This window comes from Lutibacter sp. (assembly GCF_016342705.1).
Lineage (GTDB): Bacteria > Bacteroidota > Bacteroidia > Flavobacteriales > Flavobacteriaceae > Lutibacter.
Genome location: NZ_JAEINV010000001.1, coordinates 461,371 through 506,771, shown reverse-complemented (window position 1 = coordinate 506,771; position 45,401 = coordinate 461,371). Strand labels below are relative to the sequence as shown.

Sequence of the window (45,401 nt, the reverse complement as noted above, 5' to 3'; positions counted from 1 at the left end):
GGTACGCTTCTTAAGCGGTTTCTCTGAATAATACATAATAAGTTGATTTTGTGTCAACTTATTTTAGGACGGGACAAATTTATAAAAAGAAAAGCCTCCCAAAATGGGAGGCTCTATAATTTACTTTAAAAAATTTAATCTTATAATTGTGGTCCTGCAGGAACTAATGCAAGTCCTTCTGGTGTATCACAATATTTTTCAAAGTTTTTGATATATAATGCCGCTAATTTTTTAGCTTTTACTTCCCATTCAGCAACATCTTTATAAGTGTTTCTTGGGTCTAAAATATCACTTACTTTTGGTAATACCTTAGGCGCTGTTAAGTTTAAATAAGGAACATCAACAGTTTCAGCATTATCAATAGATCCATCTAAAATTGAATCAATAATTGCACGTGTATCTTTTAAAGATATTCTTTTTCCTGTTCCATTCCATCCTGTGTTTACTAAATATGCTTTTGCTCCGTGCTCTTTCATTTTAGCAACTAAGGTAGAAGAATACATAGTTGGTCTTAATGTTAAGAATGCTTCACCAAATGCTGGAGAGAATGATGGAGTTGGTTCAGTAATTCCTCTTTCAGTACCTGCTAATTTAGATGTAAATCCACATAAGAAATGGTATTGTGCTTGTGCGTCATCTAAAATTGAAACTGGAGGCAATACACCAAATGCATCAGCCGATAAGTAAATAATTTTACTTGCGTGACCAGCTTTAGAAGGCAATACAATTTTGTTTATATTGTAAATTGGGTATGAAACTCTTGAGTTTTCAGTAATTGAATGATCGTAGTAATCTACTTCTCCATATTCATTTACAACAACATTTTCTAACAATGAATCTCTTTTAATTGCTCTCCAAATGTCTGGTTCATTTTCTTCACTTAAGTCAATAACCTTTGCATAACAACCACCTTCAAAGTTAAATACACCATTGTCATCCCATCCGTGCTCATCATCACCAATTAAGTAACGTTTTGGATCTGCTGAAAGTGTAGTTTTACCAGTCCCTGATAAACCAAAGAATACAGCAACATCACCATCTTCACCAACGTTAGCTGAACAGTGCATAGCAGCAATTCCTTTTAATGGCAGGTAGTAGTTCATCATTGCAAACATACCTTTTTTCATTTCACCACCGTACCAAGTACCTCCAATAATTTGAATTTTTTCAGTTAAGTTGAATACCACAAAGTTTTCAGAATTTAAACCTTGCTCTTTCCAGTTTTTATTTACAGTTTTAGAACCATTCATTACAATAAAATCTGGCTCTCCAAAGTTTTCTAACTCGTGAATAGATGGTCTAATAAACATGTTTGTTACAAAGTGAGCTTGCCAAGCCACCTCCATTACAAAACGTACTTTTAATCTTGTATCTTCATTACTTCCACAAAATGCATCAACTACATATATTTTTTTTGATGTAGAAAGTTGTTTCAAAACCAATCCTTTTAAATCTTGGTAAACTTCATTAGTGGTTGCCATATTAACACTATTCCAGTCAATAGTATCCTTAGTAATATCATCTTTTACAATGTATCTATCCTTTGGAGAACGCCCTGTAAAAACTCCAGTTTTAACAGCTACTGCTCCTGTATCTGTATCTGCACCTTTTTCAAAACCTTTTCTGTGGATAGAAGTTTCTGCTTGGTATAATTCTTCATATGAAGGGTTATATACTACTTCGTGATATCCTGTAATTCCTAAATTGTGTAACTCCTGAATAATTTTAATATTTTTCATATTAACTGTTTTAATTATATATTAGTAATCATTAATTTAATTTTCCTTAACAAATTTACCATTAATAGTTTCGTACGTTTATGACATTTATCAGTAAATTTCGACTATTTACTAAAACGTTTTCACGCACTAATCAGTTGTATATCAATTTTTTATACTTCAAAACTAAAAATGATTTATTTGCGAAATCGTTTTCTCTTTTTTCTATAAAATATTTTATTTGGTGCTTTTTATCACAAAACATTTACCCATAAGCAACCACCCAAAAATTAGGATAATTCCACCTAATGGAGTAATAAACCATATGGTATTAGGAGGAACTCCAAAAGTAATTGCATAAATTGATCCTGAAAAAAGTACCATACCAATTATAAATAAATTACTGATACTTTTTTTGTTCTTTTCAGAAAAACCTGTGTATACATTTACAAATAATAATACTATTACATGGTACATTTGATAGCGAACAGCAGTTTCAAAACTTGTTAATTGCATTGGTGATAAAATATCTTTTAAAGCATGAGCACCAAAAGCACCTAAAACAATTGTTAAAGCTCCTAAAAATGAGGAAATTGCTAAATATTTATTCATAGTAGTAAATTATATATTTATTAAGAAAAAATAATTATCTATTTTGTATATTTAATAAAAAATCAAAAATATGGAAAATAATTCAGATAGTTTAGTTACGCTGTTAACAGCTAGTTTAATTCATGAGGTTCATATTGCAAAAACAGTATTAGCTAATTATGATATTGAATCCTACATTATAGATGAAAATATTGCCACAACAATAGGAACAGCTTTTGTTGAAGGCTATAAACTAAAAGTAAATTCATCCGATTTAAAAAAAGCGAAAAAAATTTTAGATGATTTACATGAGAAAAATAATTAATAATTATTTAACAAATACATTTAATTAATTGTTTCTAAATTAAAAATAATCCCTAAAAAAAAAAAGAAAATGAGAAACATTTTGGTTATTGGCGCAGGTAGATCTTCATCCTCTTTAATAACATATTTACTAAATAAATCTAGCCTAGAAAATTTGCATATTACTGTAGCCGATGTTTCTTTGGATCTTGCAAAAGAAAAAATAAAAAACCATCAAAATGGTTCAGCAATTGTTTTGGATATCTTTAATGAAATTGAGAGAAAGTCAGCAATTAAAAATGCCAACATTGTTGTTTCAATGCTTCCCGCTCATTTACATTTAAATGTTGCTAAAGACTGTTTAGAATTTGGTAAAAATATGGTGACCGCTTCCTATATTTCAAATGAAATGAAAGCTTTAAATGAAGCTGTGATTGAAAAAAATCTAATTTTTATGAATGAAATTGGATTAGACCCTGGTATTGATCATATGAGCGCCATGAAAGTTTTAGATACTATTAGAGATAAAGGTGGAAAAATAATTCTTTTTGAATCTTTTACAGGTGGTTTAGTAGCTCCAGAAAGCGATGATAATTTATGGAATTATAAGTTTACTTGGAACCCCAGAAATGTAGTTTTAGCAGGACAAGGTGGTGCCGCTAAATTTTTGCAAGAAGGTTCTTATAAATATATTCCTTACCACAAACTTTTTAGAAGAACTGAGATTTTGAAAATTGACGGATATGGTAAATTTGAAGGTTATGCTAACAGAGATTCCTTAAAATATAAAAGCATTTACGGTTTAGATACTATTTTAACTCTATACAGAGGAACTATTAGACGTGTTGGATTTTCAAGGGCATGGAATGTGTTTGTTCAATTAGGAATGACAGATGACAGTTATACAATTGAAAATTCTGAAACTATGAGTTACCGAGAATTTACCAATTCTTTTTTAGCCTATAACCCAAATGATTCTGTAGAATTAAAATTAAGACACTACCTTAAAATTGATCAAGACGATATAGTTTGGGAAAAACTTTTAGAGCTAGATATTTTTAATAAAAACAAAAAAGTAGGATTAAAGAACGCCACGCCCGCACAAATATTAGAAAAAATATTAAGTGATAGTTGGACCTTAAAAAAAGATGATAAAGATATGATTGTTATGCAACATCTTTTTGGTTATGAACTAAACGGTGAAAAGCATCAAATTGAAAGTAGCATGGTTTGCAAAGGTGACAATCAAATTTATACGGCTATGGCAAAAACTGTAGGGTTACCAGTTGCCATTGCAACTTTAAAAATATTAAATGGTGAAATTTCATCTCCGGGAGTTCAAATTCCAATTAAAAAAGAAGTTTACAATCCTATTTTAAATGAATTGGAAGAAAATGGAATAACCTTTAAAGAAAAAAAAGTTCCGTATTTAGGCTATAATCCAGAAAATGTCAATGGATAGTGAAACTATTTTTACATTTTCAAATAATAATCTTGTACTAAAATTTTATATGCATCGGTATACAAATGACGCTCAATTTCTATCACTAATTCATTTTGCTCAATTGCCTTTTCTTCAAAAGAAAATTGTAACAAGCTACGTTTAATAGGAGCATCAAAAGTTCCTTTAACTCTTGTAATTCTATTAATAAATAAATTATTTGATTTGGCTATTTCAATAAAATTTTCTTCATCAGAAAAAGGAATTATAAAAGCACACGTCCCAATTTCTGATAATAATTTAGCTGTTCCACTTAACAAATCAGAATACGGCAAACTTTCTGAGTGCCTTGCCATTGCTCTTTCTTTAGACAATTCTTTATAAGTTGAAGTATAAAAAGGCGGATTGGAAATTATTAAATCATATGTATCTTCTATTTCTTCAACAAATTCTTGTAGTGATGCATGATAACAAAATAACCGATCTCCCCAATCACTCACTTCAAAATTATCAACTGTTTGCTCATAAGCATCATCATTTAATTCAATGGCATCTATAACTTCTGCATCACTTCTTTGAGCCATTATTAAAGCAATTAAACCAGTTCCTGCACCAATATCTAAAATATTAAAAACATCAGCATTAATTTCTGCCCAAGCACCTAATAAAACACCATCAGTTCCAACTTTCATTGCTGTTTTATTTTGTTGAACTGTAAATTGTTTAAATTGAAAAGGAGAGTTTGACATTATTTAAATTTTGAACACACATTAAAATTAACTTCTGTTTCCTGCTTTTTTTGCAATAATACTAATTATTAAAATTTGAATGGCGTGAAATAACATAATTGGCAATAAAATAAAGCCCGTTATTGCTGAAGTACCAAACAATACTTTTGAAAAAACCGTACCGTGAACCAATGATTTTTTTGTTCCGCAAAATTGTGCTGTTATTTTATCTTCAATAGAAAAATTCAATTTTTTAGCTACAAAACCTATAAAAAAATAAACACCAAAAAATAAAGAAATTACCACTGTAAATAGCAGTATAAAATCTAAATTACTCACAGTGCTAAATATTTTTTCGTTAAACGATTTTGCAAAACTTTTATATATAATTAAAAGAATTACAGATTTATCAAACAAGCTTAATTGTTTGTTATATTTAATAGCATACTTACCAAAAAACCGATGTAATATGTTACCAATTATAACTGGTAAAATAATTTCTATACATAATTTTGAATAAATACTCGTGTAGTCAAAATTCACATTAGCATTATTTGTAAAAAGACCAACCCAAAGTGGTGTTACTACAATACCAATGAGCCCAGAAATAGTAGCATTAAAAATTGCCGATGGTATATTGCCCTTTGCTATAGAAACCATAACTACTGATGAAGAAACTGTAGAAGGTAAAGCTGCCATAAAAAATATGGCTAACCATAATAAATGAGCTTCTTCATTTTGAACAAATGGATAAAAAATAAGTACTATTAAAGGAAATAACAAAAATGTACTTAATTGAATAAGAAAATGTAGTTTCCAATTTTTTAAACCTTCTTTTAATTTTTCTCCACTAAGCTTTAAGCCATAAAAAAAGAAAATTAATGAAACTCCAACACTACTTATAATTCCCAACGGAATTTTACTATTATCTAACCCAAATTGCGGAACAAAATAAGACGTTATTATTGTGATAATAATTGCTAATACAAATTTATCTAATTTCATTAATCAAATTTAATTTAATACTCCTCTTTGCTATATAAAAATGGTTTAATTTCATTGCAAATTAATTAAAATTAAATTTGAAAGTAACAAATAATTAAAAAAACTTGCACTATAATACAAGGTTTTTTTTACAGCTAATGGTTTAAATTTAGCCTTAAAAATTAATTATTCTTAGAGGAAATTTCATCAATAGAAAGATAATGTTCTACTTATTCAAATAACTAGTTTATTTTATATGGAACTATATTTATATTCTATTTAAATAGAAATGGTTTACAACTCATATTATTAAACTATTCCACTGAATTTAAATTTAATTCACCCGATTTTAAACCTTTTCCAGTAACTGACAATGCTATTTCCCCAACTTTTTGTGTGGCTTGTACCAACACAACTAATTTACCACTAAACAATTTCATAGTTGGCAAATGAAATAATTCTAATGAAGTTGCATCTCCATTACAAGACGCTTTATAAGTTCCAGATCCTTTTACTTTAAATTTTAATTGATTGGTAGCTGTTGGACAAGGATTTCCATTTTTATCAACCACAGAAACCTCAACATATGATAAATCTTTTCCATCTGCTTTTAAAGTTTTTTTATCTGGATTTAAAACAATTTTATAAGGCTTTCCTGCTGTTTTTATTTCCTTTTCAGCTACAGGATTTCCAGCATCGTCAAAAGCAACAACTTTAATTGTACCTGGTTCATATGTTACATCCATCCACATTAAACGGTAACGATTTTGAGGTGTTGTATTATTCTTTTTTTGAATTCCCATACTTTTCCCATTCACAAAAAGTTCTGCACTGTTATAATTTGTGTACACAAAAACAGGAGTTACTTCTCCTTCTCTACCTTTCCAATTCCAATGAGGTAAAATATGTAACGTTTCTTCTTTGGTATTCCAACGGCTTCTATATAAATAGAAACGATCTTTTGGCAAACCAGCTAAATCTGAAATTCCAAAATATGAACTTCGAGATGGCCACATTTCATCATACGGTGTCGGCTCACCTAAATAATCAAATCCAGTCCATACAAATTCTCCAATTACCCAAGGTTTATCATCTTGTAACACAAAATCTTCATCTGGCACATTAGACCAACTGCACGCTTCTAAATCGTATGATGAACTTTGAAAATCATCATATTGTTTCATTTTTTCTTGAACTACAGGAAATTTATATATCCCTCTTGAACTCACTGTAGAAGCTGTTTCTGAACCTAAAATAAATCCTTGTGGGAATTTTTCAAAAGCTTCTTCATATAAATGCACTCTGTAATTAAGTCCAGGAACATCTAACAAAGCTCCAAAACCAGATTCCATCACTGCTTTTACTTGGTCCATTCCAACAGTTACCGGCCGAGTTGGGTCTTCTCTATGAAAAATATCTTGTAACCATTTGGCTCTTTTTACACCTTCTGCTCCCCATTGGTCAGGAACTTCATTTCCTGAACTCCACATGACAATTGATGGATGATTTCTGGTGGCATGTACTAAATTCACAATATCCTTTTCTGCATATTCATCAAAAAAACGATGATATCCGTTTTCAACTTTTGGCTTTTTCCATTCATCAAAACTTTCTGCTAAAAACAAAAAGCCCATTTCATCACATAATTCTAGTTGTTCCAATGATGGCATATTATGTGAACTTCTAATAGCATTGCAACCCATATCTTTTAAAATGGTTAACTGTCGTTTTAAAGCTGCCTTATTAACCGCTGCACCTAACGGACCAAGATCGTGATGTAAACAAACGCCTTTAAACTTGGTAACTTTTCCGTTTAAGCTAAAACCGGTTGTCGCTTCATACTTTATTTCTCTTATTCCAAATTTAGTTGAAACTTCATCCTTCAACTCACTTCCAACAAATATTTGAGAAATTGCTGTATATAAATATGGGAACTCTGGACTCCATAATTTTGGGTTTTCAACTTTTATATTTTGTTCAAATTCCCCACCAAATTGTTCAGTAGTTTTATTCGAAATCAATAAATTTCCATCGGCATCATAAATAGAAGAAACTATATGAATATTATTACCTGAAGTTTTTGTTTTAATAGTAACTTTGGCTTCATTTTCAGCAATAAATGGCGTTGTAATAAAAGTTCCCCATTGGTTAATACTTTCTTTATTTTTTACAATTAAACTTACTTTTCTATACAATCCAGCTCCGGGATACCAGCGAGAAGCAAACTCTTTATTTGTTAGTTTAACCGCTAATATATTTTCTCCATTATTTATAAAATCTGTAACATCAAAATAAAAATAGCTGTAACCATATGCCCATTCACCTACTTTTTTTCCGTTTAAAAAAACTTGTGGTTCACTCATTGCACCTTCAAACAATAAGATTACTTTTTTACCTTTTTCATGTTGAGGTAAAGTAAATGTATTTCTATACCACGCAGTTCCAACGTGTGGTAAAGACCCTGTTCTACCCGTTTTTTCAGATGCTATTTCTTCTCCATTTTGGGTAATTGCCACATTTTGTTTGTCAATTTCTTTATCAAAAGGCCCATAAATTGCCCAATCGTGAGGTACACTCACTGTTTCCCATTTTGAATCATCAAAATTTATTTGAAACGCATTTTCATTTTGAGTTTTTTGAAATTTCCAGTTGGAGTCTAATTCTTTCACAAAACGTTCCTGTGCATAGGAAATTTTCACTAACAAAAGTAGTACAAAAAATGATTGTATAAATAATTTCATGGTCATCTTATTTAATTAAAACTTATTCAAAGATAGTTATATAATTAAAAACCCATAAACAAATTGTTTATGGGTTTTTTACTTTTTGATTGATTGCTCGCAGAGAGGAAGGGATTCGAACCCTCGATACCCTTTTGGAGTATACACACTTTCCAGGCGTGCGCCTTCGACCACTCGGCCACCTCTCTAAATTAATTATTTAAATATAAGTTTATTAAACCAGCAGGAGATTCAACAATAATTTTTTTATGTTCTCTATCCACTTTTTTAATAAAATCGTCAATCATTGGGATAAAAACATCCGTTCCATTTGAATTAATTTCAAACAATGGTTGCGCTGAAGTATCATTTACTCCAGTTACAACACCAACATAACCGTAATTAACATCTTCAATATCAAAACCTAAAATCTCATGGAAATAAAATTTATTCCCTGTTAATTTAGGTAAGAATTCAATTGGTAAGTATAATCCTGCGCCCATAATAGCATCAGCATCTTCTTCACTCTCAATATCTTCAAATTTAATACGAAGTTGATTTCCTTTTTGAAGCAAACTTTCTTCTAAAAAAAATGGAACCAGATCATTGCCTAAAGCAACAAACACTGATTCCAAATTTTGATAAAGTTCAGGTTCATCTGTATCTAACTTAGCTACAACTTCACCTCTAAAGCTATGTTTTCTTACGATTTTGCCTAAATAAAAACAATCTTTTTTATGCATTATCGCAACTAACTTATTTACTCTGTTTTTCCTTCTTCTTGAGCCGCAGCTTGTGCGTCATCAATAGTTTCTGGAGCTGTTTCTTCAACAACTTCCTCAGCAGCTTGTGCAGCAGCTTTAGCATCTGCTTCAGCTTTAATTGCAGCATTTACAGCTTCATTAGCAGCAGCAGCTCTTTCTTCATTAACTTTAACCTCAGCAGCTAATGCTTTCGCTTTAGCATCTGATTCAGCTTTTGTTAAGCTAACTTTTTTAGCGTCAATTTTTCCTGCTTTTTCATCTAACCAAGCTTGGAATTTCTCTTCTGCTTGCTCTTCTGTTAAAGCACCTTTTCTAACACCTCCTGCTAAATGATTTTTTAGCATCACCCCTTTATAAGATAAAATTGCTTTCGCAGTATCTGTTGGTTGTGCTCCGTTTTGTAACCATTTTACAGATCCATCTACATCAATATCAATTGTTGCAGGATTTGTGTTTGGGTTGTAAACACCTAGTTTTTCTAAATACTTACCATCTCTTGTTGCGCGTGCATCTGCAGCTACTATCCAATATAATGGTTTTCCTTTTTTACCGTGTCTTTGTAATCTAATTTTTACTGGCATTTTGTTTAAAATTTTAAGGTTCTCGACCTTGGTTATTAATTAAGGGTGCAAATATAGTTAGTTATTTTGAAATAACACACTCTCTATCAGTATTTTTTATACTAACCCAGTAAATCCTAAAAAAGCTAATGATAAAAGTCCTGCAACCAATAAATTAATTGGTACACCTTTCATTTGCTTTGGAATATTCGCCAATTCTAAATGCTCACGAATACTTGCAAAAACTATTAAAGCTAAAGCAAATCCTAATGAGTTAGAAACCGCAAAAAACACTGCTTTTAATAAACTTCCACCTTCTAACCCTAAAGCTAAAATAGCAACTCCTAATACTGCACAGTTAGTTGTAATTAAAGGTAAAAACACACCTAAAGCTTGGTATAATGGAGGACTTACTTTCTTCAAAATAATTTCAACCATTTGCACCAAGGCAGCAATTACTAAAATAAAAGTAATGGTACGTAAATAATCTAATCCGGCTGGTACTAATACAAATTGATGTAATAAATAAGTTGCCATAGTTGCAATTGTCATTACAAACAAAACTGCTCCAGACATTCCAACTGATGTTGAAACTTTATTAGAAACTCCTAGAAAAGGACAAATTCCTAAAAATTGTGATAATACAATGTTGTTTACAAAAACTGCGGCAATAAGTATAATTATATAATCCATTATTTTGCTGTTTTGGAGGTTATTTTATTAAATAATACGGTTAAATATGCTAAAGCAATAAATGCTCCTGGAGGTAAAATAAATAATATAAAAGTGTTAGCGTTTTCAGCAACAAATTTAAATCCAAATAAACTTCCGTTTCCTAATATTTCACGTGTTGATCCTAAAATTGTTAAAGCCAGTGTAAAGCCTAATCCCATTCCTAAACCATCTATTAATGATGAAATCGCATTGTTTTTAGATGCGAATGCTTCGGCTCTTCCTAAAATAATACAGTTTACCACAATTAACGGAATGAAAATTCCTAATTGTTCATATAAAAAAGGTACAAAAGCTTCTAAAATCATTTCAACAATGGTTACAAATGATGCAATGATAATGATGAAAGCAGGAATACGAACTTTGCTTGGTATTTGGTTTTTTACTAATGAAACAACAATGTTACTCATTATTAATACAAACATTGTTGCGACTCCCATTCCTAAACCATTGGAGGCGGATGACGTTACTCCCAAAGTTGGACACATACCCAATAACATTACAAATATTGGGTTTTCCTTTACAACTCCTTTTAAAAAATTTTGGGTTTGATTTACAGTTTCTGCCATACTATTAATTTTTAGGAGTTTTAAGATTCTCTTTATTTTTCATAAACTCATCAAAAGCCATTTTTGTAGCTTCACCAAAAGCTCTTGAAGATATTGTTGCTCCAGTTAAAGCATCTACATCTCCACCATCTTTTTTTACTTTTAAATTAAATGTTGAAGGATTTTTATCTCTAAACTGCGCTAAAAACTTTTCATCTTTCATTTTAGTTCCCAAGCCTGGTGTTTCTTTTTGCTCTAATACTGCAATATTTTTAATTTCACCGTTTTCTTTAAAACCAATCATTAATTTTACCAACCCACTAAATCCTTTTTCTGAAGAACCTATAACCGCTGCACCAACAAATTTATTTTCAGAAAACGCTGGATATAATTCTACACTATCTTTTACGTTTTCAGATTTTACTAATTGAATTTCATCCACCGGATTGTTATCAAAACTTGGCAATACCAACTTTAAGGCATTCACTTTTTTCTCCAATTTTGCTTTTGCTTTTGGAGCTATGGTTAAATCGTTTACAAAACCCAACGAAAAACCTGCAATAATAGTAATCACAAATAATGATACTACCATATTTAAAAATGTATCTTTCTTTTTACTCATAACTATACAATTTTAGATTTGATGTTTGCACCAAATCGGCGAGGTTTAAAATATGTGTTAATTAACGGCACAAATGCATTCATAATTAAAATAGCAAATGAAACACCTTCTGGATATGCTCCAAATAATCTAATCACTACAGTTATTACACCAATTCCAACAGCAAAAATTACCATTCCTTTTTTAGTCATTGGACTAGTAACTAAATCGGTTGCCATAAAAAAGGCTCCTAATAAGGCACCACCTGAAAGTATATGAATTAACGGATTTGCATATTGTTCTGGATTTATCACCCAAAAAATACCAGTGATAACTGCCATAGTAACCAACATTGTTACTGGAATATGCCAAGAAATAACTTTTCTAACTAGCAGGTAAATTCCACCAATTAACAATGCTATTGCGGACATTTCACCAATTGAACCTCCCGTAATACCTAAAAATAAATCAATAGTTGAAGGAATCTTGGTTGCAATTTCAGTCATTGTTTCACCAAACATTAATCCTTCTTTTATCATTCCTAAAGTTGTGGCTCCGGTAACTCCATCTGCCATTGACAAATTATTTTCTACCGCTGTTGGCCACATTGTCATTTGAACTGGAAACGAAACCAATAAGAAAACCCTACCTACTAAAGCTGGGTTAAAAATATTGAAACCCAAACCACCAAACGATAATTTTGCAATTCCTATAGCCACTAAACTACCTACGATAATCATCCAAATTGGTAATCCGCTTGGTAAATTAAAGGCTAATAAAATACCTGTAATAAGTGCTGAACCATCTCCAATGGTAATTTCAGTTTTTAATAAATACTTTTGAATTAAATACTCAAATGCTAAACAAGAAATTACTGCAACTGCAGTAACAATAAACGCGTTAATACCAAAAACATATAGTGAAACTAAAAATGCCGGAATTAAAGCAATAACCACATCGTACATTATTTTTTTTGATGTTCTTTCTGAATGTACGTGCGGTGAGGCCGATATAATAATAGGTTGACTCATTTTAATTTTTAGAAGTTTGTAATTTTTTAACAATGTTTTTCCCGAAACGGATATAATCTAATAACGGACGATCTGACGGACATACATAACTGCAAGATCCACACTCAATACACGTCATAATATCTTCATTAGAAGCTCTTTCAAACAATCCTTTTTCAGATAAATTCATTAATAAATGTGGTTCTAATCCCATTGGACATACATACACACATTCTCCACAACGAATACAGTTTTTAGGTTCACCCCTACTTGCTTCATCTTCTGCAATTACCAAAATTCCTGAAGTTCCCTTTGTAACCGGAACATCGGTGTTTTTTATTGCTTTTCCCATCATTGGTCCACCATTTACAATTTTTCTAGTTCCTTCTGGCATACCGCCAACCTCAGCAATTAAATCGCTAATTGGCGTCCCTATTTTTACCCAAAAATTAGAAGCATTTTCAATTTTTTTTCCAGTTACCGTAACTACTCTTTCTATTAACGGTTTGTCATATTGTACAGCTTCATAAATTGCGAAAATAGTTCCAACATTATGTACAATCACACCAACATCTAAAGGCAAACCATTTTTAGGAACCTCTCTTTTTAACAACGCTTTTACTAACTGCTTTTCACCACCTTGCGGATATTTAACCTGCAAAGCAGCAACTTGAATTTTTGAATTATTTTTAGTGGCTTTTTTAAATAAATCAATGGCATCTTTTTTATTGTTTTCAATTCCAATAATTGCTTTATTAATATTTAAAGCTTTCATTAAAATTTCAATACCAACAATTATTTCTTCCGATTTCTCAAGCATTAATCTATGATCTGCTGTTAAATATGGCTCACATTCTACACCATTAATTAGTAAGCAATCTATTTTTACACCTTCTTTAACGTTTAATTTCACGTGAGATGGAAATGTTGCTCCACCTAAACCTACAATTCCAAATTCGTTAATTCGCTGTAAAATTTCTTTTGAAGAAAGTTCAATTTCTTGTTTCAAAGGATACTCTTTTTCTTCAAAATTAGATTCGTCCTTCACATCGGTCCTAATAACAATACATTGCTTTTTATAAGCACTAGTATCAATAATTTTATCTAATTTAGTTACAGTTCCTGCAACTGGAGAGTGAATATTAGAGGAAACAAAACCACCAGATTTTGCAATTACCTGACCAATTTTAACTTTTTCTTTTACTTCAACAATAATTTCTGCAGGTATTCCAATATGTTGTGCAATTGGCACATTCACCATTTTTGGAACTGCTAACCTTTTAATATTTTTAGATGAAGTTAATTTATTTTCTGGAGGATGAATTCCTCCTTTAGGAAACGTTTTAAGCATCCGTTTTTTCATTTACAGGTTCAACAATAGTTTCTTTTATAACTGCAACTTTTTCTTTCTTTTCAACCGCTACTTTCTCTTCAACTTTCTTTACTTTTTTAGGCGGAAAATTTGTTTCAATTATAGAATGTGTTGGACAAACATCTACACATTTTCTACATAATGTACAATAAGCAGGATCTATATAAGCCAAGTTATTTACAATAGTTACAGCTTCTTTTGGGCAAATATCTAGGCATTTAGAGCATCCTATACAAGCAACTGCACACGATTTTTTGGCAATCCCTCCTTTATCCTCGTTTAAGCAACCAACAAAAACTTTTAAATCTTTTTTGTTTCTTGGACGCATTTCAATAATATCCCTCGGACATTCTTCAACGCACGCACCGCAGGATGTACACTTGTCGGTAATAATAACAGGCAAACCTGTTGTTTCATCCATATACATGGCATCAAACTTACACACCTTTACGCAATCACCGTCACCTAAACAACCATATTGGCAATCTGTTTCTCCACTATAAATCATTGCTGAAATAGCGCAAGTTCTTGGCCCTTGAAACTCTGTTGTTTTTGGACGCACGTCACAACTTCCTTGGCAACGTAAAACGGCCACGGTTGGATCTTTTTCGGCTACTTCTTTTCCTAATTTAGCTGCTACTAATTTCATTACATCATTTCCTCCTACCGGACAAAATAAATTTGAAATATCTTCTGTATTTACCAATTTTTCGGCAAACGATCTGCAACCTGGCGAACCACAACCAGCGCAATTTGCACCTGGTAATAATTCATCTACTTCACCAATTAAAGGATTTTCATACACATAAAATTTCTTAGAAACAAAATACAGCACAACTGCTGCAATAACTCCTAATGAAACCAATAACAAAACGCTATATAAAACTGAATCTGTCATCACTTAATTATATTTTTAAAATTGAAACTTTAAATGCTTTTTTAAATAAATTATTAAAAACAAAAAGCATTAAATAATAAGGACCAAGAACAAGCAGTGAAAGAATACCTGCTAACCATTCAGTAAAAAAATTAGACGAGATAACTAATGTAACCATTATTAAAATAAAAGGAAACACATATGCCCAAAAAACAGCTTTTAAACCAAGCTCTTTTTTTAGGCTAACAGTAACTGGCTCATTTAAACAAAAAGTTTGGTCAGATTCAAAAACTTCAATTTCTTTATCATTAGATTCAGAAACGCCGCAAGCCGATTTAGCTTTACATCCTTCACAGTTAACATCTCCTTTTAAAGAAATTATATAACCATTACTATTAATTTTTGAAACAATACCTTCGTGTTTAATTGCCCTTACTCTAAAATCAATTTCATTATTTTCTTCTATATTTTCCATAATTATACGTGCATAGTAACTTGGAGCGGTAAAATTAAACCTTAAAAAAGGTTTAAAATATGACGAATATTAGCTTTTTTATGAATTAAAGCTTTTAATATATTTTTAACATATTAGTAAAATTTGTTAAATTTTTAAATTGGTTAACCAATTTTTAAGGAATTATATATTGATTGTTAATAAAAAAATCACAATACCGAAACCTAAAAATATTAAAATTCATACTTTTAAAAATTCATATTTTCAAGCAATCTTTACCACATGTTTTTAATTTTTGACACAGAAACCACCGGTTTACCAAAAAGCTGGAATGCACCAATTACAGATACAGATAATTGGCCTAGATGCGTGCAAATTGCTTGGCAAATACATAATGAATATGGAGAATTAATTGAAAATCAAGACTTTTTAATTAAACCTGAAGACTTTAACATTCCATATGATGCCGAACAAATACACGGTATTTCAACCCAATTAGCAGAAGAAAAAGGTGAAGATTTAGAAAAAGTATTATATCTTTTTAATGAAGCACTTTCTAAATGTAAATTCGTTGTTGGTCAAAATGTAAAGTTTGACCTTAACATTATGGGGTGTGAATATATTAGAGTTGGCATTGAAACTCCATTAAATAAATTACCAGTTTTAGATACCTGTACAGAAGTTACCGCATCGTTGTGCCAAATTCCTGGTGGAAGAGGTGGAAAATTTAAATTACCAACATTAACGGAGTTACATCAACATTTATTTGGCGTTCCTTTTAATGAAGCGCATAACGCTACTGCCGATGTTGAAGCAACAACACGTTGTTTTTTAGAATTAATTAGACAACGCCTTTTTACAAAAGAAGAATTAGATGTTCCTACAGATTATTTTCAAAAATTTGATGCTAAAAATCCAACAACTATAAATGTTATTGGTTTAAAACATGTAAATTTAAAAAAGGAAAGTGAAAAATTAGCTGAAAAAGCTGAAACTATAACTGAAACACCGGTAGTTCATTCCGAAGAAATTATTGATGACTTTAAAAATGCACAATTTTCACATTTACATTGTCATTCACAATTTTCAATATTACAGTCTACTACAAGTATTTCCAATCTAGTAAATACTGCCATAAAGTATGAAATGCCTGCTGTTGCGCTTACAGACACCGCAAATATGATGGGCGCATTTTACTTTACTAGAGAAGCCATTACATATAATGAATCAGTAATAAAACATAATGAAAATTTAAAGGAAGGAGAAATTCCTAAAAAACTAATAACTCCAATTTTAGGTTGCGAATTTAATGTTTGTGAAGATCATACTAATAAATCTCAAAAGGACAATGGTTATCAAATTGTTATACTGGCCAAAAACAAAAATGGCTACCATAATTTGGCCAAAATGTCCTCATTATCAAATACAGATGGATTTTACTATGTTCCAAGAATTGACAAAAAAATTATTGAAGAACATAAAGAAGATTTAATTGTTCTTTCAGGAAATTTATATGGTGAAATACCTAGTAAAATTTTAAATGTAGGTGAAAGTCAGGCTGAAGAAGCTTTAATTTGGTGGAAAGATCAGTTTGGAGATGATTTCTATCTTGAATTAATGCGTCACAATCAAGAAAATGAGAATCACGTAAATGATGTATTAATAGAGTTTTCAAAAAAACATAATGTTAAACTAATTGCCACCAACAATACATTTTATACTACACAAAATGAAGCTGAAGCTCACGATATTTTATTGTGTGTTAAAGATGGTGAAAAAGTAGCCACTCCAAAAGGAAGAGGTCGTGGCTACAGGTATGGCTTACCAAATAATGAGTACTATTTTAAATCGCCTGAACAAATGAAAAGTTTGTTCAAAGATATTCCAGAAGCCATTACCAATATTCAAGAAATAGTTGACAAAATTGAAACCTATACTTTAGCTCGTGATGTTTTATTACCAAAATTTGATATTCCAGCACAATTTATTAATCCTCAGGACGCCATTGATGGAGGTGTTCGTGGTGAAAATGCCTATTTAAAACATTTAACTTTTGAAGGCGCCAAAAAACGTTATGGTGATGTTTTAGATGAATCAACAAAGGAACGTTTAGATTTTGAGCTTTCAATTATTGAAATGACGGGGTATCCTGGTTATTTTTTAATTGTATGGGACTTTATTTTAGAAGCTAGAAAAATGGGAGTTGCCGTAGGACCTGGTCGTGGATCCGCAGCCGGTTCTGCTGTCGCCTATTGTTTATGGATTACAAATATTGACCCCATTAAATACGATTTACTTTTTGAGCGTTTCTTAAATCCGGATCGTGTATCCTTACCCGATATTGATATTGATTTTGATGATGAAGGTCGACAAAAAGTAATTGATTTCGTTATTGAAAAATATGGAGCTAGTCAGGTTGCACAAATTATTACTTATGGAACCATGGCTGCTAAATCAGCCGTTAGAGATACGGCAAGAGCGCTGGATTTACCCCTTTTTGAAGCTGACAGAATTGCCAAATTAATTCCTGGGGTAAAACTTCAAAACATATTTGGAACTGACCCAAAAAGTATTAGTAAAATAAAAGGATTACGCGCCGAAGAACTTGAAAACGTAAATGAACTTAGACGTTTAGCTGAAGGAGATACATTAGAATCTATAACAATTCGTCAAGCACAAGCTTTAGAGGGTTCGGTTAGAAATACAGGTATTCATGCTTGTGGAGTTATTATTACACCAGAAAAAATTACCAATTTAATTCCAGTTGCAACCGCCAAAGATTCGGACATGTACGTCACACAATTCGACAATAACGTTGTTGAAAGTGCAGGTTTGCTAAAAATGGATTTCTTGGGTTTAAAAACGTTGACCTTAATAAAGGACACTGTTAAAATAGTGAAAGCAATTCATGGTATTGATTTAATTCCAGATGATTTTCCGCTAGACGACGAAAAAACATATGAACTTTTCCAACGTGGTGAAACCATTGGAGTATTCCAATACGAATCTCCAGGTATGCAAAAGCATATGAAATCGCTAAAACCAACCACATTTGCCGATTTAATTGCTATGAACGCATTGTACCGTCCAGGCCCAATGGAGTATATTCCTTTATTTATTGATAGAAAACATGGTTTTCAGGAAATAATTTACGATTTACCTGATATGGAAGAATACCTTAAGGAAACTTATGGTATTACAGTATATCAAGAGCAAGTAATGCTTTTATCGCAAAAATTGGCTGGTTTTACTAAAGGTGAAGCCGATCAATTGCGTAAGGCAATGGGGAAAAAAATATTTGCGTTACTTGAAAAATTAAAACCAAAATTTATTGACGGAGGAGTTGCCCGAAACCACCCAAAAGAAGTATTAGAAAAAGTTTGGAAGGATTGGGAAGCTTTTGCTGCTTACGCATTTAATAAATCACACTCAACATGTTACGCTTATATTGCTTATCAAACAGCTTACTTAAAAGCACATTATCCTGCTGAATATATGGCTTCTGTATTATCTAATAACATGAATGACATTAAGCAAGTTACCTTTTTTATGGAAGAGTGTAAACGCGCTGGAATTCAAGTTTTAGGACCTGATGTAAACGAATCATATTACAAATTTGCAGTAAACAAGCAAGGTGCAATTCGTTTTGGAATGGGAGCCATAAAAGGAGTTGGTGAATCTGCTGTTGAAGCCATTATAAATGAACGTAAGGAAAATGGTAATTATCATTCAATTTTCGATATTGCAAAACGTGTTGATTTACGTGCTGCTAACAAAAGAGCTTTTGACGGTTTAATTATGGCTGGAGCGCTTGACTCTTTCAATACAATTCATCGCGCACAATATTTTCAATTAGATGAAAAAAATGTAACATTTATAGAGCGCGCTATTCGCTACGGTAATAAATACCAAGAAAACAAAAACTCTGCTCAAGTTTCTTTATTTGGTGAAGCGTCTACTGTACAATTCCCTGAACCTGAAATTCCAGCTGCTGAAAAATGGAGTGTTATGGAAGAACTTTCAAGAGAAAAAGAAATGGTGGGAATTTATATTTCAGGTCACCCGTTGGATGATTTTAAAAATGAAATAAAATATTTTTGCAATGCTGATTTATCTGTTTTCAAAGAAGATTTAACCAAGTTTGTTGGCTCTAATTTTACTTTTGCAGGTATTTTAACCGATGTACAACATAGGACATCTCAAAACGGAAACAAATGGGCCTCCTTTTTTGTTGTTGATTATAATGATTCTTATGAATTTAGGATTTTTAAGGATGATTATTTAAAATTTAGACCTTATTTAATTGACAATGAATTCAGACAAATTAGAGTTAGTATTGTACCTGGATGGAGAAATAAAGATGGTGTAGTTGGAGAGCCACGTATAAATTTTAATGACATTCAAATACTTCAAACTGTCATAGAAAAACAAGCAAAAAAATTAACAATTAACTTTGAATTAAACGAAATTAATCAAAAAAGCATTTCTAATTTACAACAGATAATTAACAACAATTCTGGTTCAATTCCGTTGGATATATTTGTTAAGGATAAACAAGAAGGCGTGAGTTTAAATTTACATAGCAGATCTGCCAAAGTAAATGTAACCAATGAATTTTTGAAAATATTAACCGATGAGGAAATTGACTTCAAATTAAATTAGAGACTTTTTATTTTTTATGAAAATAACCACCATAATAATTTTCCTTTTTGGCACATTTATCGTTTTCAGTCAATCAAATTCATCATACTTACAAGCTGATACTTTTTATGGAAATGTACTTAGGCAAAACCCAGACGCCCAAGTTCTAATTCAAGGACATCCAACAGGATTCTTCTTCAGTTATAATAAAAGAGCTTTTGGTGAAGAAAACTGGCAAGACCACTATAATTATCCAGATTTTGGATATTCAATTGGTTATCAGGATTATAAATCAGATATTGTTGGGAAATTATACTCGGCATATGGACATTATAATTTTTATTTTTTTAATAGACAAAGTAAAAATCAATTCATTTTTAGAACAGGAATTGGGTTAGCTTATAATACTAATCCTTATAATAAAGAAACCAACAACAAAAATACGGCTTTTGGAACCCATATAAATTCTAGCACCTATTTTAAGTTGTATTATCAAAGAGAAAATATAATTGAAAACATTGGGTTTAATGCTGGTTTATCGTTTATTCATGCGTCAAATTCAAACATAAAATCACCAAATTCCGGAATGAATGTTTGGGCTGCAACGGTAGGTTTAAATTATAATTTGGATAATAATTTAGATTCTAAAACATATATTCCTACAACAGAAACTAGCTATTTTAAGCAACCTATTAAATATAACCTTGTTTTTAGAACAGGAATTAACGAATCAGATATTATTGGCAGTGGAATAAAACCTTTCTTTGTTTTTTCTGCATACGCTGATAAACGTTTAAACAGAAAATCTGCCATTCAATTTGGTGCAGATTTGTATATTTCTCCAATTTTAAAAGATTATTATGAGCTGAATTTAACCATTCCTCATACGCATTTAAAAGAGACTAACGATTTTTCTCGCATTGGTTTATTTGTTGGACACGAGTTATTTATTAATAAAATTTCCATTGAAACACAATTTGGTTATTATGTAAAATATCCTTTTGAATATCAAGGTTTAGTTTATGAAACTTTAGGCATGAAACGCTATATAAATGATAAATGGTTTGTTTCATTGCGATTAAAAGCACACGCAGCAGATGCGGAAACTGTAGAATTTGGTGTTGGAGTAAGACTTTAATAGGTATTAAATGAAAAAACATTTCTTCTTTATATTTTTTACATTTTTAATTTCAATTCAGTTGTTTTCTCAAAACGAAACACAACTATTTCATAGTTTTCAAACAGAGTTTTTTATTGGCAAACCTATTGAACACGATAAAAAATTAGACAATGCAATTCAAGGGAATTCTTACGGTTTACTATTGAGTTGGAATAAAAAAAATGAAAATCCTACTGAGTTTAATAAACTTTATAACTATCCAGAAAACGGCTATTCATTTATATACCAAAACTTTAACTCCACTGTTTTAGGTGAGGCTTTTGGAGTTTATCGTCATTTCACATATAATTTAACGCCAAAAAAAGATAATTCTCTTTCATTAACAACTGCTTTTGGTTTTGGGTATTTAACTAAAAAATATGATGCAATAAATAACAATCAAAATTTAGCAATAGGTTCTAATTTAAATGTTTCAGCATATGTAAAATTGCAATATTTTAAGTTTCTAATTCGTAAAAAACTACGTTTAAATGCCGGTTTAAGTTTGTTGCATTTTTCAAATGTTAGTGTGAAAAATCCTAATTTAGGCATTAATACAGTTTCTTTGCATGTAGGTATAAACTATAAGATTGGCAATTTTAAAACCATTTCAAATAAAATAATTGATACAGTTAAGGTTCAATCGCAACCTATAAATTTTAATTTGGTTTTAAGAGGTGGCTATAATGAATCTTTAATAATTGATAGTGGTTTATTTTCCTTTTACACAGTTTCTATTTATGGAAGTAAAAAACTGAATAACTACACTACCGTTACATCTGGGATTGATTTTTTTGATTCAAAATTCTTAAAACATCATATTAATTATATCAATAGTACTGAAAACAAAAATTATAATGAAAATAATTATAGAAGAGCTGGAATTTTTGTTGGGCACGAACTAACTCAAAATAATTATTCATTTATTTCCCAAATAGGCTATACCTTTTATTCACATTACACATACATTAGTAGAGTTTATGAACGTTTTGGATTTAAACACAAATTAACTGAAAATTTATTTTCAGAAATTTCATTAAAAGTAAATTTGTTTAGAGCTGAAGCTTTAGAATTTGGAATTGGCTATAAATTTTAATCAAAATACAGTGATGCAAAAAATAACATTTTACATATTAATTACTTTTTTTATAGCAGGCTGCAACAGTGAAAATGCGAGTGACTGTTTTCAAACAGCTGGAAATATTATTCAACAAGAAGTTGATGTTCCTAGCTTTCAAAAAATTGTAGTGAATAAAAAAATTGCTCTTTTTATTTCTGAAGGTCCTATCCAAAAAGTTGTTATAGAATCTGGGGAAAATTTATTAAACGATATAACTGCTGAAGTTGTTGACAATGAATTAATACTTACAGATTACAATGATTGTAATTTTTTTAGAGATTATGGACTTACAAAAGTTTATGTTACTTCACCAAATATAAATACCATTAGAAATGCTTCTGAACTTGATGTTACATCTATTGGAACCTTAACCTATCCATCACTTTATTTACGTTCTTCCGGAGAGAAAAGTACGTATTTAGCTGTTGGAGATTGGCATTTAACAATTGAAAATAATGCAGTAACAATTTGGAGCAATGGAATTTCGACTTATTTTATTAACGGCTCTGCAAACAGATTAGATGTTGGTTTTTCTGATGGAGACACACGTTTTGAAGGAAAAGATTTTATTGTAAAAAATATTACTGTTAGAAATGTTAGTTCTAATGACGTTTTAATTTACCCTACTGAAAGTCTTTCTGGCTCAATTCACTCTACAGGAAACGTAATTTCATATAACAAACCTCCTATTGTTGATGTTGATGTACAAAGTGTGGGAAAATTAATTTTTAAGTAGTTAATTCTCTAAATAAACTTTCTAAATTTTTATTTTTTGCAGTTAAATTTAATGTTTTAAGTCCATTGTCATGCGCAAAATCAAAAACTGCTGGACGCATATCTTTGGTTGTTTCAAAAGTTAATTCCCAAATAGTATCGTGTACATTATTTGCCATTTTTAAATGAGGAATTTGCTCAATAAATTGTTTTTCAATTTTAAAATCGAATTCAACTTCAATAATTTGATCTTGATTTCCTTTTAAATCTGCCAACTTTTTATCAGCAACTAGAACGCCTTTATTTATTAAAATTACACGATCACAAACTGCTTCAACTTCTTGCATAATATGTGTTGAGAAAAGCACCGTTTTATCTTTACCAACTTCTTTAATTAAATTTCTAATTTCTACTAATTGATTAGGATCTAAACCAGTTGTTGGTTCATCTAAAATTAACACTTCAGGGTTATGCAATAAAACTGCAGCTAAACCAACACGCTGACGATATCCTTTACTAAGTTGCCCAATTTTTTTATGAGCCTCAGGCTTTAATCCAACTCTTTCAATACATTTTTCAACTTCCGTTTTAGTAATTTTATGAATACTTGCATGAAATTGCAAATACTCTTTTACATACATTTCTACATACAACGGATTGTGTTCTGGTAAATATCCAATATTTTTTTGCGCTTCAATTTTATGAGTCTGTAATGAAAATTCATTTACATAAACTTCGCCTTCCGTTGGAGCAATGTAACCTGTTAAAATTTTCATTAAGGTAGATTTACCTGCGCCGTTTGGCCCCAAAAAACCAACAATTTCTCCTTTTGAAATTTTAAAACTCACCGAATTTAATGCTTTTTGAGCACCATATAATTTTGAAACCGAATTTACTTCAATAGACATTTAAAACCAATTTTAACAAAAGTACATTTTAATTATAATTTAACTAATATTAATAACGTTGTATGCGTAAATTATTTTTAAGACATTTGTTAAAAATTAAAAATGGGCTGTTTTAGAGTTTTTTTATGTATAATTTTCCCACCATTGGCAGTTGTTGACAAAGGTTGCGGCTCTATACTAATTGTATTTATTTTAACCTGCTTAGGTTGGATTCCTGGTGTAATTGCAGCTTTAATAATTAATAATAACCCTAATAGATAATGCATAAAAAGATTGAACTAATAGATTTAGGAGCGAAAGATTATAAAGAAACTTGGGAATTTCAAGAAAAATTATTTCAGGGTATTGTTGATTTAAAAATTGAAAATAGAAAAAATAATACTGAATTAGAGACTCCAAATTATTTTTTATTTGTAGAACATCCGCACGTTTATACCTTAGGGAAAAGTGGTGATATCAGTAATTTATTACTAAATGAAGTACAACTTGCTCAAAAGGGAGCAACTTTTTATAAAATAAATCGTGGAGGTGATATCACGTATCACGGACCAGGACAAATTGTTGGCTACCCTATTTTAGATTTAGATAATTTTTTTACTGATATTCATAAATACTTACGTTTTTTAGAAGAAGTAATTATAAAAACCTTGGAAGAATACGGTATTAAATCTGAAAGAAGTGAAGGCGAAACTGGTGTTTGGTTAGATGTTGGGACACCTTTTGCACGTAAAATTTGTGCTTTAGGCGTTAGAACTAGCCGTTGGGTTACCATGCACGGTTTTGCACTAAATGTGAATACAAATTTAGGCTATTTTGATAATATTATTCCATGTGGAATAAAAGGCAAAGCTGTGACATCTTTAGAAGCCGAACTTGACAGAAAGTTACCTTTAGAAGAAGTAAAAGGAAAAATTTTAAAACATTTTACGGAGCTTTTTGAAGCTGAGTTTGATTAACTAAACAACCTATATTAAATAGTTGAGATGCTGAATCAAGTTCAGCATGACGGTTATAAATTAGCTATTTTTTAGTTAAAAATGAATTAAAAATTTAAATAAAATTCAACTTTCAACCTTTCAACTTTTCAACTTAAAAACTAATCTTCCTCGTTATAAAAAACTTTGTAGAATTTCATTTTACGCTCCTCGTCGTAACCTTGTTCTAAATATTCTGCAGAAGCGTCTGGCGCATCAATATCTAATTTAATTTGAATATTGGTATCTAGCTTAATTTCAGTTTTAATTTTTTGCTTTTGCTTTTTCAACACAATGTCTGAAACTGCAAATTGATTTCTAACCAATACTTCATTTTCAGTTTCAAACTGTTTTTTATAATCATCAAAACGCGTTTTCTTTTCTTCATCCTCTTCAAAAAGATAATCTTTAAAATCGTGGATATTTATTTGTTCATTTTCTTTAAAAAAGTCGACTGTTTTAGCTAAAAACTTACTTTTTTCGTGAACACCAAAATCTTCTTTAATCACTTCCTCAGAAAAATCTTTACACATTTCAATGTAATTTTGAGTATGCTGATTATTATCATCGGCATATTTTACACTTAAAAAGTTTTTAATCCAATATTGTGCATCGTAATTATTAGTATCAACACTTAACACAACTTTTCCTTCGCCATCAGTTGAATTAATAATTAAACAACCTTTATCTAATTTTTTAGTACTAATTCCTTTCTGAACTACTACATCTAAAATATCTTTTTCCATAAAAGTTTGGAAAAAATCTACTTTATTTTCAATTTTAAAAATACCCAGCGCTTGTGTTATAACTTCCTTATATTCAATATCTTCAAAAAGTGCAATAATTACATCTCCCGTTTTAATTTGAGCTGAATTAGATTGTTCAAACAAATGATTTACAATGTGTTTAGAAACATCTATAAAAGTAGTTGGATCTGCAAAAACCTGTGCAGAATAGTTATTAATTTCGTTTAATTCTATATTTGAATGATGATTAAATCGGTAGCTTTCAATAACATTTCCAAAAGGTTTTAACAAAAAAGGTTTCATTAATTCGTAGCTTTCTTCATCAAAAGTAACTACATCTTCAGAAAAAATATTGGTTGCGCTATTAAATTTATTACCTACTTTATGAATTATAAACTTTGAAATGGCTACTCTACTTCTTTTAATCATCTTTTACATTTTTAAGGAAAGCAAATGTAAATTTTTTAAAGCAGAAATTTGAGAGAATTACAAATCTAATTTTAATTGTTCGGGCAATAATCTAAAAGATTTTCTATGATATTTTGTGACACCAAAATTTCTGATGGCATCTCTGTGCTGCAAGGTAGGATAGCCTTTATTTTTTTGCCATTGATACTCAGGAAATTCTATGGCTATTTTTTCCATGTAGGCATCTCTGTAAGTTTTTGCTAAAACCGAAGCTGCTGCAATGCTCATAAACTTTGCATCGCCTTTTACAATTGTTGTATGCGGAATTTCTTTATATGGTTTAAATTTATTTCCATCAACAATAATATGTTCTGGAACAACTTTTAATTTTTCAATAGCTAAATGCATTGCTAAAATGGAAGCTTGCAAAATATTAATTTCATCAATAGTTTCTTCAAAAACATATGAAACGCCATATGAAATTGCATTTTGCTCAATAATTGGCTGTAATAAATTTCGTTGTTTTTCAGATAATTGTTTAGAATCATTTAACAATGCATGTGAGAAATCTACAGGTAAAATAACTGCTGCAGCTACTACTGGACCCGACAAACAACCTCTTCCAGCTTCATCTGTTCCAACTTCAACAATATCTTTTAAATAAAAATTTTTAAGTGCCATTTTTAAGTATTGGTTATCAAAAATAACACTATTTTTTATAGTTCTATTTTTAAATTTATGGATTACAATTTACTATTATTTTTTTCGTTCAAATATTTTACCTTTGCCATTCAATTCGTTTTATGAAAAAATTACTTATAGTTTTAATTTTAGGTTTTTGCCACTACAATATAAATGCTCAATTTAGAGGAGCTGATGGCAGCAGAGGAATGTATCAAAGCGATAGCACCTCCTTTAAAAACGAAGTTAAAATAAAACTAGATGGGGAAACCAAATACACTGATTACAAGGTATTTACCATTTCAAATGACACCACTTATATAGATACAACATTGTCTTTAAAAAAAGATGTAAAGTTTAATTATTTAAGAAAAGATGATTTTGAGCTACTTCCATTTCATAATATGGGGCAAACTTATTCTAAATTAGGTCATTCTTTTGAAAATAGTTCAATATTTCCATTAATTGGTATGAATGCCAAGCAATATAATTATTACAAAATTGAAGATGTAAAATATTATTATGTTCCAACTCCAACTTCTGAAATTATGTACAGAACTGGCTTTGAACAAGGGCAAATTTTAGATGCTTTGGTCACCATGAATACTTCTAAAAAGTTTAATATTTCATTAAGTTATAAAGGCCTACGATCTTTAGGGAAGTACCGTTATTCTTTGGCTAGCACAGGTAATTTTACAACTACTTTTAACTATCATAATACCAATAGAACTTACGAAATAAAAGGGCATTTTACATCCTTTGATTTTTTTAATAATGAAAATGGCGGTTTAACCGAAGATTCCATCAACTACTTTGAAACAAATGATCCAAATTATACAGATAGAGGTAGATTAGATGTTAATTTAACTGATGCTGATAACATGTTTGAAGGCAAACGTTATTTTACGGAGCAAACATTTTCTATTTATTCAAAACAAAATGTTATTGAAAGGAAAAAAAAGAAACAAATAGAAGCTGATAAAATTAAAGCAAAAATATCTGATTCATTAGCAGTAAAAAAACAAGTAGATTCTATATCTAAAGATTCAATAATTTCAAAAAAAATAGTAAAAAGAAACCCTGCTTTAGGAAGTGCAAAAAAAGTAAAAGACAGTATTATAAATCCTGTAATTATAAAAAACGACACTATTGCTCCCAAGAAAGATTCAACTTTAACAATTACCAAGGTTTCAAAAAAATTGTTAGACTTTAAACTTGGACATCGTTTTATGTATGAAACAAAACATTATAGGTTTAATGAAAGTTCTGACAATGAAATTTTTGGTGATGCATTTAATTCTACCATAGCAGACCACACTTCATACCAACATATGAATAATGAACTTTTTCTTCAACTGAATTCGCCAATTACTGGTGTTTTAAGAGTTAAAGGAGGTTTTTTAAACTATAATTACCATTTTAACAGCATATTATATTACGATAGTGAAACTATATTTGATAAACTAAAAGGAAATGCGTTAACAGTTGGAGCAGACTGGAAAGTAAACTATGGCAAAGTTAAATTAGATGCTGATGCACAATCTATTTTATCTGGAGATATTACTGGTCACTCCTTAAAAGCGGCTGCAAGCTTTGTATTAGATAGTATTTTTAGCTTTAAAGGGTTTGCTGAAATAAATTCAAAATCACCAGATTTTAATAAATTATTATACCAAAGTGCTTATAAAAATTACAATTGGCAAAATAATTTTAAAAATGAAGAATTAAAATCAATTGGTGCACAAATGATTGTTAATAAATGGGGAAATATAAAAGCTACATACTCAATTATAGACAATTACACCTATTTTGGAGAAGACTCCAAACCTGTTCAAGCTACTGAAACTTTAAAATACTTTAAGGTAAAAGCACAACAATATTTTACATTTAGAAATTTTACTATAGACAATACTGTACAATATCAAAAAGTTGAAAGTGGTGATTCATTTTTTAGAGTTCCTGAATTAGTCACTAGAAATACAATTTATTATTCAAATTATTTATTTAAGAAAAAACCCTTATACCTTCAAACAGGTGTTACCTTCAAATATTTCACTTCTTTTAAGGCAAATGCATATAATCCTTTACTTAGTGAATTTGTACTTCAAAATGATGCTGAATTTGGAAACTTCCCTGTATTAGACTTTTTTGCAAATGCACAAATTAGAAGAACACGTTTGTATTTAAAAGTTGAAAATTTTAGTGCAAGTTTTACAGGAAGAAATTATTATTCCGCACCTAATTACCCGTACAGAGATTTAACGGTACGATTTGGTTTGGTTTGGAACTTCTTTATTTAATACTTACTTTTTTACTAATTGCTTTATTTTAATACTAAATGCAGCAAAAGTTAAGGTCATAATTGGACTTAGCCAGTTAAAAATTGCATATATAAAATATTCGTGAACGCCAACACCTAAAACTCCAGATTGATAAGCTCCACATGTATTCCATGGTATTAATACTGACGTAACTGTCCCAGAATCTTCTAAACTTCTACTTAAATTTTCTGGCGCTAACCCTTTATCATGAAATGCTTTTTTAAACATTTTTCCAGGGATTACTATGGCTAAATATTGGTCTGAAGCAATGGCATTTAAACCAATACAACTTATAACTGTACTTGCAAATAATCCAAAAATGGAAGTCGCTATTTTTAATAATCCATTCGTAATTCTAGCAAGAGCACCAATGGCATCCATAATTCCACCAAAAAACATAGCGCAAATAATTAAATAAATTGTCCATAACATTCCTTTCATACCTCCTGCACTAAATAATTCATTTAGCTTATCGTTATCTGTTGCAATATGGGTATCAAAAAAAATGGAATTTATTACCGTTTTATAACTATTTGTTCCCGGTAACATATCTAGTATATCTCCTTGAAAAATAACTGCAAAAATTCCTGCCAAAACAACACCAATTCCGAGCGCAATTAGCGGCTTTGTTTTTAATAAAATAAGTACAATTACAACCAATGGAACAATAAATAAATAAATTGAAATATGAAATGTTTCATTAATTGTATGTAACAAACCACTTACATCTGCACTTCCAGTAGTTTCTATATTTAAACTTATAATTGTAAATACCAAAATAGTGATTAAAATTGTTGGAACAGTGGTAAGTGTCATATACCTTATATGCGTAAAAATATCAGTTCCTGCCATGGCTGGAGCTAAATTTGTAGTATCGCTTAATGGAGACATTTTATCACCAAAATAGGCGCCTGAAATAACCGCACCTGCAATCATTCCTGAAGGAATTCCTAAAGCCGTTCCAATTCCAACCAACGCAATACCAACAGTTGCCGAAGTTGTCCAAGAGCTACCTGTTGCTACCGAAATAATAGCTGCAATAACTACTGAAGCAGGTAAAAATATTGATGGACTTAACACTTGTAATCCATAATAAACCATGGCTGGTATAATACCACTTATTAGCCAAGTTCCTGCTAAAGCACCCACCAAAAACAAAATCATAATAGGAATAAAAACACTTTTTAAGTTTTCCCAAACTTCCAATAACATTGTTTTTATATTTACCTTATTAAAAAAGCCAACAATAGAAGCTACTACGCCTCCCATTAACAAAATAAATTGATTGGAATATTCACCCAACCATTCCCCTCCTGCATAAAAAATATTATATGCCAAAAGCATCATTAAAATAACTACAGGAATTAAAGCCTCTAAAATATTCAACTCTTTATTTTGAATAATTTTTTGATCTTCTATCTTAATTTCAGAAAGGTTTTTGTTGTCTTGCATTCTTTAAATTTTGGAAATGTAATGATACGCAAAAATGCAAGTTTGTGCAAATAGAAAACCCCACTCTAGAATTGAGTGAGGTTTTATAATAAAAATCAATAAAATAAAACGGTACTATTTTAAAACGCCCACTTTTGTCATGCAGCGTCTCATTGCTCTATATGTCCTTTCAATATCATTATCTAATCCAATTGAAAATCTTATAATTCCATTAGATAAACCCATTTGTTTTTGTTCTTCTAAAGGAATTTCTGATGAAGTACTTGTGCCTGGAGCACTGAATAAAGTTTTGTAAAACCCAAGACTTACAGCTAAATAGCCTAAATTTTCATGCTGCATTAACTCCATTAATTCATTTGCTTTGTCCAAATTTCCAACATCAATAGTCATCATTCCGCCAAAACCATATTCTTCATTATACATGCTTTTAAACAATTCGTGATCTTTATGACTTTTTAAACCTGGATATACAACTTTCAATCCATCCAATTCAAATTTTTCAGCTAAATATTGTGCGTTTTCGCTGTGCTTTTTCATTCTAATATGCAACGTCCTTAAGTTTTTTAGAATACTTGAAGCCCGTAAACTATCCATAACTGGCCCTAACAACATGGCAGCTCCATCGTTTACACTTCTTAAACTATCAATAAATTTTTGCGTTCCACAAACTACGCCTCCAACAGTATCATTTGTTCCGTTTATAAATTTAGTTAAACTGTGAATAGTAACATCTGTTCCTAATTTTTGAGGAGAAATTAACAATGGAGAAAACGTATTATCAACCACTAATAATATATTATGCTTTTTAGCAATTTTAGATAATTCCGGTAAATTAGCAATTTCTAATAATGGATTACTAATGGCTTCGCAATAAATCATTTTTGTTGAAGGAGTTATTGCTGCCTCCACTTTTTCTAATGAAGTAATATCAACAAACGAAGTAGATATATTTAATTTTGGAGCAAAGTTCTTCAAAAAAGCATAGGTTCCTCCATAAATTGTTCTTGCCGAAACAATATGATCTCCAGCACCACAAACTTGTAATAATACCGATGTAATTGCTCCCATTCCAGATGCAGCTACATTTGCTGTTTCTGTGCATTCCATTGCTGCCAAAGCTTTGCTTAAGTATAAATTACTCGGACTTGTATGGCGAGAATATAAATAACAACCTTCCGCATGACCTTCAAATGTATCTAACATTGTTTTTGCATGTAAAAAAGTGTAGGTCGCAGAATCTGATATTGAAGGGTTTACACCTCCAAATTCACCAAAATATTGTAAATCTTGAATATTGTTTGCTGGCTTATTACTCATAATGTTTAATTTTTGTTATAAAACTACTAAATATCCATTCATTTAATGTGTAAATATTTATAAAACAGTTATTTTATCTTATTTAATTTTCATTAATAGTTTTTATTACTGTTTTGTTTCGTTTATTTTTTTATTTTTAGCAAAAAATTTTAGTATGACTGCTATTGACCCTATTGACCAACAGATTTTAATGTTGCTTCAAGAAAATTCTAAAATAAATATTAAAGAAATTGCATTAAAAGTTGGACTTACAGCAACACCAACGTATGATAGAATTAAAAGACTTGAAAAAAAAGGAATTATAAAAAGATATATTGCCGAACTAGATAAACAAAAATTAGGTCTTGAATTAACCGTTTTTTGTCAAGTTACATTGCAAGTGCATTCTAAAACATTAATTACACAATTTGAAAATGCGGTTAATAAAATGCCCGAAGTTTTGGGATGTTACCACGTGGCAGGAAATTTTGATTATTTATTAAAAATTATAACACCAAATATAAAATCGTATCAACTTTTTTTGAAGAATAAGCTTTCTGTGTTAGAATCTGTGGCAAATGTGCAGAGTAATTTTGTAATGAGTGCTGTAAAAGATCATTCCACCTTAAATGTTATTTCATGAAAAAAGGCTGTTTTAGAAACTAAATTTCCGTCAACCTGAATTTATTTCAGGTTCTCATCAAGATTTTATATCAGTACAATGAGATGCTGAATCAAGTTCAGCAAGACGACTTCCTAGATTTTTAGAACAGCCTTTTTAATATTATTTGAAACAACTACTTAGTTGCACTTACTTTAAATGAAATTTCAAAGGCATCGTCAATAAATTTATCTTTTAAATCATCAAAAAACTTTTGAGATTTATACTGAATATTATATTCAGTTCTATCAATTTTAAAAGCGTCTCCTATAAGTTCAATTCCTGTTTCCGTTTGTACTAAAGTTACTAGGAATTCTATAGTTTTTGTTATTCCTTTTATAGTTAAATCGCCTTTCACTAAAGTAGTGTCTCCATTTACAACCTCCTTAATTTGAAAGGTAGCTGTTGGATTGTTTTCTACATCAAAAAAGTCACCATTTTTTAAATGACCTACTAATTTTGCATTGTATTCATCATCCGCTGGAATATCCAATACTACAATGGAATTCATATCAAAAGTAAAATTACCTGCTGTTAATTTACCGTTTGCAACTATTAAGTTTCCTTCTTTAATAGTAACTGTACCGTTATGAGTTCCAGTTGGTTTAAATCCTTTTCAGTTTAAAATTGAACTTTCTGTATTTGCAGTATAAGTTCCATCTACAACAGTTTCAACTTTATTAGTAGAAACAGGTTCTGTTGGTTCTTTTCCTTTTTCGTTTTTACAAGAAATAAAAGTTACACTCACCATAAGTGCAAAAATTAAAATTTTTTTCATTTTTTAGTTTTTAATTAATTTAGTATTAATTACAATAATAAGTTAATTTTATAAAAACCAATAAAATTTTATAGGTTTTAATAATTTTTTAACTGTTTAACAGATTGATTTCAGCTTAATTACTCCCGTAATTTAGAATCAATTATAATAGTTACGGGTCCGTCGTTGAGTAGAGAAACTTTCATGTCCGCACCAAATACACCTGTTCCAACTTTTTTATTCAGTTGTTGCTCTAAGGATATAACAAATTTTTCGTATAATGGAATAGCAATTTCTGGCTTTGCAGCTTTAATATATGATGGTCTGTTTCCTTTTTTTGTGCTTGCGTGTAATGTAAATTGACTTACCACAATGGCATCACCATTGATGTCTATGAGAGATGTATTCATCACATCGTTTTCATCATTAAAAATACGCAGATTTACAATTTTTTTAGTGAGCCAATCAATATCTTCTTGGGAATCTTCATGTTCAATTCCCACTAAAATTAACAGACCCGTATTAATTTCACTCACCATTTTTTCGTTAATTGTAACGGAAGCTGATGATACTCTTTGAATAACGGTTTTCATAAAAATTAACTATAAATATCTGTTCTATAATGCTCTTCATCACCTTCCACCATTTGCACATAACTATTGTAGCGAGAAGCAGCAATATCGCCACTTTCCACAGCATCTTTTATGGCGCATTTTGGTTCGTTGATATGTAAACAATTATTGAATTTACATTTAGATTTTAGTTTAAAAAACTCAGGAAAATAATCTGTAATTTGTTCTGGTTGAAAATCTACCACACCAAAACCTTTAATTCCTGGAGTATCAATTATAAAACCTCCAAAACTAAGTTCAAACATTTCAGCAAAAGTTGTAGTGTGCTGCCCTTGTTTGTGTTGTTTAGAAATTTCAGCAGTTTTTAAATTTAAAGAAGGCTCAACGGCATTCACTAACGTAGATTTTCCAACGCCTGAATGCCCTGAAAACATCGTTGTTTTTCCTTGCATTAATTCCTTTACCTCATCAATACCAATTTTTTTTGTGGCAGAAATCGCAATACATTTATACCCAATTTCAGTATAAATAGCATCAAATGTTGCCAATTTATCCAACTGATCATCATCGTAGGAATCTAGCTTATTAAAAAGCAATACAGCAGGAATATTATATGCTTCAGCAGTTGCTAAAAAACGATCTATAAAACCCGCAAAGGTTGGTGGACTATCTATTGTAACCAATAAAAAGGCAATATCTATGTTTGAGGCAATAATGTGTGTTTGTTTTGAAAGATTCACTGATTTACGAATGATATAATTTTTTCTTTCAAAAATTTCATTTATAACACCTGTAATTTTAGAGTCTTCTAATTCAAAACGTACACGATCTCCAACGGTCACTGGATTTGTGCTTTTTATTCCTTTCATTCTGAATTTTCCTTTTAGCCTGCATTCCATTTTTTCACCTGTTTTTGTGTAAACGGTGTACCAGCTGCCAGTAGATTTTGTTACAATTCCTTCCATTAGCACAAATATAATTTAAAAAGTTCTATAAGATTATGAATTTACAACAGAAACTATGAAAACAAAAAAAGCTTCAATATAAATTGAAGCTTTTTTGTTGATCCACAAGGACTCGAACCTTGACTGACGATACCAAAAACCGGAGTGCTACCATTACACCATGGATCATTTTGCGGGTGCAAATTTAAGGTAAAGTTTTAAATCAACAAATATTTTTAACTATTTTTTTATTTTTTTTATCAATAAACCATCTTTAATACTTTATTAACGCTTCTTACCGTTCTAAGAGTCAATATTTAAGTTTAATTTTATTAATTTCGCCACGATTAAAAAATTTTATATGAAGTCCTTCAATTTCACAAAATGGAATAATAGTATTGGTTGGTTAACCTTTTCAATTGCCCTTTTAACGTATGCTTTAACTTTAGAGCCAACTGTAAGCTATTGGGATTGCGGTGAGTATATTTCAACTGCCGTAAAATTAGAAGTTGGGCATCCGCCGGGAGCTCCTCTTTTTCAAATGTTAGGAGCATTTTTTGCACTGTTTAGCACAGATGTTACTGAAATTGCTAAAATGGTGAACTTTATGTCTGCCTTAGCAAGTGCTTTTACTATTTTGTTTATGTTTTGGACTATTACAGGTTTAGCTAAAAAAATGGTGAAAAATGCCAATGAATTAAGTAGTTCCACTTCAATTGCTATTTTAGGAAGTGGAATGGTTGGTGCTTTAACCTATACTTTTTCAGATAGTTTTTGGTTTAGTGCAGTTGAAGGGGAAGTTTATGCTATGTCTTCTTTTTTAATGGCCCTATTATTTTGGCTTGGCTTGCGCTGGGAATCTGAAATGGACAAGCCACAAGGAAATAAATGGTTATTATTAATAAGTTTTGTTGTTGGTTTATCTTTTGGTGTTCATATATTATCATTATTAGTAATTCCATCTATTGTATTTTTATATATTTTTAAAAAATATGACATCATTAATTTCAAACAATTTATAATTGCTAACGTAGTTTCAATATTCGTTCTATTCTTTGTTTTTAAATTACTCTTTCCCTATACTTTAAAATATTTTAGTGCTTTAGAGCTGTTTTTTGTAAATTCTATAGGATTACCTTTTAACTCTGGTAGTATTATTGCCAGTATTATTGTGGTCATTTTATTTTATGTAGGAATTAATTATACTCACAAAAAAAACTTAATTGGAGCTAACACTTTAATTCTTTCCGTATTATTTATTATGATTGGTTTCTCATCATGGATGATGTTACCTATTAGAGCAAATGCAAATACTACTATTAATGAAAATAACCCTTCAAGCGCAAGAGAACTATTAGCATATTATGATAGAGAGCAATATGGAGACGCTAATGTTTTTTATGACACATATTATTCTTTGGTATATGATAGAGAAGCAGATAAAAGCAATCCAACCAGAGATGACAAGCCTAAATATGAAAAGGATGAAAAATTGGGTCAATATGTAATTGTAAACAATTATAAAGATGCTTTACCAAACTGGAGCAGTAAGCACAAAGGTTTTATGCCTCGTATGGTAAGTACAGATGCCTCTGTTATTAAAAACTACAAGGCTATTGCAGGCATTCCACAAAGTAGTAAAAGACGACCTACATTTATTGAAAACATTAAATATATGATTGATTTTCAATTTGGGTATATGTATGGCCGCTATTTTATGTGGAATTTTGTTGGAAGACAAAATGATGAACAAGGGCAATTAGATTTACAAAATGGAAATTGGTTAAGTGGTATTAAATTTATTGATGAATGGCGATTAGGGCCTCAAACCAATTTACCATCAGATGTAAAGAATAATAAAGGACGAAACACCTATTATTTTTTCCCGCTAATTTTAGGACTTATTGGTGTATTTTATCAACTTAAAAAAGATAAAAATAATTTTTATACGCTACTCCTATTTTTTGCTTTTACAGGCTTGGCTATTATTTTTTACACCAACCCTAAACCTTTTGAGCCTCGTGAAAGAGATTATGCCGTTGTTGGCTCCTTTTATATTTTTGCAATTTGGGTTGGCTTTGGAGTATTAGCATTGTATGAATATTTAAAAAAATATGCCAATAAAAATACGGTTGCCATAGCAGTATCAGTTGTGGCTCTTTTAGCAGTTCCAACCATAATGGCTTCTGAAAACTGGGATGACCACGACAGATCTAACAGGTATACATCACATTTAAACGCAAAAGCATATTTAGATTCTTGCGATGAAAATGCTATTTTATTTACTATTGGTGATAACGACACATTTCCACTTTGGTACATGCAAGAGGTTGAAAACTATAGAACTGATATTAAGCTTATAAACACTAGCTTATTTCAAACCGATTGGTATATAGACCAAATGAAGCGAAAAACCTATAAAGCAGACCCAATTCCATCGCAATTAACACACGATAAATACAAATGGGGAACTTTAGACGTCGCTTATTATTTTGAAGAAATATTCCCGCAATTAAAAGACTCAACAGTAACTATTGATTATTTTATGAAATGGATTGAGAGTGATCAAAAGATTACTGAATATGACCTTGATGAAGATGGAATTCCAGAAAAAGTTTTGCCTACAAATAAAATTAGAATTCCTGTTAATATAGAAAATGTACTTAAAACCGGGCTTGTTGCTCCAGAAGACGCGCATTTAATTGTTCCTTATATTGATATTCAATTTAAAGGAGCACTATCAAAAAACAGAATTTTAATGTTAGATATTTTAGCCAATAACAATTGGGAAAAACCAATCTATTTTACTGGAGGAGCGCAAGCTGATGAAGAATATATTTGGCTGAAAGACTATTTACAATTAGACGGGATGACCTATAAATTGGTTCCAATTTTAACACCTGATGAAGGTAATTTCTTTGAAATGGGTAGAATAAATACAGATAAGATGTATAAAAATGTTAAAAATTGGGATTGGAGAAATATTACCGATGATAACATTTATTTAGATCCTGAAACACGTAAAAATTCAGTAACCTACAGAAATAACATGGAACGTTTGGCAAAAGCGTTAATTAATGAAAATAAACTGGACAAAGCCGAAGAGATTGCAGATATTTCTTTAGAAAAAATGCCCGTAAACAAATTTGGTCATTATAGTATGCTAATTTCTTATTTAGATATTTATTATACACTAAATAAAAAAGAAAAAGCCAGAAAATTAGCATCAGAATTAAAAACTGTGCTACAAGAAAATTTAACGTACTACAGTCAATATGACGAAACAAATGTTGAAAGTATGTTCAATGAAATTGAAAGAAGTTTATTAATGTACGACCAAATTGTAAAAACTGCAATTCAGTTTGATGATGAAGACTATGCAACTGCATTAAGAGACGAATACGTAACGTATTTAAAGCTTTTTGACTTTTTAATTGAAAAAGAATAATGAAAAAATATTTTGTAAAAACTCCGTACTTACTGAAACTAATTTTTAATAATTGGGTATGGAGTTTTTCAAAAAAAGAAAAAGTAATTTATTTAACTTTTGATGATGGTCCTACTCCAGAAATTACAGAGTGGACCCTTCAAGAATTAAAAAAATACCAAGCAAAAGCTACTTTTTTTTGTATTGGTAAAAATGTAGTTGCAAATCCGGAAATATTTAAAAAAATAATTGATGACGGTCATTCCATAGGAAACCATACGCACAACCATTTAAATGGCCGAAAAACAAGTTTTAATTTATATATTGATAATATTTTAAAAGCGGAAACAACTATAAAACCTGCCACTAAATTATTTAGACCTCCCTATGGTAAATTAACTTTAGCTCAGAGTTTTAAATTAAGAAAACTAGGGTATAAAATAATAATGTGGGATGTTTTAAGTGCTGATTTTGACAACTCAATTACCAATAAAAAATGTTTAGAAAATGTAATTAAAAACACAGAAAATGGCAGTGTGTTAATTTTTCATGACAGCGTAAAAGCAACTAAAAAGTTACAATACGTATTGCCTCTAATTCTAGATTATTATACTGCTAAAAATTACAGATTTGAAAAGATTACAGCGTAATTAAATTAAACGTATTGTTGCACTAAATTAATTAAAGTATTGGCATCTTGAGTTCCTGACTGACGCCATTTCATTTCCCCATCTTTATAAATTATAAAAGTAGGATTTCCTTTAATTCTTAAGGCGTTTGCTAAAGTTTCATTTTTATCAATATCAATTTTAATCACTTTTGCTTTATCTCCTAATGCAGCAGCTACATCTCGCAAAACATCTTGTAGGTCTTCAGAATTTTCCTCTTCCCATTCTGCATAAAAATCGATTAAAACAGGAATATCTGAACTTATTAATTCTCCAAATTTTGCCATAATTAAACTATCTCTTTAATAAAATTTTAAAAAAAATATCACTGTATATATACAAATGTAGCATTTTAATTTAAATTATCACTATTTACTTCTTTTTCAAGGTTATTACGGTAATTTCAGGCCAAATACCAACTCTACCAGGAAAAGCTAAAAAGCCAAATCCCCTATTTACATTTATAAATTTAGCGCCTTCATTATAAATTCCTGCCCATTGCTTATAAATATATTGCACTGGACTCCATTTAAAGCCTGGAATTTCAATTCCAAATTGCATTCCGTGTGTATGGCCACTTAAAGTTAAGTGATAATTATTTATATGATTTTTGACTTCTGTTTCCCAATGAGAAGGATCGTGGCTTAATAGTATTTTAAAATCGTTTTTAGCAATATTTTTTGATGCAACACCTAAATCTCCCGCTTTTTTAAAACGTGTTCCCCAATTTTCTACACCAACCAAAGCAATTTTATCTGTTCCACGTTCTAAATAAACACTATCATTTAATAATAAATGGAAACCTATTTTTGGGTGAATATCTTTAATTGCTTGAAAATTTGCTTCTTTTTCTTGTGGCGTATCAAAACGAACATATTCACCATAATCATGATTTCCTAAAACTGAATATTTTCCATCTTTAGCAGTTAACTTTTGAAAGTGAAAAATCCAAGGAGTCATTTCATCAGCTGTGTTATTAACAATATCTCCCGTAAATAAAATTACATCAGAATTTTGCTCATTTATTAAATCTATTCCGTATGCAATTTTGTCAGCATCATCAAAACTTCCACTGTGTATATCAGAAATATGAGTAATTTTAAAACCGTCAAAAGCAGCGGGCAAATCATTAAAAAAAAGTGTGTGATTGATTACCTGATAATTGTATTTTCCCCTTGTCATTCCATATAAAACTGATGCAAATGGAATAGCGGCTAAACCCAAAGCAATTTTACTCACAAAATCTCGTCTTTCAACTAAAAAAGATGTTGAATGAGCGTTTGTAAAATAATTGAAAACACCTTTAAAAACTCTAAAAATATCTTCACCAAAAAGCACTATTAATGCTAAAAATTTTGGGGTAATTGAAAGTATCAATAAACCAAAAGCAAACATAACGGATTGCGACAATCCTTTTGACGTATTAAAAGTATTCAGTTGATAAAAAACATTTACCAAAACAGCAATGGAAAATAACCAATATACTATTAAAACAATCTTATTTTTAGTAACTGATTTTACACTTTGAAAAGCATAAAAATCAATAAAAAGCACAAAGGCAATAAAAAGAATCCATCGTATCATAAAAACAAAACTAACTGTATTTTATGATTGTAAAAATAGTGTAGAAAAAATTAAGCTAACTTTAACAAATCTATTTTTATTGCAAATTTTAAGCTACATTGTAGTATTCCAATTACTCTTGCAGTATTGTTACATTTTTTTTAAGCCAAAGTTTCATGCGTTTAGAAGGCTGGTAGTTTAAAATAAATTTTTGAATACTTTGTTTAGATAATAATTTTGGATCAGGTTGAGCCGTTCCTTTAAACCCCAATTTAAATCGGCCTATATCACCCATATCAACAATATAGCCTTGCTCTAAACTATCTTGTAGTTTATTACCTAAGGCTTTTACCACCCCTACCACATCACTTTCAGTTAAGGTACATTGCTGGCTAATATCATAACAAATTTTATCTAAATCTATAATTCCTTTACTAACTGCCTGCATTATGTATTGGGGCTCATCTGAATCTTTTATATTGTTTCTTCTTTTTGTAATTCTATAATTTAAGGCCATAGCACTATTTTTTTATAATTTTAATGAACTGTTTTTAGGCACTACCAAAAGTACTATTTTTTACATACCTATAAATAGTAGTTAATTGCTTTATAAACGCACTTTATTAGGTTGTTAAATGAGCGATATTGGTTGTTAGTTGCAACAAAAGTTGTACAAATGAACAAAAAAAATTGTACAACTTACAATCTAAAGTTGTACAATTTTTCTAAAAAGTTATATAATAAATATTAGCAACTTTTTTAAGTCAGCTAAGCAACTATAAATAAGCTAGTTGTAAGCCATTATAAAGATACATTTTTTTTAGTGTTCTTAATTCTTTTTTTTAAAGTTTTTATGAACAAAATTAATTAGTCTTTCCGTATTCTGTATTACTACCATCACTATCAATTTGATAATGAAAATCTATTTCTAATAAACCAACACTTCCAGTATAAGTATCATCAGCACTCACAGAAGAGTTTCTAAAGAGTCTACATACTAACATGCTAGATAGTGTTCCGGCGGGTCCATTAGTAGTAGAAATAATACTCGTTAAGGGTGTAATAACATGTTCACGTGCCTCAATCAAAGTCCCATTAGGAGTAGCCAAGCCATTTCCATAAACTATAGAAGGTGAAGTATTAAATTGCTGCCCAACATTTACCCATACGTATTCTAAGCCCCATGAAACTCGTTTATCACCAACTGCATCATCTACTGTCCAATGCACATGCGGATATATAGCTGTTCCTTGCTTCCAAGCATGTGGCATTTGTACGGTAAAAACAACATCACTTACTTTATTTGCATCGGTTTGTTCCTTAAAAAACAATAGAGAAAGACCTGATCCTGATATAAATTGTTCCCATGTAGCTCCTTCAGTTATATTCTTTATTTTAACAGAGTTCACAGGTACTTTTAAATCATCCCAACGTGTTGCTTCTCCAACATAGCTTAAAGAGCCATCGGTAGTGATTTTAGTATAGTTTTTATTAGATGCTGTGCTATCGCCCATAATAATTACACCATTGGCATCAATTTTCATGCGTTGAACATTTCTCGTTGTAAAATTAATTTCATCGCCATTAGGGTCGGTATCAGTAACCTTTTCAACTTCAACTTTTGTATCACCATCAGCATCAACAATTGAACTACCTGATACTAATTCTTTCCATGCAGGAGTAGTTGCGGTTCCATTATAAAACCAAAAGCTTTTTGTGGTAGTATCAAAAACCAACAACCCGTTTGCAAGTGTTGTAATTGCCGTTCTTTGTGCTGTTGTCATTCTTGGAATTAACACCCCTTTATCATTATCTGGCGACTGTATATCTAACATAGAGGAAGCATCTGGGCTTGTAGTTCCAATACCTACTTGAGCTTGAGCACTAAATGACATGAAAAACATAACATGTAAGGTTGTAATAAATATTTTAAGATTTGCTTTTTTCATTTTTAAATTTTTTTTATTATATAATGTTATTATTTAAAAAGAGTCATTACTTACATACCAATGGCTACAAAATTAAAGGATTTGATTTTAATATACTTATTTGCTGTAGTCAAATTTCCAACATAAAATTCAATATAATCATTAGGAGCTAGCCATAACAATACATGCATTGCAGAACTTTGAAAATCGCCAGATGCCCCGGTTGTTATAAATAATTTTGATGTATCTTGAACTAAATCATTTTTAGCAACTCCAAATATAAAAGAATCTTTTAATGTCTCTGGATAATAACTAAAACTCAATGCTATATGGAAATACCTTCCAACACTTCCTGTATAAGTTAAGCGACTATTTGTACCTGTCCCAAACATATCATTTACAAAGTTAGTATTGTCAGTTCCAGGATCAATTTTAATCATATTGTCATTAGTCCCTAATCCAGAATCTCCAGATGCCTTATTTGGAATTGTTAAATTATATCCATTTGTTTTAAAATAACTAATCTCCCCCATTGGAATCATTAGTCGGCCTGATGCGGTTATAGTTCCAGTAAATGTTTTGTTTCCTGCAATAGTTTGGTTGGTTGTTAAGTCTACATAACTCCCAGCACCAGTTTCTAACACTTGCCAGGAAGTACCATTGTAATAGTTTAGTTTATTAGTTGTGATATTGTAAATTAATAAACCCGCTGCAGGAGCTGCAATAAGATCTCTTGCTGCTGTATCCATTCTTGGAGGCAAAAATCCTTTATCAAGAGACGTTATATCTAACATAGAAGATGCATTTGGAGTTGCTGTCCCAATACCAACTTGTGCAAATGATGATACACTTATGCAAAGCATACCCAAAATAATTGTATTAAAAATATATCTTTTCATAATTAAATTAATTTAAAAATTTTACACTTTTCACTCCTAATTCTGATGTTATTCTAACAATATACATTCCTTTAGGAAAATTAAAAGGAATACTAATTTCACTTTTTAAAAGTAAATTTTTGTTTACACTTATTACTTGCTGACCTAAAGTATTAAAAATTGAAATACTTTTAATATGTTTTTCTCCTTTGTTCTGAATATTTACACTATAATTTTTATCATAATATGCTATAATATTCTCATCAATTAAATTTTCTTGTTCCTCTTCACCAATTATCTCTTCTTCATTTAAACCTTTAAACACTAAAGAAAATCTATCAAAATATTCTCCAGGTGGAATATCAATAGCAAACTTCCCTTCTTTTAAATTGTGTGTAGTATTTAATAAATTATCTTTTAAATATATTTTATGATCAAAATTATAAAGGCTATCTATTTCGATTGTATAATTTCCGTCTTTAGATTTTAAAACACCTAAAGGAAACTCATAATTTGCATCAAAAGCTCCCACTCCCTGAATGACATACTTTTTAGTAATATCATTTTCAATGATAAAAAAAAGCTCATCAACATTTGCATCAAACATTTTAGAATCATACCCCAAATTAAAACCTAAATCAGCATTACAATTTGGTATAAAACCTAAAGCAAGATGTCTTATATATCCTTCTGGGTTTTCAAAATTTAAAAATATAATACTACGATCATCTTCCGTTGTAATTTTTTCTGCTGTTTTGGATGCACTATTTTTATAAAAATTGGAAGCGCTTGTATTTTCTGTAACAAATGCTCTTTGAGAGTTTTGAAAAACTACATTGCCATCAGCAACTGCATCCACCCAAAAACCTTGTCCTACCGCTATATATTGGCCTGGCGCATCATATGAAGCGGCCAACCCTAAACCTGCATTCATAGCTGATGAAGTAGTTGGTTTAATACCGGTTAATTTATTTCTAATTGCATAACCTCCTACATACTCTCTAACATAGTGCGATGTAGATCCGCCGTCTACCCAAATATATATCTCACCAAAAATACCATCATTATCATCAATAAACTTAGTTGCATCAATAGCAGAAGGATATGGATTTCCAAATAACGTATTTTGCCCTGTTGTTATGGGAAAAGAATAGGTTCCATTATTTGGTAAACCTTTAAAAACATAATTCTGCAAATTACCAAAAGTTGCAGCCACATCCGTTCCCTTCATTATATATCCTTCAGCAGGATTTAATGGTGTATCTTTAGTAATTTTAATCCAACCATTAATAGTGCCATCTCCTCTAGTATATTTATACAACCATCTATCATTAATATTTAGTGGAGTTATCACATCACCACTATTTAAAACAGATACCGTTCCATTGTAAGGAGAACCTGTATTAAAACCTATTTTTTGAGGAGTAAAAGGATTTTTTGCAGCATCAGTTCCATCATATAAAATTTCAGATAACTTATAAGTCCCGCTATTATTTACTGGCGAAGACCAATGATTATAACCAAATGCAGAAGCCAATCCTTGTTGGTCTTTTAATAATTTGCCCGTTCCAGAATTAGAGACATTATTTTCTTGAACTAATTGCGCTTCACCAACCAATCGTAAATCGCCCGAAACTAAATTAACTTGATTTTTAACATATAACCCAAAATTATCTTCAACAGAAACTCCCTGTTTACCAACACTACTTAAATTTACTTCTAAATTATAAAAATTAATATTTTTTGTTACACCTGAAATTGACTGAACAGTATTTGTACTGCTTGTAAAAAAAGTTGTTCCAGAAATGGAAGCCGTAGTTCCGTTATTAATAAAGTTGTTATTTAAATATAAATCACCATCATTCGTATGCGTAGCCGTACTTTTATTTGTATATTCCACGCCAAAATAGACAATAGTAGATGGTTTTATTTGAAGAGTTCCTTCGTTAACAATTTGAGAATAAAGGTTAGCTTCACAAATAAAAAACAAACAAACCAATATAAAAGCCTTTTGTTTCATAACTTTGTATTATTAAGCTAATACTGTCAAATTTACATAAATGGTTTGTTTTTTTATATGATAAACGTCATATTTAAAACAAATGGTGTATTTTAATTTTTAAAAACATTATTTTAATATAACACATGCATAAAAAACGACTTTTCCTTTTAGATGCCTA

Annotated in this window: 41 protein-coding genes, 2 tRNA genes and 1 pseudogene (1 of these 44 running past the window's edge); 13 read left to right on the top strand and 31 right to left on the bottom strand. The window is 30.3% G+C overall.

All coding sequences use genetic code 11. The features are described 5' to 3' along the window. Window positions 1–140 precede the first annotated feature (140 nt). Both pckA and JEY78_RS02065 read right to left on the bottom strand, forming a co-directional pair. Window positions 141–1,739, bottom strand: a complete 1,599-nt coding sequence (gene pckA, locus JEY78_RS02070) for a phosphoenolpyruvate carboxykinase (ATP) (protein WP_291846382.1) — start codon at window positions 1,737–1,739, stop codon at window positions 141–143. Window positions 1,740–1,955: 216 nt separating this feature from the next. Next, entirely contained in the window at window positions 1,956–2,330 is a 375-nt protein-coding gene (locus JEY78_RS02065; RefSeq protein WP_291846380.1) for a DUF423 domain-containing protein, read from the bottom strand. 70 nt (window positions 2,331–2,400) lie between these two features. On the opposite strand from JEY78_RS02065, the gene JEY78_RS02060 reads away from it, so the two are divergent. Further along, window positions 2,401–2,634: a DUF2007 domain-containing protein gene (locus JEY78_RS02060; RefSeq protein ID WP_291846378.1), complete on the top strand. Its 234-nt coding sequence runs from the start codon at window positions 2,401–2,403 to the stop codon at window positions 2,632–2,634. 69 nt (window positions 2,635–2,703) lie between these two features. Beyond that, window positions 2,704–4,074: a saccharopine dehydrogenase family protein gene (locus JEY78_RS02055; RefSeq protein WP_291846376.1), complete on the top strand. Its 1,371-nt coding sequence runs from the start codon at window positions 2,704–2,706 to the stop codon at window positions 4,072–4,074. A gap of 11 nt (window positions 4,075–4,085) precedes the next feature. On the opposite strand, the gene JEY78_RS02050 is transcribed toward JEY78_RS02055, so the two are convergent. From JEY78_RS02050 to JEY78_RS01990, 13 genes are all read right to left on the bottom strand, one after another. Next, window positions 4,086–4,802, bottom strand: a complete 717-nt coding sequence (locus JEY78_RS02050) for a methyltransferase (protein WP_291846374.1) — start codon at window positions 4,800–4,802, stop codon at window positions 4,086–4,088. 27 nt (window positions 4,803–4,829) lie between these two features. Further along, window positions 4,830–5,786: a bile acid:sodium symporter family protein gene (locus tag JEY78_RS02045; protein WP_291846373.1), complete on the bottom strand. Its 957-nt coding sequence runs from the start codon at window positions 5,784–5,786 to the stop codon at window positions 4,830–4,832. 293 nt (window positions 5,787–6,079) lie between these two features. Beyond that, complete coding sequence (galB, locus tag JEY78_RS02040) at window positions 6,080–8,506, bottom strand: beta-galactosidase GalB (protein ID WP_291846371.1); 2,427 nt, start codon at window positions 8,504–8,506, stop codon at window positions 6,080–6,082. Window positions 8,507–8,606: 100 nt separating this feature from the next. Further along, window positions 8,607–8,694, bottom strand: a tRNA-Ser gene (locus JEY78_RS02035). 3 nt (window positions 8,695–8,697) lie between these two features. Further along, window positions 8,698–9,228, bottom strand: coding sequence for a ribosome maturation factor RimM (rimM, locus tag JEY78_RS02030; RefSeq protein ID WP_291846369.1), 531 nt, complete (start codon window positions 9,226–9,228; stop codon window positions 8,698–8,700). A 17-nt stretch (window positions 9,229–9,245) separates the two neighbouring features. Next, window positions 9,246–9,830, bottom strand: a complete 585-nt coding sequence (locus tag JEY78_RS02025; protein WP_291846367.1) for a 30S ribosomal protein S16 — start codon at window positions 9,828–9,830, stop codon at window positions 9,246–9,248. 96 nt (window positions 9,831–9,926) lie between these two features. Continuing rightward, window positions 9,927–10,505: an electron transport complex protein RnfA gene (locus JEY78_RS02020; protein WP_367158756.1), complete on the bottom strand. Its 579-nt coding sequence runs from the start codon at window positions 10,503–10,505 to the stop codon at window positions 9,927–9,929. Continuing rightward, on the bottom strand, window positions 10,502–11,110 hold the full coding sequence (rsxE, locus tag JEY78_RS02015) for an electron transport complex subunit RsxE (RefSeq protein WP_291846362.1): 609 nt from the start codon (window positions 11,108–11,110) through the stop codon (window positions 10,502–10,504). Before rsxE ends, JEY78_RS02020 begins: the two co-directional genes overlap by 4 nt. Before the next feature lie 4 nt (window positions 11,111–11,114). Next, on the bottom strand, window positions 11,115–11,711 hold the full coding sequence (locus JEY78_RS02010) for an RnfABCDGE type electron transport complex subunit G (protein WP_291846360.1): 597 nt from the start codon (window positions 11,709–11,711) through the stop codon (window positions 11,115–11,117). Between the two features lie 2 nt (window positions 11,712–11,713). Continuing rightward, complete coding sequence (locus JEY78_RS02005) at window positions 11,714–12,721, bottom strand: RnfABCDGE type electron transport complex subunit D (protein ID WP_291846358.1); 1,008 nt, start codon at window positions 12,719–12,721, stop codon at window positions 11,714–11,716. A 1-nt stretch (window position 12,722) separates the two neighbouring features. After that, window positions 12,723–14,051 (bottom strand): electron transport complex subunit RsxC, encoded by a 1,329-nt coding sequence (rsxC, locus tag JEY78_RS02000; protein WP_291846356.1) that lies wholly within the window; start codon window positions 14,049–14,051, stop codon window positions 12,723–12,725. Further along, window positions 14,044–14,970: a Fe-S cluster domain-containing protein gene (locus JEY78_RS01995; RefSeq protein WP_291846354.1), complete on the bottom strand. Its 927-nt coding sequence runs from the start codon at window positions 14,968–14,970 to the stop codon at window positions 14,044–14,046. The genes rsxC and JEY78_RS01995 overlap by 8 nt, the downstream gene beginning before the upstream one ends. 7 nt (window positions 14,971–14,977) lie before the next feature. Beyond that, entirely contained in the window at window positions 14,978–15,424 is a 447-nt protein-coding gene (locus JEY78_RS01990) for a SoxR reducing system RseC family protein (protein WP_291846353.1), read from the bottom strand. 261 nt (window positions 15,425–15,685) lie between these two features. On the opposite strand from JEY78_RS01990, the gene dnaE reads away from it, so the two are divergent. Genes dnaE through JEY78_RS01970 form a run of 4 tightly spaced genes read left to right on the top strand, consistent with a single transcriptional unit; the run spans window position 15,686 to window position 23,059 of the window. Beyond that, window positions 15,686–20,065 carry a DNA polymerase III subunit alpha gene (gene dnaE, locus JEY78_RS01985; protein WP_291846351.1) on the top strand — a complete coding sequence of 1,460 codons (4,380 nt, stop codon included), beginning with the start codon at window positions 15,686–15,688 and terminating at the stop codon, window positions 20,063–20,065. 16 nt (window positions 20,066–20,081) lie between these two features. Next, window positions 20,082–21,182, top strand: coding sequence for an acyloxyacyl hydrolase (locus JEY78_RS01980; RefSeq protein WP_291846349.1), 1,101 nt, complete (start codon window positions 20,082–20,084; stop codon window positions 21,180–21,182). Between the two features lie 10 nt (window positions 21,183–21,192). Continuing rightward, window positions 21,193–22,299, top strand: coding sequence for an acyloxyacyl hydrolase (locus tag JEY78_RS01975; protein WP_291846346.1), 1,107 nt, complete (start codon window positions 21,193–21,195; stop codon window positions 22,297–22,299). 13 nt (window positions 22,300–22,312) lie between these two features. After that, window positions 22,313–23,059, top strand: a complete 747-nt coding sequence (locus JEY78_RS01970) for a head GIN domain-containing protein (protein ID WP_291846344.1) — start codon at window positions 22,313–22,315, stop codon at window positions 23,057–23,059. Here the strand turns inward: JEY78_RS01970 and gldA are convergent. Further along, window positions 23,052–23,945, bottom strand: a complete 894-nt coding sequence (gldA, locus tag JEY78_RS01965) for a gliding motility-associated ABC transporter ATP-binding subunit GldA (protein ID WP_291846342.1) — start codon at window positions 23,943–23,945, stop codon at window positions 23,052–23,054. The two genes, JEY78_RS01970 and gldA, sit on opposite strands and share 8 nt — an antisense overlap. A gap of 102 nt (window positions 23,946–24,047) precedes the next feature. On the opposite strand from gldA, the gene JEY78_RS01960 reads away from it, so the two are divergent. Beyond that, a complete protein-coding gene (locus JEY78_RS01960) occupies window positions 24,048–24,206 on the top strand; it encodes a YqaE/Pmp3 family membrane protein (RefSeq protein ID WP_291846340.1) in 159 nt (52 codons plus the stop codon). Continuing rightward, complete coding sequence (gene lipB / locus JEY78_RS01955) at window positions 24,206–24,901, top strand: lipoyl(octanoyl) transferase LipB (RefSeq protein ID WP_291846338.1); 696 nt, start codon at window positions 24,206–24,208, stop codon at window positions 24,899–24,901. Before JEY78_RS01960 ends, lipB begins: the two co-directional genes overlap by 1 nt. A gap of 140 nt (window positions 24,902–25,041) precedes the next feature. Here lipB and JEY78_RS01950 read toward each other — a convergent pair whose 3' ends face one another. Both JEY78_RS01950 and JEY78_RS01945 read right to left on the bottom strand, forming a co-directional pair. Further along, window positions 25,042–26,094, bottom strand: coding sequence for a nucleoid-associated protein (locus tag JEY78_RS01950; RefSeq protein WP_291846336.1), 1,053 nt, complete (start codon window positions 26,092–26,094; stop codon window positions 25,042–25,044). Window positions 26,095–26,151: 57 nt separating this feature from the next. After that, the gene (locus JEY78_RS01945) at window positions 26,152–26,754 is read right to left on the bottom strand and encodes a ribonuclease HII (protein WP_291846334.1); all 603 of its coding nucleotides are present in this window, start codon (window positions 26,752–26,754) and stop codon (window positions 26,152–26,154) included. 122 nt (window positions 26,755–26,876) lie between these two features. On the opposite strand from JEY78_RS01945, the gene JEY78_RS01940 reads away from it, so the two are divergent. Further along, entirely contained in the window at window positions 26,877–29,054 is a 2,178-nt protein-coding gene (locus tag JEY78_RS01940) for a putative porin (RefSeq protein ID WP_291846332.1), read from the top strand. 3 nt (window positions 29,055–29,057) lie between these two features. Here JEY78_RS01940 and nhaC read toward each other — a convergent pair whose 3' ends face one another. Then, entirely contained in the window at window positions 29,058–30,527 is a 1,470-nt protein-coding gene (gene nhaC, locus JEY78_RS01935; protein WP_291846331.1) for a Na+/H+ antiporter NhaC, read from the bottom strand. Window positions 30,528–30,641: 114 nt separating this feature from the next. After that, window positions 30,642–31,844 (bottom strand): aminotransferase class I/II-fold pyridoxal phosphate-dependent enzyme, encoded by a 1,203-nt coding sequence (locus tag JEY78_RS01930; protein ID WP_291846329.1) that lies wholly within the window; start codon window positions 31,842–31,844, stop codon window positions 30,642–30,644. 154 nt (window positions 31,845–31,998) lie between these two features. On the opposite strand from JEY78_RS01930, the gene JEY78_RS01925 reads away from it, so the two are divergent. Further along, the gene (locus tag JEY78_RS01925; protein ID WP_291846327.1) at window positions 31,999–32,466 is read left to right on the top strand and encodes an Lrp/AsnC family transcriptional regulator; all 468 of its coding nucleotides are present in this window, start codon (window positions 31,999–32,001) and stop codon (window positions 32,464–32,466) included. A gap of 154 nt (window positions 32,467–32,620) precedes the next feature. On the opposite strand, the pseudogene JEY78_RS01920 reads toward JEY78_RS01925, so the two are convergent. The 5 genes and pseudogenes from JEY78_RS01920 to JEY78_RS01900 all read right to left on the bottom strand — a co-directional run. After that, a pseudogene (locus tag JEY78_RS01920) lies at window positions 32,621–33,067 on the bottom strand (YceI family protein); the annotation flags it as partial. Window positions 33,068–33,100: 33 nt separating this feature from the next. After that, on the bottom strand, window positions 33,101–33,262 hold the full coding sequence (locus tag JEY78_RS01915) for a hypothetical protein (RefSeq protein ID WP_291846325.1): 162 nt from the start codon (window positions 33,260–33,262) through the stop codon (window positions 33,101–33,103). Window positions 33,263–33,381: 119 nt separating this feature from the next. Continuing rightward, the gene (gene dtd, locus JEY78_RS01910; RefSeq protein WP_291846324.1) at window positions 33,382–33,834 is read right to left on the bottom strand and encodes a D-aminoacyl-tRNA deacylase; all 453 of its coding nucleotides are present in this window, start codon (window positions 33,832–33,834) and stop codon (window positions 33,382–33,384) included. Between the two features lie 5 nt (window positions 33,835–33,839). Further along, complete coding sequence (rsgA, locus tag JEY78_RS01905) at window positions 33,840–34,778, bottom strand: ribosome small subunit-dependent GTPase A (protein ID WP_291846323.1); 939 nt, start codon at window positions 34,776–34,778, stop codon at window positions 33,840–33,842. A 97-nt stretch (window positions 34,779–34,875) separates the two neighbouring features. Then, a tRNA-Gln gene (locus tag JEY78_RS01900) sits at window positions 34,876–34,946 on the bottom strand. Between the two features lie 172 nt (window positions 34,947–35,118). Here JEY78_RS01900 and JEY78_RS01895 point away from each other — a divergent pair. Both JEY78_RS01895 and JEY78_RS01890 read left to right on the top strand, forming a co-directional pair. Then, complete coding sequence (locus JEY78_RS01895; protein WP_291846322.1) at window positions 35,119–38,205, top strand: DUF2723 domain-containing protein; 3,087 nt, start codon at window positions 35,119–35,121, stop codon at window positions 38,203–38,205. Continuing rightward, a complete protein-coding gene (locus JEY78_RS01890; RefSeq protein ID WP_291846321.1) occupies window positions 38,205–38,834 on the top strand; it encodes a polysaccharide deacetylase family protein in 630 nt (209 codons plus the stop codon). Before JEY78_RS01895 ends, JEY78_RS01890 begins: the two co-directional genes overlap by 1 nt. Window positions 38,835–38,839: 5 nt before the next feature. On the opposite strand, the gene JEY78_RS01885 is transcribed toward JEY78_RS01890, so the two are convergent. The 6 genes from JEY78_RS01885 to JEY78_RS01860 all read right to left on the bottom strand — a co-directional run bounded on the left by JEY78_RS01885 (window position 38,840) and on the right by JEY78_RS01860 (window position 45,241). After that, window positions 38,840–39,139: a co-chaperone YbbN gene (locus JEY78_RS01885; RefSeq protein ID WP_291846320.1), complete on the bottom strand. Its 300-nt coding sequence runs from the start codon at window positions 39,137–39,139 to the stop codon at window positions 38,840–38,842. Between the two features lie 85 nt (window positions 39,140–39,224). Next, window positions 39,225–40,436: a metallophosphoesterase gene (locus JEY78_RS01880; RefSeq protein ID WP_291846318.1), complete on the bottom strand. Its 1,212-nt coding sequence runs from the start codon at window positions 40,434–40,436 to the stop codon at window positions 39,225–39,227. Window positions 40,437–40,548: 112 nt separating this feature from the next. After that, window positions 40,549–40,932: an HU family DNA-binding protein gene (locus JEY78_RS01875; protein WP_291846316.1), complete on the bottom strand. Its 384-nt coding sequence runs from the start codon at window positions 40,930–40,932 to the stop codon at window positions 40,549–40,551. Window positions 40,933–41,278: 346 nt separating this feature from the next. Then, complete coding sequence (locus tag JEY78_RS01870; protein ID WP_291846315.1) at window positions 41,279–42,364, bottom strand: hypothetical protein; 1,086 nt, start codon at window positions 42,362–42,364, stop codon at window positions 41,279–41,281. Window positions 42,365–42,414: 50 nt separating this feature from the next. Further along, window positions 42,415–43,242 (bottom strand): hypothetical protein, encoded by an 828-nt coding sequence (locus JEY78_RS01865; protein WP_291846314.1) that lies wholly within the window; start codon window positions 43,240–43,242, stop codon window positions 42,415–42,417. Between the two features lie 7 nt (window positions 43,243–43,249). Next, complete coding sequence (locus tag JEY78_RS01860) at window positions 43,250–45,241, bottom strand: T9SS type A sorting domain-containing protein (RefSeq protein ID WP_291846313.1); 1,992 nt, start codon at window positions 45,239–45,241, stop codon at window positions 43,250–43,252. A gap of 125 nt (window positions 45,242–45,366) precedes the next feature. Here JEY78_RS01860 and polA point away from each other — a divergent pair, with 125 nt between their 5' ends. Then, window positions 45,367–45,401: the start of a DNA polymerase I gene (gene polA, locus JEY78_RS01855; protein WP_291846311.1), read on the top strand. It continues 2,797 nt past the right edge of the window; the window shows 35 of its 2,832 coding nt (coding positions 1–35); the start codon lies at window positions 45,367–45,369; its stop codon lies beyond the right edge, outside the window.

Bases quoted from the DNA above. Each gene is read 5' to 3' on its own strand.
- JEY78_RS01960 (WP_291846340.1), top strand. From the start codon at position 24,048: ATGGGCTGTTTTAGAGTTTTTTTATGTATAATTTTCCCACCATTGGCA.
- JEY78_RS01865 (WP_291846314.1), bottom strand. From the start codon at position 43,242: ATGAAAAGATATATTTTTAATACAATTATTTTGGGTATGCTTTGCATA.
- rsgA (WP_291846323.1), bottom strand. From the start codon at position 34,778: ATGGAAGGAATTGTAACAAAATCTACTGGCAGCTGGTACACCGTTTAC.
- lipB (WP_291846338.1), top strand. From the start codon at position 24,206: ATGCATAAAAAGATTGAACTAATAGATTTAGGAGCGAAAGATTATAAA.
- JEY78_RS01990 (WP_291846353.1), bottom strand. From the start codon at position 15,424: ATGGAAAATATAGAAGAAAATAATGAAATTGATTTTAGAGTAAGGGCA.
- JEY78_RS02010 (WP_291846360.1), bottom strand. From the start codon at position 11,711: ATGAGTAAAAAGAAAGATACATTTTTAAATATGGTAGTATCATTATTT.
- JEY78_RS01885 (WP_291846320.1), bottom strand. From the start codon at position 39,139: ATGGCAAAATTTGGAGAATTAATAAGTTCAGATATTCCTGTTTTAATC.
- JEY78_RS01945 (WP_291846334.1), bottom strand. From the start codon at position 26,754: ATGGCACTTAAAAATTTTTATTTAAAAGATATTGTTGAAGTTGGAACA.
- JEY78_RS02055 (WP_291846376.1), top strand. From the start codon at position 2,704: ATGAGAAACATTTTGGTTATTGGCGCAGGTAGATCTTCATCCTCTTTA.
- rimM (WP_291846369.1), bottom strand. From the start codon at position 9,228: ATGCATAAAAAAGATTGTTTTTATTTAGGCAAAATCGTAAGAAAACAT.
- dtd (WP_291846324.1), bottom strand. From the start codon at position 33,834: ATGAAAACCGTTATTCAAAGAGTATCATCAGCTTCCGTTACAATTAAC.
- JEY78_RS02025 (WP_291846367.1), bottom strand. From the start codon at position 9,830: ATGCCAGTAAAAATTAGATTACAAAGACACGGTAAAAAAGGAAAACCA.
- JEY78_RS01940 (WP_291846332.1), top strand. From the start codon at position 26,877: ATGAAAAAATTACTTATAGTTTTAATTTTAGGTTTTTGCCACTACAAT.
- rsxE (WP_291846362.1), bottom strand. From the start codon at position 11,110: ATGGCAGAAACTGTAAATCAAACCCAAAATTTTTTAAAAGGAGTTGTA.
- JEY78_RS01950 (WP_291846336.1), bottom strand. From the start codon at position 26,094: ATGATTAAAAGAAGTAGAGTAGCCATTTCAAAGTTTATAATTCATAAA.
- JEY78_RS01970 (WP_291846344.1), top strand. From the start codon at position 22,313: ATGCAAAAAATAACATTTTACATATTAATTACTTTTTTTATAGCAGGC.
- JEY78_RS02065 (WP_291846380.1), bottom strand. From the start codon at position 2,330: ATGAATAAATATTTAGCAATTTCCTCATTTTTAGGAGCTTTAACAATT.
- JEY78_RS01980 (WP_291846349.1), top strand. From the start codon at position 20,082: ATGAAAATAACCACCATAATAATTTTCCTTTTTGGCACATTTATCGTT.
- galB (WP_291846371.1), bottom strand. From the start codon at position 8,506: ATGAAATTATTTATACAATCATTTTTTGTACTACTTTTGTTAGTGAAA.
- JEY78_RS01975 (WP_291846346.1), top strand. From the start codon at position 21,193: ATGAAAAAACATTTCTTCTTTATATTTTTTACATTTTTAATTTCAATT.
- JEY78_RS01870 (WP_291846315.1), bottom strand. From the start codon at position 42,364: ATGAAAAAAGCAAATCTTAAAATATTTATTACAACCTTACATGTTATG.
- JEY78_RS01875 (WP_291846316.1), bottom strand. From the start codon at position 40,932: ATGGCCTTAAATTATAGAATTACAAAAAGAAGAAACAATATAAAAGAT.
- JEY78_RS01925 (WP_291846327.1), top strand. From the start codon at position 31,999: ATGACTGCTATTGACCCTATTGACCAACAGATTTTAATGTTGCTTCAA.
- JEY78_RS01995 (WP_291846354.1), bottom strand. From the start codon at position 14,970: ATGACAGATTCAGTTTTATATAGCGTTTTGTTATTGGTTTCATTAGGA.
- JEY78_RS02045 (WP_291846373.1), bottom strand. From the start codon at position 5,786: ATGAAATTAGATAAATTTGTATTAGCAATTATTATCACAATAATAACG.
- JEY78_RS02050 (WP_291846374.1), bottom strand. From the start codon at position 4,802: ATGTCAAACTCTCCTTTTCAATTTAAACAATTTACAGTTCAACAAAAT.
- rsxC (WP_291846356.1), bottom strand. From the start codon at position 14,051: ATGCTTAAAACGTTTCCTAAAGGAGGAATTCATCCTCCAGAAAATAAA.
- JEY78_RS02060 (WP_291846378.1), top strand. From the start codon at position 2,401: ATGGAAAATAATTCAGATAGTTTAGTTACGCTGTTAACAGCTAGTTTA.
- nhaC (WP_291846331.1), bottom strand. From the start codon at position 30,527: ATGCAAGACAACAAAAACCTTTCTGAAATTAAGATAGAAGATCAAAAA.
- dnaE (WP_291846351.1), top strand. From the start codon at position 15,686: ATGTTTTTAATTTTTGACACAGAAACCACCGGTTTACCAAAAAGCTGG.
- JEY78_RS02005 (WP_291846358.1), bottom strand. From the start codon at position 12,721: ATGAGTCAACCTATTATTATATCGGCCTCACCGCACGTACATTCAGAA.
- JEY78_RS01930 (WP_291846329.1), bottom strand. From the start codon at position 31,844: ATGAGTAATAAGCCAGCAAACAATATTCAAGATTTACAATATTTTGGT.
- JEY78_RS01890 (WP_291846321.1), top strand. From the start codon at position 38,205: ATGAAAAAATATTTTGTAAAAACTCCGTACTTACTGAAACTAATTTTT.
- pckA (WP_291846382.1), bottom strand. From the start codon at position 1,739: ATGAAAAATATTAAAATTATTCAGGAGTTACACAATTTAGGAATTACA.
- gldA (WP_291846342.1), bottom strand. From the start codon at position 23,945: ATGTCTATTGAAGTAAATTCGGTTTCAAAATTATATGGTGCTCAAAAA.
- JEY78_RS01915 (WP_291846325.1), bottom strand. From the start codon at position 33,262: ATGAAAAAAATTTTAATTTTTGCACTTATGGTGAGTGTAACTTTTATT.
- JEY78_RS01895 (WP_291846322.1), top strand. From the start codon at position 35,119: ATGAAGTCCTTCAATTTCACAAAATGGAATAATAGTATTGGTTGGTTA.
- JEY78_RS01880 (WP_291846318.1), bottom strand. From the start codon at position 40,436: ATGATACGATGGATTCTTTTTATTGCCTTTGTGCTTTTTATTGATTTT.
- JEY78_RS01860 (WP_291846313.1), bottom strand. From the start codon at position 45,241: ATGAAACAAAAGGCTTTTATATTGGTTTGTTTGTTTTTTATTTGTGAA.